At 64.4% G+C, this 57,671-nt stretch carries 50 protein-coding genes (2 of these 50 cut by a window edge); 20 read left to right on the forward strand and 30 right to left on the reverse strand.

Annotation, left to right across the window (positions count from 1 at the left end; translation table 11 throughout):
- On the forward strand, positions 1-436 hold the 3' portion of the coding sequence (locus tag QAZ47_RS30305; protein ID WP_278204603.1) for an MIP family channel protein. 242 nt of this gene lie to the left of the window's left edge; 436 of the gene's 678 nt are visible here — the last part of the coding sequence; its start codon lies off the left edge, out of view; it ends in the stop codon at positions 434-436.
- A 224-nt stretch (positions 437-660) separates the two neighbouring features.
- Here QAZ47_RS30305 and katG read toward each other — a convergent pair whose 3' ends face one another.
- On the reverse strand, positions 661-2,874 hold the full coding sequence (gene katG / locus QAZ47_RS30310; protein ID WP_278231829.1) for a catalase/peroxidase HPI: 2,214 nt from the start codon (positions 2,872-2,874) through the stop codon (positions 661-663).
- Positions 2,875-3,026: 152 nt separating this feature from the next.
- Here katG and QAZ47_RS30315 point away from each other — a divergent pair, with 152 nt between their 5' ends.
- Positions 3,027-3,935, forward strand: coding sequence for a hydrogen peroxide-inducible genes activator (locus tag QAZ47_RS30315; protein ID WP_278204606.1), 909 nt, complete (start codon positions 3,027-3,029; stop codon positions 3,933-3,935).
- Positions 3,936-3,982: 47 nt separating this feature from the next.
- Here the strand turns inward: QAZ47_RS30315 and QAZ47_RS30320 are convergent, their stop codons facing one another.
- The 6 genes from QAZ47_RS30320 to hisS form a co-directional block, all read right to left on the reverse strand.
- The gene (locus tag QAZ47_RS30320) at positions 3,983-5,086 is read right to left on the reverse strand and encodes a calcium:proton antiporter (protein ID WP_278204608.1); all 1,104 of its coding nucleotides are present in this window, start codon (positions 5,084-5,086) and stop codon (positions 3,983-3,985) included.
- Positions 5,087-5,181: 95 nt separating this feature from the next.
- On the reverse strand, positions 5,182-5,808 hold the full coding sequence (locus tag QAZ47_RS30325) for a poly-gamma-glutamate hydrolase family protein (protein ID WP_347566958.1): 627 nt from the start codon (positions 5,806-5,808) through the stop codon (positions 5,182-5,184).
- A gap of 6 nt (positions 5,809-5,814) precedes the next feature.
- On the reverse strand, positions 5,815-7,575 hold the full coding sequence (locus QAZ47_RS30330; protein WP_278231830.1) for an AMP-binding protein: 1,761 nt from the start codon (positions 7,573-7,575) through the stop codon (positions 5,815-5,817).
- Positions 7,576-7,820: 245 nt separating this feature from the next.
- On the reverse strand, positions 7,821-8,519 hold the full coding sequence (hisG, locus tag QAZ47_RS30335; RefSeq protein WP_278231831.1) for an ATP phosphoribosyltransferase: 699 nt from the start codon (positions 8,517-8,519) through the stop codon (positions 7,821-7,823).
- The gene (locus tag QAZ47_RS30340) at positions 8,516-9,637 is read right to left on the reverse strand and encodes an ATP phosphoribosyltransferase regulatory subunit (protein ID WP_278231832.1); all 1,122 of its coding nucleotides are present in this window, start codon (positions 9,635-9,637) and stop codon (positions 8,516-8,518) included. The genes hisG and QAZ47_RS30340 overlap by 4 nt, the downstream gene beginning before the upstream one ends.
- A gap of 174 nt (positions 9,638-9,811) precedes the next feature.
- Positions 9,812-11,317, reverse strand: a complete 1,506-nt coding sequence (hisS, locus tag QAZ47_RS30345) for a histidine--tRNA ligase (protein ID WP_278231833.1) — start codon at positions 11,315-11,317, stop codon at positions 9,812-9,814.
- A gap of 464 nt (positions 11,318-11,781) precedes the next feature.
- Between hisS and QAZ47_RS30350 the strand changes: the two genes are divergently transcribed.
- Positions 11,782-12,018 (forward strand): hypothetical protein, encoded by a 237-nt coding sequence (locus QAZ47_RS30350; RefSeq protein WP_278231834.1) that lies wholly within the window; start codon positions 11,782-11,784, stop codon positions 12,016-12,018.
- Positions 12,019-12,146: 128 nt separating this feature from the next.
- Here QAZ47_RS30350 and QAZ47_RS30355 read toward each other — a convergent pair whose 3' ends face one another.
- Positions 12,147-12,785 carry a DNA-3-methyladenine glycosylase I gene (locus QAZ47_RS30355; protein WP_278204615.1) on the reverse strand — a complete coding sequence of 213 codons (639 nt, stop codon included), beginning with the start codon at positions 12,783-12,785 and terminating at the stop codon, positions 12,147-12,149.
- 213 nt (positions 12,786-12,998) lie between these two features.
- On the opposite strand from QAZ47_RS30355, the gene QAZ47_RS30360 reads away from it, so the two are divergent.
- Together QAZ47_RS30360 and QAZ47_RS30365 are read left to right on the forward strand one after the other, a co-directional pair.
- Positions 12,999-13,739: a L,D-transpeptidase gene (locus QAZ47_RS30360; protein WP_278204616.1), complete on the forward strand. Its 741-nt coding sequence runs from the start codon at positions 12,999-13,001 to the stop codon at positions 13,737-13,739.
- 334 nt (positions 13,740-14,073) lie between these two features.
- Entirely contained in the window at positions 14,074-14,994 is a 921-nt protein-coding gene (locus QAZ47_RS30365; protein WP_278231835.1) for a bifunctional 5,10-methylenetetrahydrofolate dehydrogenase/5,10-methenyltetrahydrofolate cyclohydrolase, read from the forward strand.
- 306 nt (positions 14,995-15,300) lie between these two features.
- Here the strand turns inward: QAZ47_RS30365 and glcF are convergent, their stop codons facing one another.
- The 5 genes from glcF to QAZ47_RS30390 form a co-directional block, all read right to left on the reverse strand.
- Positions 15,301-16,626 (reverse strand): glycolate oxidase subunit GlcF, encoded by a 1,326-nt coding sequence (gene glcF / locus QAZ47_RS30370; RefSeq protein WP_278231836.1) that lies wholly within the window; start codon positions 16,624-16,626, stop codon positions 15,301-15,303.
- A gap of 9 nt (positions 16,627-16,635) precedes the next feature.
- Positions 16,636-17,025: a DUF4870 domain-containing protein gene (locus tag QAZ47_RS30375; RefSeq protein WP_278231837.1), complete on the reverse strand. Its 390-nt coding sequence runs from the start codon at positions 17,023-17,025 to the stop codon at positions 16,636-16,638.
- Positions 17,022-18,290, reverse strand: a complete 1,269-nt coding sequence (glcE, locus tag QAZ47_RS30380; protein WP_278231838.1) for a glycolate oxidase subunit GlcE — start codon at positions 18,288-18,290, stop codon at positions 17,022-17,024. The genes QAZ47_RS30375 and glcE overlap by 4 nt, the downstream gene beginning before the upstream one ends.
- A gap of 235 nt (positions 18,291-18,525) precedes the next feature.
- A complete protein-coding gene (locus tag QAZ47_RS30385) occupies positions 18,526-20,022 on the reverse strand; it encodes an FAD-linked oxidase C-terminal domain-containing protein (protein ID WP_278231839.1) in 1,497 nt (498 codons plus the stop codon).
- 287 nt (positions 20,023-20,309) lie between these two features.
- Positions 20,310-21,632 (reverse strand): DUF3422 family protein, encoded by a 1,323-nt coding sequence (locus QAZ47_RS30390; RefSeq protein WP_278231840.1) that lies wholly within the window; start codon positions 21,630-21,632, stop codon positions 20,310-20,312.
- Positions 21,633-21,840: 208 nt separating this feature from the next.
- Between QAZ47_RS30390 and QAZ47_RS30395 the strand changes: the two genes are divergently transcribed.
- The 3 genes from QAZ47_RS30395 to QAZ47_RS30405 are packed head-to-tail and all read left to right on the forward strand — an operon-like array spanning position 21,841 to position 24,631.
- A complete protein-coding gene (locus QAZ47_RS30395) occupies positions 21,841-22,644 on the forward strand; it encodes an FCD domain-containing protein (protein WP_278075317.1) in 804 nt (267 codons plus the stop codon).
- Between the two features lie 23 nt (positions 22,645-22,667).
- Entirely contained in the window at positions 22,668-23,804 is a 1,137-nt protein-coding gene (locus QAZ47_RS30400; protein WP_278231841.1) for an alpha-hydroxy acid oxidase, read from the forward strand.
- 59 nt (positions 23,805-23,863) lie between these two features.
- Positions 23,864-24,631 (forward strand): metallophosphoesterase, encoded by a 768-nt coding sequence (locus tag QAZ47_RS30405; protein ID WP_278231842.1) that lies wholly within the window; start codon positions 23,864-23,866, stop codon positions 24,629-24,631.
- Between the two features lie 51 nt (positions 24,632-24,682).
- Here QAZ47_RS30405 and QAZ47_RS30410 read toward each other — a convergent pair whose 3' ends face one another.
- The gene (locus QAZ47_RS30410) at positions 24,683-24,814 is read right to left on the reverse strand and encodes a hypothetical protein (protein WP_275955501.1); all 132 of its coding nucleotides are present in this window, start codon (positions 24,812-24,814) and stop codon (positions 24,683-24,685) included.
- A 295-nt stretch (positions 24,815-25,109) separates the two neighbouring features.
- On the reverse strand, positions 25,110-25,808 hold the full coding sequence (locus QAZ47_RS30415) for a type 1 glutamine amidotransferase (protein WP_278231843.1): 699 nt from the start codon (positions 25,806-25,808) through the stop codon (positions 25,110-25,112).
- 87 nt (positions 25,809-25,895) lie between these two features.
- On the opposite strand from QAZ47_RS30415, the gene QAZ47_RS30420 reads away from it, so the two are divergent.
- From QAZ47_RS30420 to QAZ47_RS30440, 5 genes are all read left to right on the forward strand, one after another.
- A complete protein-coding gene (locus QAZ47_RS30420) occupies positions 25,896-26,543 on the forward strand; it encodes a hypothetical protein (protein WP_278231844.1) in 648 nt (215 codons plus the stop codon).
- Between the two features lie 133 nt (positions 26,544-26,676).
- Positions 26,677-27,411 carry a 16S rRNA (uracil(1498)-N(3))-methyltransferase gene (locus tag QAZ47_RS30425; protein WP_278231845.1) on the forward strand — a complete coding sequence of 245 codons (735 nt, stop codon included), beginning with the start codon at positions 26,677-26,679 and terminating at the stop codon, positions 27,409-27,411.
- Between the two features lie 207 nt (positions 27,412-27,618).
- The gene (locus QAZ47_RS30430) at positions 27,619-28,992 is read left to right on the forward strand and encodes a glutamate--cysteine ligase (protein WP_278231846.1); all 1,374 of its coding nucleotides are present in this window, start codon (positions 27,619-27,621) and stop codon (positions 28,990-28,992) included.
- Positions 28,993-29,091: 99 nt separating this feature from the next.
- Positions 29,092-30,117 (forward strand): DUF937 domain-containing protein, encoded by a 1,026-nt coding sequence (locus QAZ47_RS30435; RefSeq protein ID WP_278231847.1) that lies wholly within the window; start codon positions 29,092-29,094, stop codon positions 30,115-30,117.
- A gap of 135 nt (positions 30,118-30,252) precedes the next feature.
- A complete protein-coding gene (locus QAZ47_RS30440; RefSeq protein ID WP_278231848.1) occupies positions 30,253-30,603 on the forward strand; it encodes a hypothetical protein in 351 nt (116 codons plus the stop codon).
- 238 nt (positions 30,604-30,841) lie between these two features.
- On the opposite strand, the gene QAZ47_RS30445 is transcribed toward QAZ47_RS30440, so the two are convergent.
- Positions 30,842-31,132, reverse strand: coding sequence for a DUF1127 domain-containing protein (locus QAZ47_RS30445; protein ID WP_278231849.1), 291 nt, complete (start codon positions 31,130-31,132; stop codon positions 30,842-30,844).
- A 180-nt stretch (positions 31,133-31,312) separates the two neighbouring features.
- Between QAZ47_RS30445 and QAZ47_RS30450 the strand changes: the two genes are divergently transcribed.
- Complete coding sequence (locus QAZ47_RS30450; RefSeq protein ID WP_278204632.1) at positions 31,313-32,269, forward strand: LysR substrate-binding domain-containing protein; 957 nt, start codon at positions 31,313-31,315, stop codon at positions 32,267-32,269.
- A gap of 2 nt (positions 32,270-32,271) precedes the next feature.
- On the opposite strand, the gene QAZ47_RS30455 is transcribed toward QAZ47_RS30450, so the two are convergent.
- A complete protein-coding gene (locus tag QAZ47_RS30455; protein WP_278231850.1) occupies positions 32,272-34,500 on the reverse strand; it encodes an EAL domain-containing protein in 2,229 nt (742 codons plus the stop codon).
- A gap of 121 nt (positions 34,501-34,621) precedes the next feature.
- Here QAZ47_RS30455 and xseA point away from each other — a divergent pair, with 121 nt between their 5' ends.
- On the forward strand, positions 34,622-36,187 hold the full coding sequence (xseA, locus tag QAZ47_RS30460; RefSeq protein ID WP_278231851.1) for an exodeoxyribonuclease VII large subunit: 1,566 nt from the start codon (positions 34,622-34,624) through the stop codon (positions 36,185-36,187).
- Between the two features lie 7 nt (positions 36,188-36,194).
- A complete protein-coding gene (locus QAZ47_RS30465) occupies positions 36,195-37,313 on the forward strand; it encodes a P1 family peptidase (protein ID WP_278204635.1) in 1,119 nt (372 codons plus the stop codon).
- A 154-nt stretch (positions 37,314-37,467) separates the two neighbouring features.
- Here QAZ47_RS30465 and QAZ47_RS30470 read toward each other — a convergent pair whose 3' ends face one another.
- Together QAZ47_RS30470 and QAZ47_RS30475 are read right to left on the reverse strand one after the other, a co-directional pair.
- The gene (locus QAZ47_RS30470) at positions 37,468-37,722 is read right to left on the reverse strand and encodes a hypothetical protein (RefSeq protein WP_278204636.1); all 255 of its coding nucleotides are present in this window, start codon (positions 37,720-37,722) and stop codon (positions 37,468-37,470) included.
- A gap of 12 nt (positions 37,723-37,734) precedes the next feature.
- On the reverse strand, positions 37,735-37,998 hold the full coding sequence (locus QAZ47_RS30475) for a hypothetical protein (RefSeq protein ID WP_278204637.1): 264 nt from the start codon (positions 37,996-37,998) through the stop codon (positions 37,735-37,737).
- A gap of 285 nt (positions 37,999-38,283) precedes the next feature.
- Between QAZ47_RS30475 and QAZ47_RS30480 the strand changes: the two genes are divergently transcribed.
- Entirely contained in the window at positions 38,284-40,134 is a 1,851-nt protein-coding gene (locus QAZ47_RS30480; RefSeq protein ID WP_278231852.1) for an ABC transporter ATP-binding protein, read from the forward strand.
- Positions 40,134-42,026 carry an ABC transporter ATP-binding protein gene (locus tag QAZ47_RS30485; RefSeq protein WP_278231853.1) on the forward strand — a complete coding sequence of 631 codons (1,893 nt, stop codon included), beginning with the start codon at positions 40,134-40,136 and terminating at the stop codon, positions 42,024-42,026. Before QAZ47_RS30480 ends, QAZ47_RS30485 begins: the two co-directional genes overlap by 1 nt.
- Positions 42,027-42,084: 58 nt before the next feature.
- Here the strand turns inward: QAZ47_RS30485 and QAZ47_RS30490 are convergent, their stop codons facing one another.
- The 11 genes from QAZ47_RS30490 to QAZ47_RS30540 form a co-directional block, all read right to left on the reverse strand.
- Positions 42,085-43,869 (reverse strand): alpha/beta hydrolase family protein, encoded by a 1,785-nt coding sequence (locus QAZ47_RS30490; RefSeq protein WP_278231854.1) that lies wholly within the window; start codon positions 43,867-43,869, stop codon positions 42,085-42,087.
- On the reverse strand, positions 43,866-46,406 hold the full coding sequence (locus QAZ47_RS30495; protein WP_278231855.1) for a glycoside hydrolase family 2 protein: 2,541 nt from the start codon (positions 46,404-46,406) through the stop codon (positions 43,866-43,868). Before QAZ47_RS30495 ends, QAZ47_RS30490 begins: the two co-directional genes overlap by 4 nt.
- A gap of 36 nt (positions 46,407-46,442) precedes the next feature.
- Positions 46,443-47,456 carry a DUF1839 family protein gene (locus tag QAZ47_RS30500; protein ID WP_278231856.1) on the reverse strand — a complete coding sequence of 338 codons (1,014 nt, stop codon included), beginning with the start codon at positions 47,454-47,456 and terminating at the stop codon, positions 46,443-46,445.
- A 1-nt stretch (position 47,457) separates the two neighbouring features.
- On the reverse strand, positions 47,458-48,381 hold the full coding sequence (locus QAZ47_RS30505) for an amino acid--[acyl-carrier-protein] ligase (protein WP_278231857.1): 924 nt from the start codon (positions 48,379-48,381) through the stop codon (positions 47,458-47,460).
- A gap of 1 nt (position 48,382) precedes the next feature.
- Positions 48,383-49,522 (reverse strand): acyl-CoA dehydrogenase family protein, encoded by a 1,140-nt coding sequence (locus tag QAZ47_RS30510; RefSeq protein WP_278233911.1) that lies wholly within the window; start codon positions 49,520-49,522, stop codon positions 48,383-48,385.
- Between the two features lie 70 nt (positions 49,523-49,592).
- Complete coding sequence (locus QAZ47_RS30515; RefSeq protein ID WP_066997751.1) at positions 49,593-49,838, reverse strand: acyl carrier protein; 246 nt, start codon at positions 49,836-49,838, stop codon at positions 49,593-49,595.
- Positions 49,839-50,161: 323 nt separating this feature from the next.
- A complete protein-coding gene (locus QAZ47_RS30520) occupies positions 50,162-51,361 on the reverse strand; it encodes a mandelate racemase/muconate lactonizing enzyme family protein (RefSeq protein ID WP_278231858.1) in 1,200 nt (399 codons plus the stop codon).
- Positions 51,362-51,370: 9 nt separating this feature from the next.
- The gene (locus tag QAZ47_RS30525; RefSeq protein WP_040971612.1) at positions 51,371-51,697 is read right to left on the reverse strand and encodes an NIPSNAP family protein; all 327 of its coding nucleotides are present in this window, start codon (positions 51,695-51,697) and stop codon (positions 51,371-51,373) included.
- Positions 51,698-51,800: 103 nt separating this feature from the next.
- On the reverse strand, positions 51,801-53,159 hold the full coding sequence (locus tag QAZ47_RS30530) for a mandelate racemase/muconate lactonizing enzyme family protein (RefSeq protein WP_278231859.1): 1,359 nt from the start codon (positions 53,157-53,159) through the stop codon (positions 51,801-51,803).
- 60 nt (positions 53,160-53,219) lie between these two features.
- Positions 53,220-54,386, reverse strand: a complete 1,167-nt coding sequence (locus tag QAZ47_RS30535) for a mandelate racemase/muconate lactonizing enzyme family protein (RefSeq protein WP_278231860.1) — start codon at positions 54,384-54,386, stop codon at positions 53,220-53,222.
- A 56-nt stretch (positions 54,387-54,442) separates the two neighbouring features.
- Positions 54,443-55,153, reverse strand: coding sequence for a GntR family transcriptional regulator (locus tag QAZ47_RS30540; protein WP_278075343.1), 711 nt, complete (start codon positions 55,151-55,153; stop codon positions 54,443-54,445).
- A gap of 212 nt (positions 55,154-55,365) precedes the next feature.
- On the opposite strand from QAZ47_RS30540, the gene QAZ47_RS30545 reads away from it, so the two are divergent.
- Together QAZ47_RS30545 and QAZ47_RS30550 are read left to right on the forward strand one after the other, a co-directional pair.
- On the forward strand, positions 55,366-56,847 hold the full coding sequence (locus QAZ47_RS30545) for a sugar ABC transporter substrate-binding protein (RefSeq protein ID WP_278231861.1): 1,482 nt from the start codon (positions 55,366-55,368) through the stop codon (positions 56,845-56,847).
- 78 nt (positions 56,848-56,925) lie between these two features.
- A protein-coding gene (locus QAZ47_RS30550; protein WP_278231862.1) for a sugar ABC transporter permease crosses the window boundary here: on the forward strand, positions 56,926-57,671 show its 5' portion. The gene runs 214 nt beyond the window's last position; only the first 746 of its 960 coding nucleotides appear in the window; its start codon is at positions 56,926-56,928; its stop codon lies beyond the right edge, outside the window.

Consider the following 57,671-nt stretch of genomic DNA (forward strand, 5'->3'; position numbering starts at 1 on the left):
CCCTTACTGGATCGCGCAGGTCATCGGCGCCATCATCGCTTCGCTGGCGCTGTGGATCATCGTCACCGGCCAGGCGGGCGGCCACACCGGCGGTTTCGGCGCCAATGGCTGGGACGAGGCGAAATGGGGCATGAGCTCGGCCTTCCTGTGGGAGCTGATCGGCACCTTCACCTTCGTCACCGTCATTCTCGGCGTCACCAACGCCAAGCATACGACGGCCTTTGCGGGTCTGGTCATCGGCCTGACGCTGGCAGGGATTCACTTCGCCATGATCCCGGTGACGGGCACCTCGGTCAACCCGGCGCGCTCGATCGGCCCGGCGCTGTTCTCGGGCGGCGCGGCGCTCAGCCAGCTCTGGCTGTTCATCGTCGCACCGTTGATCGGCGGCGCCATTGCCGGCGTCGTCGCCAAGGCGGGAATCTTCGAAAAAGACTGATATCTCGGTTTCTTGAAGCAATTCCGGACGGAAACCGCCGTACACTTTTCTGGGAATTGCTTCGGCTCAATGCAAAAGGCGCGGGCCTGAACCCGCGCCTTTTTCTTTGGGAGGATGAGCCCTAAAGCGCATCGCGATCTTTCAGATTCGCTCTGTGCGCTTTAGGTTTTGGTTTTATGCATGTCTTTGTCCCGAAACCGGTTCCCACTTTCGGGAGACATGCTTTACTTCGCGGCGATCTCGAAACGGTCGAGGTTCATCACCTTCGTCCAGGCCTTGACGAAGTCCTTGACGAACTTCTGCTTGGCGTCGGCCGAGCCGTAGACCTCGGCCAGCGCACGCAATTGCGAGTGCGAGCCGAAGATCAGATCGGCGCGCGTGCCGGTCCATTTGACCTGCTTGGTCTTGCGGTCGCGCGCCTCATAGACCTCCTCCGCGCCGGGCTCGGTGCCCGCAGCCGGATCCCAGACCGTCGCCATCGAAAGCAGATTGACGAAGAAGTCGTTGGTCAGCGTCCCGGGCTTGTCGGTGAACACGCCATGCTTGGAGCCGCCGGCGTTGGCGCCGAGCACACGCAGGCCGCCGACCAGCACCGTCATTTCCGGCGCCGTCAGCGTCAGCAGCTGCGCGCGGTCGACCAGCATCGCCTCGACGGACATCGGCAGCTTGCCGCGGACGTAGCTGCGGAAGCCGTCGGCCCTCGGCTCGAGCGCCGCGAAGGACTCGACATCCGTCTGCTCCTGCGAGGCATCCATCCGGCCCGGCGTGAATGGCACCTTCACTTCATTGCCGCCATCCTTGGCGGCCTTCTCGACCGCGGCGACGCCGCCGAGCACGATGAGATCGGCAAGCGAGACCTTCTTGTCGCCCGTCTGCGCCGCGTTGAACTCCTCCTGGATGGCTTCGAGCTTCGCCAGCACCTTCGACAGTTGAGCCGGCTGATTGACGTCCCAGTCCTTCTGGGGCGCAAGGCGGATGCGGCCGCCATTGGCGCCGCCGCGCTTGTCCGAGCCGCGGAAGGTCGAGGCGGAAGCCCAGGCGGTCGAGACCAGCTCGGAGACCGAGAGGCCGGAGGCCAGGATCTTCGCCTTCAGCGCGGCGATGTCCGCTTCGCTCACCAGCTCGTGGTCGATCGCCGGGATCGGATCCTGCCAGATCAGCTCTTCCTTCGGCACGAGCGGGCCGAGATAGCGAACCACCGGCCCCATGTCGCGATGGGTGAGCTTGAACCAGGCGCGGGCGAAGGCGTCGGCAAACTGGTCGGGATGCTGGTGGAAGCGGCGCGCAATCTTCTCATAGGCTGGGTCGAAGCGCAGCGAGAGGTCGGTGGTGAGCATGGCCGGCGCATGGTGCTTGGATGCATTGTGCGCGTCCGGCACCGTGCCGGCGCCGGCGCCGCCTTTCGGCGTCCACTGATTGGCGCCGGCCGGGCTCTTCGTCAGCTCCCATTCGTAGTTGAACAGGTTGTCGAAGAAATTGTTGCTCCATTTGGTCGGCGTCGTGGTCCAGGTGACCTCGAGGCCCGAAGTGATGGCGTCGCCGGCAATGCCGCTGGCATATTTGCTCGACCAGCCGAGGCCCTGCGCCTCGATGCCGGCGCCTTCCGGCTCCACGCCCACAAGTGCTGCATCACCAGCGCCGTGCGTCTTGCCGAACGTGTGGCCGCCGGCGATCAGCGCCACGGTCTCCTCGTCATTCATCGCCATGCGGCGGAAGGTCTCGCGAATGTCGCGCGCAGCCGCGAGCGGGTCCGGCTTGCCGTTCGGGCCTTCCGGGTTGACGTAAATCAGGCCCATCTGCACCGCGCCGAGATGGCCTTGCAGCTCGCGGTCGCCGGAATAGCGCTGGTCGTCCAGCCACTTGGTTTCGGAACCCCAGTCGACGTCCTGCTCCGGCTCCCAGACATCGGCGCGGCCGCCGGCGAAACCGAAGGTCTTGAAGCCCATCGATTCCAACGCGACGTTGCCGGCGAGGATCATCAGGTCGGCCCAGGAGATCTTGCGGCCGTATTTTTGCTTGACCGGCCAGAGCAGCCGGCGGGCCTTGTCGAGATTGGCATTGTCCGGCCAGCTGTTGAGCGGCGCGAACCGCTGCTGACCGGCGCCGGCGCCGCCGCGGCCGTCGCCGATGCGATAGGTGCCGGCGCTGTGCCAAGCCATGCGAATGAACAGCGGTCCGTAGTGACCGAAGTCGGCCGGCCACCAGTCCTGCGAATCGGTCATGACATGGGTGAGGTCCTTGATCACCGCGTCGAGATCGAGACTCGCAAATTCCTTGGCATAGTCGAAATCCTCGCCCATCGGGTCCGAGAGGTTCGACTGCTGATGAAGAACGGCAAGGTCGAGCTGGTTCGGCCACCAATCGCGATTGGTCCTGCCGGCGGATCCATGCGCCACAGGGCATTTGCCAGCGCTGTTGTCGTCGGTTTTCGCGTCCATCTTACTCTCCGAGGTTGAATTTTTGCCGAGATTGATACTGCGCGGATTTCTGGGCCAGCCAGCGGCCGCGCCAATCTGGAATGATTCCAGACTAGGTCGGCTTGGCGATAAAGACAAATTGCCTTTGCTATTTTTTCCGATAGGATTTTCTTATGATTGGTCTCACCGTCCGACAGATGCTCTATTTCGACGCGCTGGCGCAAACGCTGCATTTCGGCCACGCCGCGAAGCTCGCCGGCGTCAGCCAGCCGGCGCTCTCCGCCCAGATTTCGGAAATGGAGCAACGGCTGAACTGCCTCCTGTTCGAGCGCGGCGGCAGGACGGTGCGGATGACCGACGAAGCGATTGCCCTGCAGCCGCGCATCGAGCGCATACTCGCCGACATACGTGACGTCGAGACGACTGCCAGGCGTGGCCGTCCCGCCATGGAAGGCCGCTTCCGGCTGGGCATCATCCCGACGGTTGCGCCCTATCTCCTGCCGCGGGTGCTGCCGGAATTGAAGAGGCACTTCCCCGCCCTGCAGCTCGAGCTACGCGAGGCGGTGACCGCATCGCTGGTCGAGGACAACGTCTCGGGTCGGCTCGACGCGTTCATCGCCGCGCTGCCGCTCGACTATCCCGGGCTCGCCACCGAGGAGCTTTTCCCCGACCGCTTCTTCCTCGCCGTGCCGGCGGGCGACCCCGCCTTCGCCTCGCCGCCGGTGCCGCCGGAAAGCCCGGCGCTGGAGCGACTGATGCTCTTGGAAGAAGGCCACTGCCTGCGCGAGCAGGCTTTGGCCGTCTGCGGCAACGTGCGGCCGGTGGCGATGGCAAGCTATGGCGCCACCAGTCTCACTACACTCCTGCAGATGGTGGCGCACGGGCTGGGGGTGACGCTGGTGCCGGAAATGGCCGCAAGTGCCGCCGGCGTCATGCCGGACTTGAGGATCGTGCCGTTCCAGGAACCGATGCCGCAGCGCATGATCTGCCTCGCATGGCGGAAGAACAAGGTGCGCCAGGACGAATGCCTGGAGCTGGCGAAGATCATACGGGGCTTGGATGCAGCGGTGCTGGCGAGCTAACGCCGGCGTCGCCAGCTTGTCCTCATCCCGGATCCGATCGGCAAGCTTCACGGCACAAATATCAGAAACACGTAGGTAAAAAACACCACGATATGAACCATTCCCGTCAGGAACGTCGTTCTTTCGGTGCTGAAGCTTACGTTGCATATGAGGAGCGCCAAGACCAAAAGGACCGCGTCAGCCGACGGAAGCCCCAAGGTCAAGCCTCTGCCCGTCAGCAGGCTGGCGGCCGCGACCGCCGGTATCGTCAGACCGATCGTGGCGCAAGCCGAACCCATCGCGACGTTCAAGCCGCGCTGCAGCTCATTGTTGAGCGAGGCGCGAACCGCCGAAATGGCCTCCGGCATCAAAACCAGCCCCGCGATCAACGCTCCCACGATACTGTCGGCCTGGGTCACCTGGTAGGCAACGAGCGTGTCCTCGACACCCGCGGCGACCTGCTCGGCGAGCATGACGATTCCGACCAGCCCGCTCAACAGCAGCAGGAGGCCGACGGAAACGCTTTCGTGAGGGGCGGTTCGCGTCGAAACCTCGTGCGCCTGTTCCTGGACGAAGTCTTCCCGGTGCCGGACGGTCTGGGCGAACACGAAACTTGCATAGAGCAGCACCGAAAGGACGCTTACAAAACCAAGCTGAGCTGCCGAAAACGTGCCGGGATCCGTCGTTTGAGTGTAGGTCGGCAGCACAAGCGTCATGACGGTCAGGGCAACCAGAACCGCCAGATACGCGCTGGTCCCCTGGCGAACGATTGCCTGCTTGCGATGACGCCAGCCGCCAAGCGTGAGGCACGTGCCGACAACGCCGGTGGAGGCGATCATCACCGTCGAGAAAACGGACTCGCGTGCCAGTGTCGGGTTGTTCGCTCCATGCAGCATCATGGACACGATGATCGACACTTCGATCGCCGTCACGGCAAAGGTCAGCACCAATGTTCCGTACGGCTCCCCCACGCGCCGGGCCACTGCCTCGGCGTGGTCGAGCACCACGAAAATGGTGGTGAACATGATCGCGCTCGAAAGCGCCCCAACGAGAATCCTGACGCTCAGCGAACCTTCGTCCACCGAAAAACCGCTGGCTCTGACCGCGACAGCCATCACCAGGGCGATCAATGGCATCGCGTAGGAAGTCGCCGACCGTGCGGAACCAGTCATTCAAGCCCCCCAAACGCCGTGCGTTTCCGCGAACTTAGCGGAAAAGCACGTCGGGAGCACCTCTCACGGGCATCTTTGCCTGCCAAGCGCAGCATTCAAAACACGATCGAGGACTGGGCACCATTTTCGGCATCGAATGTCACAATGGCCGTGCGAACCGCCCCACAGAATCTTTCCAGAAGTTCCGGCTCGCTCCCCAGTCGACGGCGCAACGACAAGGGCACTTCCAGCTGTGCTCCTTTCCCCGTCAATCCTCGGTTGACGATGTTCGAATCCTGGATACCTGGAAAGGGATGGTTGTCCTTTTTCGTCTGGAAATCGGCCTCCTGTAGACGCCAGGCTATCACCGAAACCAACGCAGCGTCTTTGCCTCCCAAGTAGACTGTCGAGGGGTCGTCCCGATCCTGACGACCGTGGATAGCGACGACAGTGGACTTCGTCCGCAACAGTTCCAGCGCGGACTCCTCGTCAAAGTTCCTGGACGTTATGTGCAGCTCTCGGTTGCTCTCCGGCATGAGCCCTTCAAAGCAATACATATCGAGATCGCGCCCTGCTATCGCCTCGGTGATCAAGGAGGTGCGGGGCTCGATCTTGCCGCCATGCGGGGCCATGACGATCGCACTGCCGGTTCGGCCTCCGCGCCGGACGACTATGCGATAATCTATGTTTTCGATTTTGGCGGCTTTCAGCGCCGCGAAATTGGAAACTCGTTGTCCATAGATGCCGTTTCACGCCGTCTTCTGCGCCACCAACCCCAGTTCCTCGACCATCGCCTCGCGCATCAGGAATTTTTGCGGCTTGCCGGTCACCGTCATCGGCAGTTCGGTGCGGAAGCGGATGTAGCGCGGCACCTTGTAGTGCGCGATCTGGCCGGCGCAGAAGGCCTTGATTTCCTGCTCGGTAGCGATCTGACCGGGCTTCAGCACGATCCAGGCGCAGAGTTCCTCGCCATACTTGTCGTCGGGGATGCCGAAGACCTGCACTTCCTTGATCTTGGGATGACGATAGAGGAATTCCTCGACCTCGCGCGGATAGACGTTCTCGCCGCCGCGGATGACCATGTCCTTCACCCGGCCGACGATGTTGCAATAGCCTTCCGCGTCTATTGTTGCGAGGTCGCCGGTGTGCATCCAGCCGTCGGCGTCGACCGCTTCGCGTGTCTTCTCGGCGTCGTCCCAATAGCCCTTCATCACAGAATAGCCGCGCGTGCAGAGCTCGCCAGGCGCGCCGGCCGCGACGGTCGCGCCGTCGGCGCCGACCGCCTTGACCTCGACATGCGGATGGATGCGGCCGACGGTGGAGACGCGCTTGTCCAACGGGTCGTCGACGCTGCTCTGGAAGGAGACCGGGCTGGTCTCGGTCATGCCATAGGCGATGGTCACTTGGCTCATATGCATCAGCGACACGACCTTCTTCATCACCTCGATCGGGCATGGCGAGCCGGCCATGATGCCGGTGCGCAGGCTGGAGAGGTCGAAGGTCGGGAAATCGGCGTGATCGAGCATGGCGACGAACATGGTCGGCACGCCATAGACGCCTGTGCAGCGCTCCTGCGCGATCGCCTTGAGCGTCGCGCCGGCGTCAAAACCTTCGCCTGGGAAGACCATGGTCGCGCCCTTGGTGACGCAGCCCATCGTGCCCATCGACATGCCGAAGCAATGATAGAGCGGCACCGGGATGCACAGCCGGTCGTCGACGGTGAGCCTGATGGCCGAAGTGACGAAATTGCCGTTGTTGACGATATTCAAGTGGGTGAGCGTCGCGCCCTTCGGCGCGCCCGTCGTACCTGACGTGAACTGGATGTTGATGGCGTCGCCGGGCTTCAGGCTTTCGGAAATGCGATCGAGGCTGTCATGCTCGTCGCGGCCGGCCATGGCGAGCACATCGCCGAAATTGAACATGCCGGGCGAATTGTCGTCGCCCATGCGAATGACGATCTTCAGCGACGGCAGCTTTCTTGCCTTGAGCTTGCCCGGCTCGGCAGTGGCGATCTCCGGCGCCAGCGTCTCGATCATGCCGAGATAGTCGGAGGTCTTGAAGCTGACGGCGGTGACCAGCGCCTTACAAGCGACCTTGTTGAGGGCATATTCCAGCTCGGTCAGCCGGTAGGCCGGATTGATATTGACCAGGATCAGGCCGATGCGCGCGGTGGCGAACTGCGTTACCAGCCATTCCCAGCGGTTGGGCGACCAGATGCCGACGCGATCGCCCTTCTCCAACCCGAGCGCCAGAAAGCCGGCGGCTAAAGCATCGACCGTGTCCGAAAGCTCGCTCCAGGTGAAGCGCTTGTCCTGGCCGACGAAGACGGCGGCGTCGAGCGTGGCGTATCTGCTCACCGTATCGGAAAACAGTTCCGGAATGGTCTTGTCGAGCAAGGGCACCGAGCGATCGCCCGAAACATGCGCCCTGCCGTCCAGCGGAGCGATGAAGGTGCCTCCGCGCCCCCGCAGATTGCTGGCGCTCTTGAGCTCGTCGAGATTGATCGCCATCGCCGTCTCCTCCCGGGATGCGTGAGCCTATCAGCCGATGGCGGCGGTGGAAATCCGCCAAAGGTCCCCCTCCTCCTCGAGGGGAGGGCAATCGCATAAGGCGCTCCCCCTCACCCAGCCTCCGCTTCGCTCGGCTGACCTCTCCCCGAGGGGAGAGGAGATTGCCGGCGTCAGCGCCAGTCTCTTCTCCCCACGGGGAGAAGGTGGCCGCGAAGCGGCCGGATGAGGGGGCAGCGCCGGACGATTTAATTGCCTACAGCCGACATTTTCGCCGCGATATCGCGCAAGAGCGCCTCATCTGCCGCATCACGGGCCTTCTTCGAAGCAACAAGACAGGCCTGCGAGTTCAGGATCACGCCATCGCCCAGCACCTTGAGGTGGTTGGCGCGCAAGGTCGAGCCGGTGGTGGTGATGTCGACGATGACATCGGCCAGACCCGCCGCCGGCGCGCCTTCCGTCGCGCCGAGGCTTTCGACGATGCGGTAGACCTGGATGCCGTGCTTAAGCGAAAAGAACTGCTGTGTCAGCCGCCAGTATTTGGTGGCAATCCTGAGGCGTCGGCCATGGCGCTGGCGGAAATCGGCGGCAACGTCGTCGAGGTCGGTCATGGTCTCGACATCGAGCCAGATGTCCGGCACCGCCACAACGACATCGGCATGGCCGAAGCCGAGGCGGGCGACGATCTCGGCGCGCGCTTCCCAATCGGCGAGGTTCTCGCGCAAAAGGTCCTCGCCGGTGATGCCGAGATCGACCGTGCCCTGACCGATCTCGCCGGCGATTTCGGACGCCGACAGGAAGGCCACCTCGACATTATCGAGGCCATCGATGCGGGCGCGGTATTTGCGATCGTCTTGCGGCAAGGTCACCGCCAGACCGGCCTTGGCTAGGACTTCCAGCGACTGTTCCTTGAGACGGCCTTTCGACGGGATCGCCAGCGTGATCATTTGGCGCTCTCCCGCAAGGCCTCGATGCGGTCGAGCCACACCGAGAAGCCGACGCCGGGGATCGGCTTCTTCGCGCCGAGCAGCGTCAGCAGCCTGTCGTAGCGGCCGCCGCCGACCAGCGGGCGATCGGCATCAGCTGCGGCGATCTCGAAAACGAGCCCGGTGTAGTAATCGAGCGGACGGCCGAAGGCGGCGTCGTAGCGGATTGCCGCCATCGGCAGGCCATGCGCCTCGATCGCCTCGGCGCGGGCGGCGAAATTCTCCAGCGCCGCGCCCAGCGACAGGCCGGCATCGTCCGCGAATTTTTCCAGCGCCTTCGTGGCGCCGCTCAGCGCGACATCGATCTCGAGAAAGCCCTTCAGCGCCGAGAAGGCCTCGTCTGAGAGCCGCACGCTGCGCAGCTGCGCCTTCTCGATCAGCCGCCGCGCTATGTCGGCGGGCGCGCGGCCGGACGAAGCGGACAGGCCGGCCTTCTCCATGCCGGCGGCGATATGCTCGGCAAGCCCGTCCGCATCGCCGTCGAGCACCAGCAAGGCGATGGAGCCGGAGAGCTGGCTGTTGCGCGGCGGATTGGCGAGATCGGCGAGCGCCGCTTCCAGCATCGGCGCCGAGCCGAAGGCGCGCGCCAGCCGCATGCGCCAGCCGCGCGGCAGGCCGAGCGCTGCCAGCACGGCCTCGAAGACCGTCTGGTCGCCGAGCGTGACGGCGAGTTGCTGGCCGGGCAGCACCAGCGAGAGCAGCGCATGCGCGTCGGCCAGCGAGCGGGCGTCGGCCGCGGCCGTGTCGCGGTCGCCGAGATCCTCGATGCCGGCCTGGAAGAACTCGTTGTCGCCCTCGCGGCGCTGGCGGAACACCTCGCCGAGATAGGAATAACGGCGCGGCGTGCCGGCCTGGCTGGCGATGTGGTCGAGGCAGACGGGGATGGTGAATTCTGGCCTGAGACAGAGCGTCTTGCCGGTCTCGCTCTCGGTGAGGAAGATGCGGCGGCGCAGGTCCTCGCCCGCCATGTCGAGGAACGGATCGGCCGGCTGCAGCACGGCGACTTCGACGGCGTGCGTGTCGCGCTCTGCGAAGAGTTTTGTGATGTCGGCGGCGATGGCGGGGTAGCGGGAGGTCATAAAGCGCCATCTCCCCTTCTCCCCTTGTGGGAGAAGGTGGATCGGCGCGCAGCGCCGAGACGGATGAGGGGTGTTGGACGGAATGAGACGCCGGCGTTCCCTGGAACACCCCTCATCCGACCGAGCTTCGCTCGGCCACCTTCCCCCACAAGGGGGGAAGGGAAGGTCGGCGCCCTACTTCCCACGTGCCCGCTCCTCGGCCTGCGCCGCCAGGATCTTCCTTACCTCGGCGACCAGCTCGCCCTCCGCCACAGTCACCTGGGCGGGCCGCGCGGCGCGCCATTCGGCGTTGTCGGTGATCTCGGCCGACAGGCGCGCGCCTTCGATCAGGTCCTTGATCTGCACCTCGCCCTTGGCGCGCTCGTCGCCGCCTTGGATGACGGCGATCGGGCTGCCGCGGCGGTCGGCATATTTCAACTGCGCCTTCATGCCGGCGCCGCCGAGATACATTTCGGAGCGGATGCCGGCGGCGCGCAGGTCGGCGACCATCTTCTGGTAACGGCCGAGGCTTTCAATGTCCTTGTCCATGACCAGCACGACTACCGGGGCGACGACATCGGAGGTGTCGAGCTTGCCGAGGTTCTTCAGCGCCGTCATCAGCCGGGAGACCCCGATCGAGAAGCCGGTCGCCGGCACCGGCTCGCCGCGGAAGCGTGAGACCAGCCCGTCATAACGGCCGCCGCCGCCGACCGAACCGAAACGCACGATCTGGCCGTCCTCATTGGGGATCTCGGCCAGAAGCTCGGCTTCGAAAACGGGGCCGGTGTAATATTCGAGACCGCGCACGACGGAGGGAGCGATGAAAACACGATCTCCATATCCTGCCGCATTGATCATCGACGCAATTTGATCAAGCTCGACAAAGCCTTGTTCAGCGATTTCAGAATCGCCCACCAGTTTCTCAATGGCTTGGAGAGTTGCTGAAGCGCCATCGCCTTGGGCAGCCATCAGTTTTAGGATTGAACTCGCCTGGCCCTCATTCAGGCCGGCACCTTTGGTAAAATCGCCGCTTTCATCGAGCCGCCCACCTTGAAGTAGCAAGCTCACACCGGCCAGGCCGATTTTGTCCAGCTTGTCGATAGCGCGCAGTACCGTCAGCCGCCGGCCGGCATTCTGGTCGCCGCCGAGGCCGATCGCTTCCAGCACGCCATCAAGCACTTTGCGGTTGTTGACGCGAATGGCATAATCGCCACGCTTGATGCCGAGCGCTTCCATGACATCGGCCATCATCATCGCCATCTCGGCGTCAGCGGCCACGCTCGCCGTGCCGATGGTGTCGGCGTCGAACTGCATGAATTGGCGGAAGCGGCCGGGACCGGGCTTTTCGTTGCGGAACACCCAGCCGGAGCGGTAGCTGCGATAGGGTTTCGGCAGGCGGTCGTAATTCTCGGCGACGAAGCGCGCCGTCGGCGCGGTGAGATCATAGCGCAGCGACAGCCACTGGTCGTCGTCGTCCTGGAAGGAGAAGACGCCTTCGTTCGGCCGGTCCTGGTCGGGCAGGAATTTGCCCAGCGCATCGGTGTATTCGATCATCGGCTGGTCGACCGGCTCGAAACCATAAAGCTCATAGACCGAGCGGATGGTCGCCATCATCTTCTCGACGGCGCGGATGTCTTCGGCGCCGCGGTCGGCAAAACCGCGCGGCAGCCGCGCTTTCGTCTTTTCCGGTTTGTCGGCCATAGGTTGGTCTTTTCGCTAAGTAAACGCTGACTTATCTGGAGCGGGCGTGTCCTAACCCATGCCAAGTGGTGCGGCAAGCGTTTGCAGACCCACAGGAATAGTTCGATAGTTTGCAGGCGCCGCGCCGCCCCTCATCCGCCTGCCGGCACCTTCTCCCCGTATAGTGACGGGGAGAAGGAGGAGCTTCGGCGCCGGCGCGACAGCTCCAGCGTTGGTGATTAGCGAAAACCGCGGCGGCAGCGTCCTTCTCCCCGTCACTATACGGGGAGAAGTGCCCGGCAGGGCGATGAGGGGCGGCGCCGACTAACAAAGAAATAAACTTCAATATCCCACCCTTACAGGGTTGAGGGCCTTTAAGAACTTCGAAACAATCAGCGCAAAAACGAAACAATTCCGCCATCGGCGCGGCATGCTGCCGACACAATCGAAGACGATAAAACGCGCCGAAACAAGGGTTTCGGGCCATGACCACGGCTGAACACATTATCGCGGGCGACGCGCCCACCACCAGGCTGAGGCCGGCTGCAGGCACGCCCAAGCCGGCGCAGCAGCCGGCCGGGCCGTTCGAGGTCGCGGCGGAAGCGCAAAAGCCGACGGTGCGCGACGCGCTGGTGACCGGACTGCTGGTGATCTACCCAGCCCTCGCAGCGGTCGCGGCCATCATTGCCGGCCTGTTCTTGGCGGGCGCGAACGGCGCCTGAGCTTTCCCCACCCTCCCCCTTGTGGGAAGGTCGACGCGCAGCGTCGGGGTTGGGGTCGCTAAGACGTCCTTTTACCCCCACCCGCGCCTTCGGCGCGACCTCCCCACAAGAGGGAGGTAGAGGTGACGCTACTTCGGCCTTTTAAACCGCTTCCTTTCCTTCTCCACCTCTGCCCGGCACACACAGCCTTCGAGATGGTCGTTGACCAGCCCCATCGCCTGCATGAAGGCGTAGACCGTGGTCGGGCCGACAAAGCTCCAGCCGCGCTTCTTCAGCTCTTTCGAGATCCTGACCGAAACCGCCGTCGTCGGATTGGCGCGCAGATGCGCAAGGTCGATGACCGACGGCCGCTCGTCGGGGCCTGGCTCGAACTTCCAGAACCAGGCGGCCAGCGAGCCGGCCTCGTCGGCAAGCTCACGGGCACGCTTGGCGTTGTTGATGGTCGAGACGATCTTGCCGCGATGGCGGATGATGCCGGCATTGCCGAGCAGGCGTTCGACGTCCTGGTCGGTGAAGCGCGCCACCTTGTCGAAGTCGAAATTGGCGAAAGCCTCGCGGAAATTCTCGCGCTTGCGCAGGATGGTGAGCCATGACAGACCCGACTGGAAGCCTTCCAGACAGATCTTCTCGAACAGGCGGCGATCGTCCGCCACCGGCCGGCCCCACTCATGATCGTGATAGTGCAGGTAATCCGGCAGATTGCCATGCCAGAAGCAGCGCGCGATACCGTCGGGGCCGTCGAGCAGGCCGGCATTTTCTTGTCCCATCGCCACAAATCCGTTCGTTAATGCGCACAAGCGCCCATTTTACCGTGGCTTTACCAGATTCCTGAACCGGCCGGTAACCACACCAAAAAGTTTACTGACAAGTCGGCATTTTACGCATTCCGATTCATGTTTTGCTTGCCGCTCCGCGCCAAGGATCGCCACGCCGAGGGCCTGCCCGCCTTCGGACGAGTTCGACGATCAAGGTGCGTTCCGATGAAGACAGCGTTCACTTTCGTGCTCGGCGCGGCCGCGGTGCTTGCCGCCGGCGCGACGACCTCTTTCGCCAATGACCGTTATGCCGACAGGCCGCCGGTGATGGTGAGCCCCGATCTTTCGGCACCCTGGGTGCTGCAGCTCGGCCATGCGCCGGGCATCGTGCGTCCGACCCGGCAGGCGACGCAACAGCCGCTGCGGCGGCTTTTCCAGGCGCAGCCCGACCGGCAGCGCACCGCGGCCGTGCAGCAGCCGGCCAAGCGCATGGTGATGCGGCCACAGATCAACCCGATCTACCTGCCGCAGGAAGTGGCGTACGACGGCCCGCAGAAACCCGGCACCATCGTCATCGATACCAAGCAGAACTTTCTCTTCCTGATCGAAAAGGACGGCAAGGCGCGGCGTTATGGCGTCGGCACCGGCAAGCCCGGTTTCGAATGGTCGGGCACGCACAAGATCACCGACAAGAGGGTGTGGCCGGACTGGCGCCCGCCGGCGGCGATGATCGCCCGCGAGGCGGCGAAGGGCCGCTACCTGCCGACCTATCTCGCCGGCGGCATCGAGAATCCGCTTGGCGCGCGTGCGCTCTATCTCGGCACCACCGAATACCGCATCCACGGCACCAACCAGCCCTGGACGATCGGCGGCGCGGTGTCGTCGGGCTGCATCCGCATGCGCAACGAGGACGTCGTCGACCTCTACGAGCGCGTGAATGTCGGAACGACCGTCGAGGTGATATAGTGACTGCGAATCAGCCGGTTAGCAGGGCCGTGTATTTTTGGCGGATGCTGTTGCCCTCAGGCCATAGCGCACTTTTGGGGAACGTGCTTAGACTGGCAGCGAGTTAACGGGGGACGGGCCGTGTGGGGATACGGCCAGTCACGAAAGGGCAGCACGGGAAACCGCGCTGCCCTTTTCGTTCCGCACCGGGTCGCCCCGGAAGCAGCCCGTTTCGCTTTCGGGGCTGATTTCCCGGCGGTCCTCTGCTATTGCAGCGCACAAATCTTGGTTTCACGCAGTTCCGGACGGAAAACGGCCTTTCCTGGAATTGCTCCAGAGGGCAGAGGTGCCAGCCATGACCCGGTCCGACGACAGCCGCTATTTGAGAGGCGGTCCGGTCGCCCAGCGCATCATCGCTTCCGTGCGCGATGACGCGGCAATCGCCGCCGCGGAAGGTTTTCCGCCGAAGCTTGTCTCGATCACCGTCGGCGATATTGCCGCGGTCGATGTCTATGTGCGCAACCAGCGCGCCAAGGCCGAGCTTGCCGGCATCGGCTTCGAGGAACGGCGTTTTGCCGCCGACACCACGGCGGGCGAGCTGGAAGCCGCCATCCACGGCCTCAACGCGGATCCGCGCGTCACCGGCATCATCATCCAGCGGCCCGTGCCCGCGCATATCCCGATCAAGACGCTGCAGGCGGCGGTGCATCCGCTGAAGGACGTCGAGGGCATGCATCCGGCCTCGATCGGCAACATCGTCTACAACCAGCTCGATCTGGCGCCCTGCACGGCGGCCGCCTCGGTCGAGCTGCTGAAGGAGACCGGCCTCGATCTCAAAGGCCTCGAGGTGGTCGTCGTCGGCCATTCCGAGATCGTCGGCAAGCCGATCGCCTTCCTTTTGATGAGCGAGGGCGCGACGGTGACGGTCTGCCATCACATGACGCGTTCGGTGGCGGCACATGCGCGGCGTGCGGACGCACTGTTCGTCGCCGTCGGCAGGCCGCGGCTGATCAAGACCGAGATGGTGAAGCCAGGAGCCTGCGTCATCGACATCGGCATCAATTCGGAAATCGGCCCGGACGGCGAAAGCCGCATCGTCGGCGACGTCGACACGGAGAGCGTCAAGGAGGTCGCCTCCTGGATCACGCCGGTGCCGGGCGGTGTCGGCCCGCTCACGGTCGCGATCCTGCTGCGCAACACCATGGTGGCGCTCAACCGCCAGCGGGCGCTCTACCGCGCGACCTATGGCGTGGCGGACCAACTCGCGGCGGAGTAGGCGAGGTACGCCGAGGCCAATCGCTTCAGCTAAAGGCCGTTTCCAGCTTTTTTGCTGACGCCAATTGTCGAAGCTGGCGCCGCCCCTCATCGCCCTGCCGGGCACTTCTCCCGTATAGTGACGGGGAGAAGGGGCTGGCCGCAACGGCAGCGACCCCCTTGCAACGCTGGTGATTGGCGAAATCGGCGATGACAGCGCCCCTCTCCCCGTCACTATATACGGGGAGAGGATGCCGCCAGGCAGGTGAGGGGCAGCGCCGGCAGTCCGAAGAATCATCTGGCCAAGTCGAACCCTCGAGGAACTGCATCACTCTGCCGCGACTAGCTTTCCCTCCGAAAGACCTTCAGGCTTCGGGCCGCCATAGGCCCAGTCGAGCAGTTTTATCGTATGCACCACGGGCAGCCTGGCGGCGGACGCGATCTGGGTGATGCAGCCGATATTGCCGGTGGCGACAACTGAAGCGCCCGTCGCCTCGATATTCTGGACCTTGCGGTCGCGAAGCTTCGCCGAAATCTCGGACTGCAGGATGTTGTAGGTGCCGGCCGAGCCGCAGCAGAGATGCCCTTCGCGCGGCTCGCGCACGATAAAGCCCGCCTTGGCCAGCAGCTCCCTCGGCTGGCGGGTGATCTTCTGGCCATGCTGCATCGAGCAGGCCGAATGATAGGCGACGATCGTGCCCGGTTTGCGCACAGGTTCGGGCAGGTCGAGAGCGGCGAGATACTCGGTGATGTCCTTAGCGAGCGTCGAGACGCGCGCGGCCTTTTCCGCATAGGCCGGGTCGAGGCGCAGCATGAAGCCGTAATCCTTGATCGTGGTGCCGCAGCCGGACGCCGTGATGATGATGGCGTCGAGCCCGCCCTGCTCGACGGCGCGCGTCCAGACGTCGACGTTCTGCCTGGCCGAGGCAAGCGCCTGATCCTCGCGGCCCATGTGATGGACGAGCGCGCCGCAGCAGCCCTCGCCTTCCGGCACCACGACCTCGACGCCGAGCCTTGTCAGCAGCGAGATCGTCGCCTCGTTGATGGCAGGATCGAGCACCGACTGCGCGCAGCCGGTGAGGATGGCGACGCGGCCGCGCTTCGCACCTTGACGGGCATGCACGCCGGGCGAAGCCATCGGCGATGCCGGCGGGATAGACGACGGCGCGAGTTTCAGCATTGCCGCGACCGGCTTCAGTGCCGGCAGTGTTTCGAACAGGCCGATGAAAGGCCTGCCGAGCCCGGCCAGTCTCAGCGCGGCGCGGAGGCGGCCCGGATAAGGCAGCACGAAGGCCAACATGGCGCGCGTCAGCCGGTCGAGCAGCGGTCGCTTGTAGGTCTTGTGGATATGGCCTCGGGCGTGATCGACGAGATGCATGTAGTTGACGCCCGAGGGGCATGTCGTCATGCAGGCAAGGCAGGACAGGCAGCGGTCGATATGGGTGACGATCTCCTTGTCCGCCGGCCGTCCGTTCTCCAGCATGTCCTTGATGAGATAAATGCGGCCGCGCGGCGAATCGAGCTCGTTGCCCAATGTCACATAGGTCGGACAGGTGGCGGTGCAGAAGCCGCAATGCACGCATTTGCGCAGGATCTTTTCCGATTCCGCGACATGCGGATCGGCAAGCTGTGCGGCTGAGAAATTGGTCTGCACCGTGATGTCCTATTGTCCGAATAGCCAGCTTTGCGGGTTCCTGACCGGCTCGCCCCGCTGCAGCGCCTGCAGGCCGAGAATGCAGCGGACGATGAACCAGACGGCAACCGCAAACATCAGCAGGAAGCCGATCGCGAGCATCATCAGGACCACGGAGATCAACGCGTAGAGAAGGCCGATCCAGAAAGTCCTGATCAGGAATGTGTAGTGGCTTTCGACGAAGCCGCCCGCTTTGCCGCGGTTGATGTAGGCAAGCACGATGCCGACAATGCCGGTCACGCCGATGACGAGGCTGGCGAGGTAGAGAATGTAGATGACCAGCGCGTTGGTTTGGCCAGGCTCCAGCCAGCGGTCGGTCTGACGCGGGCCCGTGTCCGGGCCTGGATCGGTATTGCTCATGGTGCTGCTTCCTCCGTTGACCGAGGAAGAGTAGCAGAGCCGGCATCCGGCGCCATGCGGCCGGAGTTGAGAATATGCTTCGGATCGAACTCGGCCTTGAGCCTGGCCGACAGTGCCGCCAGATGCGGCGGCTGCGGCTCGAACACCGGCAAAGCGGCGCGATGCGAGGCCGCAGCGCGCACCAGCGTCGCGTGGCCGCCGCCATGTTTGCGGACAAGTCTGCGCAGCAGCTCGGCCTCCGGATCGTCCTCGCGCATCGAGAGCCACACCAGCCCGCCCTGCCAGTCATAGAAGGCATCGACGGCCGCATGCATGCGCAGCGCCATCACCATGTGATGCGCATGCGACGGTGCCATCGAGACGCGCCAGACCGGCCTCGCGCCGCCATCGGCGAAAGGCGCGCAATCGCGGATGTCGTGCCAGATGGCTTTCGAAGCCTCACCGGCAATTTCCTGCAGCGGACCGGCCTTGCCGAGCAGCGTCCGCAAGGCCTCGGTGCGATAGACGACCGACGGGCCAAAGCCTTCGACGCGCAGCAGCGTCGCGGCATCGCTGCCGAGATGGCCGGCGGCGACGCGCGCCGCGATCCGCTCCGGCAGATGGGCCGCGCTCGAGACTTCGGCGCTGGAGCCCAGCGCCAGCGCCATGGCGGCGACTGCGGCATCGTCGAGCAAACCGCGGATTGCCAGGGTCACCTCGGTCTCGGCAGCAGGCAGGACCTTGAAGGTGACATCGGTCAGCACGGCGAGCGTGCCCCAGCTTCCCGCCATCAGCTTGGAAAGATCGTAGCCGGTGACATTCTTGACGACGCGGCCGCCCGACTTGAAGGCCTCGCCGCGGCCCGAAACCGCCGATATGCCGAGGATATGGTCGCGCGCCGCACCCGCCTTGAGACGCCGCGGACCGGACAGGTTGGAAGCCAGCACGCCGCCGATGGTGCCGTTCTTGCCTCCTTGGCCCGGCTCGCCGCCGAGCAGCGGGCCGTAGTCCATCGGCTCGAAAGCGAATTGCTGGCCGTTTTCTGCGAGCAGCTTTTCGATTTCGGCGAGCGGCGTGCCGGCCTTGGCCGACAGCACCAGCTCGGCCGGTTCATAGAGGGTGACACCGGTGAGCTTCGACAGGTCGAGCGTGTGTTCGGTCTGCAGCGGACGGCCGATGCCGCGCTTGGAACCGTGGCCGAGGATTTCCAGCGGCGCTTCTTCGGCGGCCGCCCATTGGATGGTGGAGAGGACTTCGGCGGAAGTGGATGGGGTGAAGGTGGTCATGACGACGTAGCCATCTCGAAAGTGGATACGTCGAGTTCCTTCGCGCCCCCCTCTGTCCTGCCGGACATCTCCCCCACGAGGGGGGAGATTAGCGGCTCCGGCGCCCCGCTCAATCCTGCAACGTCGACAATTGGCGAAAGCCGCGATGACGGCCGATCTCCCCCCAAGTGGGGGAGATGTCCGGCAGGACAGAGGGGGGCGCGACAGAACGCCCACGTGCGAATTTGAGCCCTCATCAAAACCTCGGAATGTCCGGGAACGCCACCTGGCCGCGGTGCACATGCATGCGGCCGAGCTCGGCGCAGCGGCGGAGCTGCGGGAAGACCTTGCCGGGGTTGAGCAGATGGTTGGGGTCGAAGGCGCATTTGACCCGCATCTGCTGGTCGAGGTCGATCTGGTTGAACATCTCCGGCATCAGGTCGCGCTTCTCGACGCCGACGCCATGCTCGCCGGTCAAGACGCCGCCGACCTCGACGCAGAGGCGCAGGATGTCGGCGCCGAAACTCTCGGCCTTGTCGAGTTCGCCCGGCACATTGGCGTCGTAGAGGATCAGCGGATGCAGATTGCCGTCGCCGGCGTGGAAGACATTGGCAACGCCGAGCCCGTATTTCTCGGAAAGGTCGCGCATGCCGGCCAGCACCCGCGGCAGTTCCTTGCGCGGGATGGTGCCGTCCATGCAGTAATAGTCGGGCGAGATGCGGCCGACCGCAGGGAAGGCCGCCTTGCGGCCGGCCCAAAAACTCAGCCGCTCCTGCTCCGATTGCGAAATGCGGCAGGTGGTCGAGCCGTTGCGGTAAGCGATCGCCTCGACGAGACCGATCAGATGATCGACCTCGACGCTCGGTCCGTCGAGCTCGACGATAAGCAGCGCCTCGACATCGAGCGGATAACCGGCATGGACGAAATCTTCCGCCGCGTGGATCGCCGGCCGGTCCATCATCTCCATGCCGCCCGGGATGATGCCGGCGCCGATGATGTCGGCGACGCACTGGCCGCCCTCTTCGCTGGTCCGGAAGCCGATCAACAGCGCGCGCGCCGTCTCCGGCTTCTTCAGGATGCGCACGGTGACCTCGGTGACGACGCCGAGCAGGCCTTCCGAGCCGGTCATGACGCCGAGCAGGTCATAGCCTTCCTGGTCGAGATGGCTGCCGCCGAGCCGCACCACCTCGCCATTCATCAGCACCATCTCGATGCCCAGCACATTGTTGGCGGTGAGGCCGTATTTCAGGCAGTGCACGCCGCCGGAATTCTCCGCGATGTTGCCGCCGATCGAGCAGGCGATCTGGGAGGATGGATCGGGGGCGTAATAAAAGCCCTCCTGCTCGACGGCGGTGGTGATGCCGAGATTGGTAACGCCCGGCTGGGCGACGACGACGCGGTTGGGGTAGTCGATCGCCAGGATGCGGTTGAAGCGGCTCATCACGAGAAGCACTGCATCCTCGAGCGGCAGCGCACCGCCGGAGAGCGAGGTGCCGGAGCCGCGCGGCACGACGCGGATGTTACGCTCATTGCAGTATTTCACCACGCGCGACACCTGCGCCACCGTCTCCGGCAGCACCACCACCAGCGGCAATTGCCGGTAGGCAGTGAGGCCGTCGCTCTCGAAGGCGCGCATTTCGTTCGCCGTATCGACGACGCCCTCGCCCGGCACGATGATGCGCATGTCGGCGACGATCTCGGCGCGCCGACGCATCGTCTCGGCATCTGGCTTGGGCATGGCAAGGCCGGACATGGGCAGCCTCATCTGGCTTCACTGGTCAAAATCTTTTACCAGTGAAGCGCGGTCGTTGCAAACCCTGCTTTGGTCGGGATCGGGCGTGGACCATAGGTACGCACTTCCGCAGCGGCAATCTGCCGCTGGCGTTCTCCCCCCTTGAGGGGGAGATGGCCGCGAAGCGGCCAGAGGGGGTCGTCTCACGGAAATCGCCGAGGCCTGTCGTCGAGGAAGGCGCTGGCGCTTCACGCGAGGCGACCCCCTCTGTCGCCTTCGGCGACATCTCCCCCTCAAGGGGGGAGAGGTTACTCGCCCGGATGCTTGGCCGGCTCGGAGTGCAGCCGCCGCACGCGGCGCACGCCCCACCAGACGAGCAGGATGGCGACCGGCACCGAAGCCGCGCTGACGACTTCCGGCGCGAAAGCGTGACCGAAGACCGACGCGCCCTTGGCGACATAGCCGATGAGGCCGACGACATAATAGGAGACGGCGGCGACCGACAGGCCTTCGACGGTCTGCTGCAGGCGCAGTTGCAGCCTGGCGCGGTTGTTCATCGAGGCCAGCAGGTCGCGGTTCTGCTTCTCGACCTCGACATCGACCCAGGTGCGCAGCAGCGTGGTGGTGCGGGTGAGTTTTCGCGAAAGATTGGCCTGGCGCTCCTCCACCGAGCGGCAGGTTCGCATGGCCGGCGCCATGCGCCGCTGCAGGAAGCCCGCCCAAGTGTCGTAGCCCTGCACCGGCTCCTCCTCCAGCGCCCCCAGCCTCTCGGTGACGATGCCGTCATAGGCGCGGCTGGCGCCGAAACGGTAGAGGCTGGAGGCGGCATCGGCCTCCAGTTCGGCGGCGAGTTCGGTGAGGTCGGCGAGCAGCGTCTGGCTGTCGCGGGTCTCGGCCGCCTTCATTTCCAGCGTCGTCTGCGCCAGCCGGTCCTCGATGCGGCGGGCGCGACCGGACAATGTCAGCGCCAGCGGCAGGCCAAGCATGGCAAGCGTCCGGTAGGTCTCAATGTCGATCAGCCGCTGCGACAGCGCGCCGGTGCTGGCAGGCGTCAGGCTGCGATCGAGCACCAGAATGCGGGTCAGCCCATCGCCATCCTGGCGGAAATCGGTGACGATGGCCGCGGCACCGCGCTCGACCAGCGAATAGCAAAGGCTGGTCGGGTCGAAATCGGCGATCAGCTTCTCGCTCGCCGGCGTCCATTTGCGGATCTCGAGCCGGATGCCGGAGATCACCGTTCCCGGCGGCGAGAAGCCGTTGCCGAAGGGCGAATCCTCCTGGCCCCGGCCGTTTTCGGCCAGCGGCCCCTCCCAAAGGTAAGTCGAAAATTCCGTATGCCGTTCCCAGCGCAGCGTGCCCTTACCCCACTTCATGGCGTGATGGCGGGCGTAATGCTCGGGCGCGGCGATGCCGAGGCGCCGCGACAATTCGGACAGCACAGCATGATCGACGGCCGCGCCACCCTCGGTCATGAAGGAAAGCTGGATAAGCACGCGCGGCTTCTCGATCAGCGGATGCGGGCGGGCATGGACCTCGCCCAGCGCGCCGGGGCGTCCCTCATACGCCGGAAAACCCAAGACGCTGCCCTGGGCGCGCGGCTGGAATTCGAGGTTGGACGTCTCGTCCGACACGGTTGGCCCCCTGGTTTCGACCCTTCGTGCAATCGGGTTTTCTTGCGGCAATCGGCAAGGCACGTAAACAGCAAATTTGAGCAGCCGTCGATGCAACGGCGCGGCGCCAGAACCGACCGGGTCCGGTGAATTGGATAAATAATTTGACCAGTTGGCGACAGAGGCTTTAGTCTGCGCGACATCCATCCCGTTCCCAGGCGCCCCTCCGTTGAGCGATATCTTCTCCAGGATCGAGCATTCGCGCACCGCCGACGAGGTGGTGCAGCAGATCGAGAGCCTGATCCTCGAAGGCGTGCTGCGCACCGGCGACCGGCTGCCGGGCGAGCGCGAGCTGGCGAGGCAGTTCGACGTGTCGCGGCCGATCCTGCGCGATGCGCTGAAGGCGCTGGAGGCGCGCGGGCTGCTGACCACCAGGCCAGGCGGCGGCACGCATGTCGCCGACGTCATCGGCCAGCTTTTCACCAAACCGGTGACCGATCTGATCTCGATGCACCGCAAGGCGGTGACCGACTATCTGGAATACCGGCGCGAGATCGAGGCGATCGCGGCCGAATATGCGGCGCGGCGCGCGACGCCCGAGGACCTTGCCCTGCTCGACCGCATCATGGCGCGCATGGACGAGGCGCACCGGACCGGCGACTTCGACGACGAGGCGGAGATCGACGTCGAGTTCCATCACGCGGTCTGCGAATGCGCGCACAACATCATCCTCCTGCACACGTTGCGCTCCTGCTACCGGCTGCTGTCCGATGGCGTGTTCCAGAACCGGCTTCTGGTGTTCACCGTGCCCGGCGCGCGCGAGGCGCTGCTCGGGCAGCACCGGGCAATCCACGCCGCGATCAAGGCGGCGGACCCGATCGCGGCGCGCAAGGCGGCCATGGACCACATCACCTATGTCGAGCGCTCCATGGCGGAAGCCGAGCGCAGCGGCGACTGGCAGCGCGTCTCGCGGCTGAGGCTGAGACAACGCTCGGAAGCCGGCGACATCGAACCCACACGCAAACGCTCCTAAGCACTGATCAAGCGGGGACCACCATGAGCGACATCCTGACCATCGCCGACCTCAAGGACATGGCGCGCCGCAAGGTGCCGAAGATGTTCTTCGACTACGCCGATTCCGGCGCCTGGACCGAGAGCACCTACCGAGCCAACGAAGAGGATTTCCAAAAGATCAAGTTCCGCCAGCGCGTGCTGGTCGACATGAGCAACCGCTCGCTGGAATCGACCATGATCGGCCAGAAGGTGGCGATGCCGGTGGCGCTGGCGCCGACCGGGCTGACCGGCATGCAGCATGCCGACGGCGAGATGCTGGCGGCGCAGGCGGCGGAAGAGTTCGGCGTGCCGTTCACGCTGTCGACCATGAGCATCTGCTCGATCGAGGATGTCGCCTCGGTGACCAAGAAGCCGTTCTGGTTCCAGCTTTACGTGCTGCGCGACAAGGATTTCGTGCTCAACCTGATCGATCGCGCCAAGGCGGCGAAATGCTCGGCGCTGGTGCTGACACTCGACCTGCAGATCCTCGGCCAGCGCCACAAGGACATCCGCAACGGGCTTTCGGCGCCGCCGAAAATGACGCTCGCCAACATCATCGACCTAGCCATCAAGCCACGCTGGTGCCTGGGCATGGCCGGCACGCCGCGCCGAACCTTCCGCAACATCGTCGGCCACGCCAAGGGCGTCGGCGACGTCTCCTCGCTGTCGTCCTGGACGACGGAACAATTCGATCCGCAGCTGTCGTGGAAGGACGTCGCCTGGATCAAGGAGCGCTGGGGCGGCAAGCTGATCCTGAAAGGCATCCTCGACAAGGAGGACGCGCTGATGGCCGCCGAGACCGGAGCGGACGCGATCGTGGTCTCCAACCATGGCGGCCGGCAGCTCGACGGCGCCGCGTCGTCGATCTCGGTGCTTGAAGAAATCGCCGATGCCGTCGGCGACCGGATCGAGGTGCATATGGATGGCGGCATCCGCTCGGGCCAGGACGTGCTCAAGGCGCTCTGCCTCGGCGCCAAGGGCACCTATATCGGCCGGCCGTTCCTCTACGGGCTCGGCGCGATGGGCAAGGCGGGCGTCACCAAGGCGCTGGAGATCATCCGCAAGGAGATGGACATCACGCTGGCGCTGTGCGGTAAGCGTTTGGTAACCGACATGGGCAAGGACCAGCTGCGGCGCTAGGCCTTGTTCACCGATCCGCCCTAGTTTCCCGTGATGAACGACACGGGAAGACGTACGCATTGACTGAGACCGGCATTCATTTTCTCGACGCGCGCGGGCCGGACGGCATGCGGCTCTATGCCATCGGCGACGTGCATGGCCGCCACGACCTGCTCGCCGCCATGCACCACCGGATCGAGACCGAGCTGGAGCACGCGGCGGCGTCCGATTGGCGCATCATCCATCTCGGCGATTATACGGACCGGGGCCTGGACTCCAAAAGCGTCATCGATTTCCTGATCGAGGCACGAGAACGCGATCCGCGCAACCTGATGCTCGCCGGCAATCACGACATCGGCTTCCTCGATTTTCTCGACCGCCCGGACCCGGACGGGCTATTCATGCGCTATGGCGGCGTCCAGACCGCGGCGTCATACGGGGTCAAGCTCTCGACCGGCAGCGGCTGGTTCGGCAGGCCGGACGAGGCACTGGCGCACGGACACGCAGCCTTGGTCGAAGCGGTGCCGCAAGCCCATGTCGACTTCCTGCGCTCGCTGTCCTTTTCAGTGACCTTCGGCGACTTCTTCTTCTGCCACGCCGGCATCAGGCCCGGCATCCCGCTCGAAAGCCAGAGTCCGCAGGACCTGATCTGGATCCGCGATGCCTTCCACGACCACCCCGGCCTCTATCCGAAGGTGATCGTGCACGGGCACACACCGGTCCCCGAGGCAGAGGTGATGGCCAACCGCGTCAATGTCGACACCCTCGCCTGGCAATCGGGAATGCTCAGCACCCTCGCCATCAACGGCGCTGAGAAGCGCATCCTGACGGTGAAGGGAAAGGCGTAGCCAAATCCCGACTACGGGATCGGCTTTCCGCTTGTCGGGAAGGATCAGGCTTTAGCGAAGCGCGGCGGTGACGCCGTAGCCGTCGACGGCCTGATGATTGTTGGCCGCGTCGGCGGAATAAATGCCGAGGCCGCACACGACGATTGCAGACAGCATGACAAAGGACAAAAGCGCTGCTTTCACGGACGTCATCTCTGGTTAAGCTTTCTGCATCTGTGCACGAGGCGGTTACCAATGCGTTGAAACGATAAAATGCGTCTCAATGTTTCGACGATTTCGCGCTTCTAGGCAGATTCTGTATCGCCGCTGTGTCGCATGGATCACACAGAAGGTTCATCGCGGTTGCACAGACGATACAGGGCGCGCGCCTTCTAGGATGGCGGGCGAGCACAAGCCAAGGACGAAGCAGGTTTTCCCCAGGCGGGACCGCCGTCGCGTGCCAATTATGTCACGCTTGGCGCGGCGGTCGGCGAGATGATCAGATCGTCGCCACCCAAGCGCGGGCAATGGCGAGCCCGGCGGCGTCGGCATCGGGCCCGTTGCGGGCCATCTCGTCATCGAGCTTGCCGGCCCAGTCGGGATGACGGTCGGCGATCAACGTCGCGAAGGAGGTGCTCCAGTCGCGCACCAGCGGGCGATCCGCCTCGAAATGGAACTGGAAGCCGTAGACGGCGCGGCCGATGCGAAAGGCCTGGTTCTGGGCGACATCGTTGCCGGCGAGCCGCACGGCTTCCTCAGGCAGGTCGAACGTGTCGTCGTGCCATTGGAAGATCGGGAATTTTTCCGGCAAGGCGCCGAGCACCGGATCGGCCTTGGCTGAGGTCGTCAGCGACACGCCGCACCAACCGAATTCGACTGCGCCGCCAATGTGGTTCTCAGCGCCAAAGGCGCGGGCGACGAGCTGGCTGCCAAGACAGATGCCGAGCACCGACCGGTCCTTGCCGGCGAAATCGCGCGTCAGTTGGAGCAGGGCCGGAAAATAGGGATAGTCATGATCGTCCAGCGCATTCTGCCCGCCGCCCAGCACCACCATGGCATCGTGACCGTTCGCGTCCTGCGGCAGCGGGTCGCCCTGGTAGGGGCGGCGCAGGTCGAGCTCGGCGCCGGCCTCCGCAAGCGCGGCGCCGACCTGGCCGAGGCCGGTATTGTCGTAGTTCTGGACCACCAGCACCCGCATCTAGAAACCCTGCTGACATGAAAATGCTGGGGCGAGCGATATCATGCCGATCGCATTTCAGCCAAGCTGCGTGCCGGAGAGGAAGCTATGCCACTGCAGAACCGGGTCGATCCGTTCGGCGCCATCCACGCCGTACCCCAGCGCGGGCTGTTCATGGGCAATCGCGGCATCATCCACGACCCCGAGACGAAGACGCTGCTGAAGAAGCGCTGGGCCTTGCCGGCCTGGATCATCTGCGTCTGCGAATTCCGCAACGTGCGGCGCGAGCCGATGGGCCGCAACAGGCCGGGCGGCAAGGCCGGCTGGACCGAACTGTTCTTCCTCGACGAGGTGACGGCTTTAGCCGCCGGCCACCGGCCCTGCTTCTTCTGCCGGCGCGAACGGGCGACCGATTTCGTCAGCCGTTTCGGCGAGGCCTTCGGCATTGCCGTGCCGCGCGCACCGATGGTCGACAAGCGACTGCACAAGGAGCGACTGGCTTCGGGTGGGCGGCCTCCGGCTGTCGCCGTCGAAGAGCTTGGCGCCTTTCCGAATGGGACGGTGGTGGCAGATGGCAGCACTGCTTATGCGCTCCGCGACGGCACGGCGCTAAGATGGTCGTTTGCAGGCTACGATGATCCAATCGCATTCGACGGCCTTGTCGGGAAGCTGCTGCGGCTGATCACGCCCGCCACGAGCGTTTCGGTCCTGAGACAGGGCTACGTGCCGGTCTGGCATCTCTCCGCCGATACTTGACGCCTCCCCGCGCCTCGCCCATTGCCAAGCAGATATTCGTGGGATGTCCCATGAATATCTGCTTAGATTCCCTTGTTTTTCGCAGGCTCTGATCGCAAAAACGCAGGACACTTTTGCGGAACCTGCTTGGGCCATGCGCGCCAACTACAAAATGCAGCGACTGTTCGTGCCGGACGATCTCGGACCGGGCGTCGAATTCGATGCCGGACAACAGCAAAGCCATTATCTTGCACATGTGCTGCGGCTCGGCGAAGGCGCGGAGGTCCTGCTCTTCAACGGCCGCGACGGCGAATGGTCGGCTTCGATCGCCGCCAAATCCAAGAAGGCGGTGCGGCTCAAGGTGCTTTCCCTGCAGCGGCCGCAGCCGCCGCTGCCCGATCTCGTCTATTGCTTCGCCCCGCTGAAGCAAGGCCGGCTCGATTATCTGGTGCAGAAGGCGGTGGAGATGGGCGCCGGCATCCTGCAGCCTGTCATCACCCAGCATACGCAAGTGGTGAAGCCCGGCATCGATCGACTGCGCGCCAATGTCGTCGAGGCGGCCGAGCAATGCGGCATCCTGGCCGTGCCGGAAGTGCGCGAGGCGGAGAAGCTGGAGCGGCTGCTCGGCGGCTGGGACAAGGGACGGCGGCTGATCTTCTGCGACGAGGATGCCTCGACCAACAATCCGCTGCCGGCCTTGCAGAAGGTGCAAGAGAAAAAACTTGCGCTGCTGGTCGGACCCGAGGGCGGATTTTCCGACGATGAGCGCAAGATGCTGAGGGCGCTGCCCTTCGTCACCGCCATCCCGCTTGGACCGCGCATCCTGCGCGCCGATACGGCGGCGGTGGCGGCGCTTGCCGTGATGCAGGCCGCGATAGGGGACTGGTGATCAAATCCAGTTGAGCCGTGGCTCAGGATTTTTCGCTTGATCGGCTACTGACATTTCGTCCATCTAGCGCCCGGCGGTCGACCGACCTACTACAGCGCCGCGCGTCCTTTCGGACGCGCAAAGGAGGCTGTAGCACTTTGATTTGGCGCATGATCCTTTCGAAAATCGAAGCCGATTTTCTGGGTCACGCGGCGGGAGGGCTTTCTAATGGCGCGCGACACAACCGATACCAGTCCCATCGAAGGCATCGACGAACTCGTCGGCTACCTGGCCGCGGGCAACAAGCCGCGCGACAAATGGCGGATCGGCACCGAGCACGAGAAATTCCCCTTCTATGTCGACGGCAACGCGCCGGTGCCCTATGGCGGCGAGCGCGGCATCCGTGCCATACTCGAAGGCATGCAGGAAAAGCTCGGCTGGGATCCGATCATGGATGCCGGCCGCATCATCGGCCTGGTCGAGCCGACCGGCCAGGGCGCGATCTCGCTGGAGCCCGGCGGGCAGTTCGAGCTTTCCGGCGCGCCGCTGGAGTCGATCCACCAGACCTGCCGCGAGGGCAATGCGCATCTGGCGCAGGTGCGCGAGATCGCCGAGCCGCTCGGCATCCGCTTCCTCGGCCTCGGCGGCAGCCCGAAATGGTCGCTCGCCGAAACGCCGAAAATGCCGAAGTCGCGCTACGAGATCATGACCCGCTACATGCCGAAGGTCGGTTCCAAGGGCCTCGACATGATGTACCGCACCTGCACGATCCAGGTGAATCTCGACTTCGAGAGCGAAGTCGACATGCGCCGCAAGATGCAGGTGTCGCTGAAGCTGCAGCCGCTGTCGACGGCGCTGTTCGCCAATTCGCCCTTCACCGAGAGCCGGCCGAACGGGCTGCAGAGCTGGCGTGGCGACATCTGGCGCGACACCGACAACCAGCGTTCCGGCATGCTGGAATTCTGCTTCGCGCCCGACTTCGGCTTCGCCGATTATGTCGAATGGGCGCTCGACGTACCGATGTATTTCGTTATCCGCGACGGCCACTATCACGACATGACGCGCTACACGTTCCGCCAGTTCATGGCAGGGGCCGCGCGCGCGCAAGTGCCTGATGGGCTGCCGACAATGGGCGACTGGGCGAACCACTTGTCGACCCTCTTCCCCGATGTGCGGCTGAAGCGTTTCCTTGAAATGCGCGGCGCCGATGGCGGGCCGTGGCGGCGCATCTGCGCGCTGCCGGCCTTCTGGGTCGGACTGCTCTATGACGAGCAGGCGCTGGACGCCGCCGAGACGTTGACATCGAGCTGGACCTACGAGGAGGCGCTGGCGATGCGCAATGCGGTTCCGGAACACGGCATTTCGGCGCCGTTCCGCAACGCCACCTTGCGCGAGGTTGCCCGCGACGTGCTCGCCATCGCGCGCATGGGGCTGAAGAACCGCGGCAAGAAGAACCGCGACGGCTATGACGAGACGTCGTTCCTCAACACGCTCGACGAGGTCGTGGCGCGCGGCACCACCAGCGCCGAGGAGATGCTTTCGGCCTACCATACGCGCTGGGGCTGCTCGATCGAGCCGGTGTTCATGGAATATGCCTACTAACCGTCGGGCTTCCGTCTGACGGCGGCGCGGCAAAAGCTGCTTCAATCGGGGATGGAAACGAACTAGGCTCCTGCGCGAGGATATTGCGGAGGAGATCCCATGCCTTCCCTGTTCGATATGTTTTCGCAAGCCCAGAACGGCGCCGCCATGCAGGCGCTGGCCCAGCAGTATGGCCTGTCGATGCAGCAGACCCAGGCCGCGGTGCAGGCGTTGCTGCCGGCCTTCTCGCAGGGACTGCAGCGCAACACGGCCGATCCCTACGGAATGGGCGCCTTCATGACGGCGATGGCGAGCGGCCAGCACGCCAAATATTTCGAGGACGCCAGCCGGGCCTTCACGCCGCAAGGCATAGACGAAGGCAACGGCATCCTCGGCCATTTGTTCGGCTCGAAGGATTTGTCGCGCGCCGTGGCCGCCCAGGCCGCGCAGGCGACCGGGCTCAGCCAGCAGGTGCTGCAGCAGATGCTGCCGGCGATGGCCTCGATGATGATGGGCGGGCTGTTCAAGCAGACCAACAATCAGCTGGCGGGGGGGCAGATGCAGGCCGCCGGCGGCTTTGGCGGCGGCAGCAATCCGCTCGGCGAAATCATCGAGGAGATGATGCGGCAGGCGGGCGGCGGCGCGCAGGCCCAGCAAACGCGCCAGGCGCCCAATCCATATGGCGACAACCCGCTCGGCAAGGTGTTGCAGGACATGTTCGGCGGCGGCGCGCAGCAACCGCAAAGCCAGCCGCAGCAGGCGCCCAATCCTTACGGCGACAATCCGCTCGGCAAAGTGCTGCAAGACATGTTCGGCGGCGGCGCGCAGCAGCCGCAGCAAACCCGATCGCCGCAAACGCAGAGCCCCTATGGCGATAGTCCGCTCGGCAAGATCTTCGAGGAGATGCTGCGCCAAGGCGGCGGCTTCGGCACGCCGGGCGGACAGCCGGCGCCACAGACGCCGCAACGCCAACCCCAACAGAGTCAGCCGCCGCAGCCGCAAACCAATCCGAGCGGCCGGCCTCGGAACCCGTTCGACGATATCTTCGGCAGGATGTTCGAGACCGGCGCGCAGCAGCGCGACGAGTATCAGAAGGGCATGGAGAGCATCTTCGACCAGTTCAAGCGCGGCATGGACCGGCGGTGAGCCCGAATACCGCCGGAGCGACGTCCCGCTAGCAAGAGAGCCGAGCGCCGCAATCCTCGCCGCGACTGGTTGCCGGCTGGATTTTATCGATTACAACTTCACCATCGAGCATTGTGAATCATAAGGAAAAGCGGGATGCGCCCTTCGTCCTCTATGTTGCTACTGATGCTTGCCGCATCGTTGATGGGCTGCACAACAAGCCACGGAAACGCTGGTCAAAGCTCGAAGAACGAGGCGCAATGCGTTGGCTTCGGCTTTGAAGAAGGTACGGATGCTTTCGCTAACTGCATGATGCAGCTTTCACTGCGGCAGGGGGGCCGGCAGCAGCCAGATCACGACACCCTTGTCAATCAATACAGAAGCCGCAGCAAGGCCCGACAGGGTGACGATCGTTATCCCGTATGCAGCGCCGCGAACATGGATGCTGAGTTGGATATTACGACGGGTAAGTGGGTCGGTCCTGATTGCCAGATGGCGCCAGATTAGAGCTCGCGTCCATAGATGGCTTTTACTGTTTTCATTGATTTAAATGCGGCTGGCGGCAACCAATTCTTCCGGTCATGAGTCGAAGCCTATAAAAAATGCCCGGTCCTGGAGGAGAACCGGGCAATCTGCAGGCAGGCCGGCGGGGAACCGGCTGGGAGTGTGGGAGCCTGCATGAAACTTGGTCGCGCTTAGCCTTCAAAAGGTTCAAGGCGACCGAAAGGTCTGAGGCCTAAACCTGTCAGGCGACCTTGCGGGCGAGATCCTCTATGGTGTCGGCGCGCTCTTCTGCGATCGCGCGCAGCTTCACCGTCGGATCGCGGCCGAAAGGCACGGCGACGGCGACATGGAGATCGGCGCGGGTCAGGCCGATATCGGCAAGCTCGGCATCCGACATCTCCCCGAGGCGATAGAAGGCGCGGCGGTTTTTCCAGGCGCGAAAGGCGTCGACGACTGCATTGAGCACGCGCGTCGCAACGGCCGGACGCGTGGTGATGCGCGGGGTCTCGGAGGCGAATTCGATCGTGGTCATGTCAGTCTCTCCTTCAGGAGTCGAGCGGACGAAACCGGCCAAACGGCGCCTGGGAGGAGCGCCGTTCCGGATTCCATTCACATGCTTTCATGTGGACGATGCCAATTTGCCATCACGTGATTGATTAATCCAACGAATGTTTTTAATCTGTAGCATCAACATCAATGATGGGTTTGACCGATGAAAGCGCCTCTCGATCTCGATCAGTTGCAGACCTTCATCTCGATCGCGGACACCGGCAGCTTCACCCGGGCAGCCGAAGAGGTGCACCGGACGCAGTCGGCGGTGTCGATGCAGATGCGCCGGCTGGAGGAGCGGATCGGCAAGCCGCTGTTCGAAAAGGACGGCCGCACCAACAAGCTGACCGAGGAAGGCGACAGGCTGCTTTCCTATGCGAGGCGGCTGATCTACCTCAACCGCGAGACGCTCGCGGCCTTCGACGACCAGCGGCTCGAGGGCACCATCCGTATCGGCACGCCGGACGACTATGCCGACCGCTTCCTGCCCGAGATCATGGCGCGCTTCTCGCGCTCCAACCCGCGTGTGGAGCTCACCGTCATCTGCGAGCCGACGCCCGGGCTGGTCGAGCACATCAAGCGCGGCAATCTCGATCTCGCGCTGGTGACGCACAACGACACGCGCGGCCAGTCGGAAGTGGTGCGGCGCGAGCCGCTTTTGTGGGTCACCTCGGCCAACCACGCCACGCATGAGCAGGAAATCCTGCCGATGGCGTTCGGCCGGCCGAACTGCATCTGGCGGCGCGCGGCCGTCGACGTGCTCGACCGGCAGAATCGCGAATATCGCGTGCTGTTCTCCAGCTTCTCGGCCACCGTGATCACCGCCGCCGTGCTTTCAGGCCTCGCCATCTCGGTGCTGCCGGAATGCGCGCTCAGGCCAGGCATGCGCGTGCTTGGCGAAGCCGACGGGTTCGACACGTTGCCCGATTGCCGCATCGGCATCATGCGCGGCCAGACCTCGCAGCCGGAGATCGTCGATGCGCTGGCCAGGCACATCGCGGAAAGCCTCGACAACATTTCCGTGCCGGTCGGCGAAGAGACGGGAAGCTTCGACTTCGCCGCCCTCGCCTATGCCAAGATGAAGCGGACCAAGCCCAGCCAGATCCTGCCCGGCTGGTAGGGTCAAGCGCGAGCGGCGGCCGGCTCGACCTCGTCCGGCGAAGCCAGACCGGAGAGGCCTAGCAGTTGCACCGGATCGAGCGGAGGCGACAGGAAATAGCCCTGCAGTTGCCGGCAACCCATGGCGACCAGCAGCATCTTCTGCGCCTCGGTCTCCACCCCCTCGGCGGTGACGTCGACCCCGAGCGCGACGGCGAGATCGATCAGCGCCTTGACGATCGCCGCCGAGTTGCCGTCGCCATCGAGAAGACGCACGAAGGAACGGTCTATCTTGAGCTTGTCGATGGCGTGGCGGCGCAGGTAGCTCAGCGACGAATAGCCGGTACCGAAATCGTCCAGAACGATGCCGACGCCTAACTGGCGCAAGCTGGCCAGAGCCGCCCTCGAAGCATCGCTGTTGTCCAAAAGCACGCTTTCGGTGATCTCGAACTGGAGGCGCTGCGGCGCCAGCCCGGTGTCGGCGAGGATCAAGGCGACCTGTTCGGGAAAGCCGGCGTCGCGCAACTGCAGCGGCGACACGTTGACGGCGAGCCACGGCAATTCGGTCCGCACGGCAAAGCGGCAGGCCTCCTGCAGCACCCATGCGCCGAGTTGGCCGATCATGCCGCGCTCCTCGGCGATGGCGATGAACTGTGCCGCCGGCAATGCGCCATGCACGTCATGCCCCCAGCGGATCAGCGCCTCGGCGCCGAGGATCGTCTTGCCGTTCGCCGCAAAGACCGGCTGGTAGGCGAGCCTGATGCCGGTCCCGCCGTCGAGGGCCTTGCGAAGCTCGGTCTCGACCTTGCGCTTGCGCAAGAGCAAGTCGTCCATGTCGCCGGCGAAGATCTGATGCCGGCCTCGGCCATTCTTCTTGGCTTCGTAGAGCGCAATGTCGGCCTTGCGCAGCAGATCGTCGGCATCGGTTTCGCCGCCGGCCGATAGCGCGATGCCGATCGAGGCGCTGACGAAGACCTGATCCTCCATGAGCTTGAACGGCTCCTGCAACTTCTGCAACAGCCGCTCGGCGACATCCTCGGCGGCACGGACATCGCGGATGTCGACGAGGATCAGCGCGAACTCGTCGCCGCCCAGCCGCGCCACGGTATCCACCTCGCGAACGGTGTGCTGGAGCCTGGCCGCCGTCTGACGCACCAGCTCATCCCCCGCAGGATGGCCGAGCGTGTCGTTGATATGCTTGAAGCGGTCGAGATCGAGATAGAGCAGCGCCACCCTTCCCATGTCGTGAACCGTCATGTCCTGGCTGGCCCTGAGCAGAGCCCGCCGCAAGCGGTCCTCGAACAAAGCCCGGTTGGGCAGACCGGTGAGCGTGTCGTGGAAGGCTAGATATTGCGCCTCATCCTGGCTGGTCTGCAGCGCAGACGAGGCGCGGCGGAGCCTGCGCAGCAGGAAAGTCAGAACGCCGGCCGCCACCAGCAGCGCCAAGCCCAGCGCCGGCGCCATCTCGCGCACCAGGGTGAGGCCGGGCCGTTCCTGGTCCCAGCCGATATAGCCGAGAATGACGCCGCGGGAATCGACCAGCTGAACGGCGGCCGCGCCGACCGGTTGCGACAGCGGCATGAGGCGCGCGCCGTCGAGCAGGTATTTTTCGGCGATCTTGTTGATGACGGCGTCGCTGATGAACTCCACCGACACATGCAGATATTCGGTGCCGGGCGCCTGCGTGACCCGGTCCGTGCTCGGCACCAGCGGCATGACGCTCAGGATCGCCGGCTTGCCGGCAAACGACACTAGGTCCTCCGCGACCATGTTGGCCGTCTGACCGGACGCATCGGCCTTCGGCGGCTCAGCCAGCATGCGGCGCAGCTTCTCGATGGATGGCTGCAAGGCAGGCTCGTCATCTCCAAAGGCGGACGGATCGACCACTTTGCCTTCCTGCATGGCGTGGATGGGACGGTCAGCGGCATCGAGAATGTAGACGCGGTTGTGACCGTAATAGGTATACATCCAGACGCTGAGGTTCTCTTCAATCCAGCTCTGATTGCCGGCCCTGACATTGGTGACGGAATCGTCCCAGACGGTTACGCTTTCCTGCTCTCGCTCGACTGCCGCGATCTGATCCTTGAGGCCATCGGCGATGAACATCTTCTGATGTACGAGCGAGGCATTGTCGGCCTGAGAGGCGGCGTAAAAGCCGAAGCCGACGACCATGGCCAGCGCGAAAGCGGCAAGCGTCAGCACGGTCAGCGTGACTTGATGCGTCAACGGGCTGCTGTTGTTGCGTGCGCTCATGCGTCCCCGGCCGGCTCTCCTGCCGCCAGTCAAAGCAAATCGGGCTTAAGATCGGGTTATAATATTAGCGAGGATTGCTCCGCGCCTTGACGCAGGCCGATAAGCGTCCCCCAATCACGCGATGAGTGAAGCAGCAACCGAATCACGCAGCAACGCCACCGAATATACGGTGAGCGAGATTTCCGGCGCACTGAAGCGCACGGTCGAGGATGCTTTCGGCAATGTGCGGGTGCGTGGCGAGATTTCCGGCTATCGCGGTCCGCATTCCTCCGGCCACGCCTATTTCGCGCTGAAGGACGACCGCGCGCGGATCGACGCCGTGGTCTGGAAGACGACGATGGCACGGCTGAAGTTCCGGCCTGAGGAAGGCATGGAAGTGATCGCCAGCGGCAGGCTGACGACCTATCCCGGCAAATCCAACTACCAGATCGTCATCGACAATCTCGAGCCAGCGGGCGCCGGCGCGCTGATGGCGCTGCTGGAGGAGCGCAAGCGGCGGCTGCAGGCCGAACGCCTGTTCGATGCCGGTCGCAAGCGGCGGCTGCCGTTCATGCCTCAAGTCATCGGCGTCGTCACCTCGCCCACGGGTTCAGTCATCCGCGACATCATCCACCGCATCAAGGACCGCTTTCCGCTCACCGTGCTGGTCTGGCCGGTGAGAGTGCAAGGCGATACGACCGCCAAGGAAGTCACCGCCGCCGTCAATGGCTTCAATGCACTCACCTGGGACGGCCCCATCCGCCAGCCCGACCTGCTGATCGTGGCGCGCGGCGGCGGCAGTCTCGAGGACCTTTGGGGCTTCAACGACGAAGGGCTGGCGCGCGCCGTCGCGGCCTCGCGCATTCCAATCGTCTCGGCCGTCGGGCACGAGACCGATTGGACGTTGATCGACTTCACCGCCGACATGCGCGCGCCGACGCCGACGGGCGCCGCAGAGATCGCCGTGCCCGTCAAGGCCGAGCTCGAAGCGACGCTGGCGAGCCTCGGAGCGCGGCACAATGCCTGCACCTCGCGGCACCTGGATCGCAAGCGCCAGGCGGTGCGCGCCGCGGCGCGGGCTCTGCCCTCGCCCGACCAGCTGCTGGCGCTGCCGCGCCGCCGCTTCGACGAGGCGACCAGCCGGCTCGGTCGTGGCCTGACAGTGAGCATCGAGCGCAAGCGCGCGAGGCTGGATCGGCAGCGGCTGACGCCTGCAACCTTGTCGCGCCGCCTCAACGAGACGCGCACGCTGACCGGCCGCGACATTGCGCGTGCTCGCGCCGCCTTCTTCGCCATCGTGCGCCAAGGCCGGGCGCGCTTCCAGCGCACATCGCTCAGACTATCGCCGGCGCCGATCGTCAGGCGGCAGAAGCTGCAGGCCGACACGCTGGCCGGGCTGACCCGCCGCCAGGAGCAGGCGATGGAGCGGCGGCTGGACCGTCTGCGCGCCGCCCTCACCCAGGCCGACCGGCTGCTCGCCACCCTCTCGCACAAGGCCGTGCTGGCGCGCGGCTTCGCGCTGGTCAAGGACGCCGACGGCGGCGTCATCAAGAGCGTCGCGGAGTTGGCGCCGGGCGCTGCGCTGCAGCTGGAATTCGCCGACGGCAAGGCCGAGGCCATCGCTACCAGCGGCGGGGCGCGGCCGAAGCTCGCCGCCAAGCCGTCCGGCAAGGGCAAGGAGCCCGGCAACCAGGGCTCATTGTTCTGAGGACAGGATGAGCACCGACGACCCGCATATTCGCACGCCATCGGGCAAGCCGCGCCTGCGCTCGTTCAACATCGCATTGGACGGCACGCCCGGCCGCTTCAACTCAATCACCGACGTGCCGGGCGTCACGGTCGGCTACACGACGCTGATTGCCGGCAACGGCCCGCTGCAAGTCGGGACAGGACCGGTGCGCACCGGCGTGACCGCTATCCTGCCAAGGCCGCGAGGCGAGCTTGGGACGCCGGTGTTTGCCGGCGTATTCAGCCAGAACGGCAATGGCGAGCTGACCGGCACGCACATCATCGAGGAGACCGGCGCCTTCAACCTGCCGATCACCATCACCAACACCCATTCCTGCGGCCTCACCCGCGACGGCACGCTGCGCTGGATGAGCCGGGTGCTGCCGGCGGCGCTCGACAGCGCCTGGGGCCTGCCGGTGGCGGCGGAAACCTATGATGGTTTCCTCAACGACATCAACGGCCATCATGTCAACTTCGAGCATGTCGCCTCGGCGCTCGACGGCGCAACGACCGGCGCCATCGAGGAAGGCAGCGTCGGCGGCGGCACCGGCATGATCAGCTTCGGCTTCAAGGCCGGATCCGGCACGGCCTCTCGCATCGTCGAATGGCAGGACAGAAGCTACACGCTCGGCGTTTTCGTGCAGGCCAATTTCGGCAGGCGGCATAATTTCACCATTCGCGGCCGGCGCGCCGGAGCGGAACTCACCGAGCCGGCGGTCCGCGAAGCCACGCCTCGCGCCGAAAAGGGCTCGATCATCGCCATCGTCGCCACCGACGCACCGTTCCTGCCGCATCAGATGAAGCGCCTCGCCCGGCGCGTGCCGCTCGGCATAGCTCTGACCGGCGGCTACGGCTACCACAGCTCGGGCGACATCTTTCTCGCCTTCTCGACCGCCAATCCCGAGGCCGCGCTGGCGGCTTCAGGCAGCATTGCCCATGCGGATTTCATCCCGGATGTCGATATCGACCCGTTCTTCGATGCCGTGGTGCGAGGGGTGGAGGAAGCAATCCTCAACGCGCTGGTCGCCAACGAGGACATGACGGGGCGCGACGGCAATTTCGTGCCGGCGCTGCCAAAGGAGTGGCTCAAGGACAATTTCGGCTAGAGCGTTTCACCGTTTCACGGAAACGGCGAGCCGCTCTATCTCTTTGTTTTGACGCAATTCCGCACGGAAAACCGTTACACACTTTTCCTGGAATTGCTCTAAGCCGGACGCCCGGCTGAGGTCATCGCAGAGGAATACCGGGCTCGCCGGTGTCTTACTCGGACGGCTTGTCCGACTTGGTTTCGTGCGCGTTCTCTTCGGCGACTTCCTCGAGCCGCGAGGCGATCAGTTCCTGGATGTCGCCGACTTCTTCCTGGATGTCTTCCAGCAGAATGCCTTCCTCGGCGGCCTTGGCGCAGCACTCCTTGGCGAGGGTTTCGGCCTGCTTCTCGATCCTGAGCGGCGAATGCTGGCACTGGACCTTCTCGCCAATCCACCCGCGCAAGAACTCGATGGCATGTTCACTCATACTGCTTCTTCCCTAACGGCAATGCCGGTTGGTAGTCATGAACGCCCACATCCCGCCAAGGGATACATACTGCATTCGAACCGAGTCGGCCTCGACCGGCAAGACGTCTTGCCCGAGGTTCACACAGCCGAAGGATTGGAAAGGTTCGAGGCGCACGTTCAGATCGTTGAGGATGATGATGCTTTGGCCAGGATCGTCAAAAATCCGCGCTATTGTTTCTGTTTGCTTTTTCCCGGTTTTTCGACCGATTTCCGTCACAACACGCACCGCATTCACGGTAATCTCGCAGGCGTAGCCAGAGGGCGAGAAACCGAAAGCCGCCGGTATATAGTGATATCCTCACACAATGTCGACTCCGCTCGCGGTCCTGCTTCTTTCCGTCGCGTCAGGTGGGCGGGCAACCATCGGGTCACACGCCCATGGCCGCGTTCGCCAGGCACAGATGGGACGCCGCCATTGGCCCTTGAACGGTCAAGTCGGGCACGCGTAACATCGCGCTGCTTCAACTGAGTCTGCTTCATTCGCCCGGGCTAATGTTCGGATTTGTTTGGGTATTTTCCTTTGCACACGGAAGCAAAAAACAGCGCGCCGGAGCGCGGCAGATCGTTTGCCCATGTGGCGGAAGCCTCCTGGGGAAAGGGTCTCAGCACCCTGCTGCGCATCATGCGGATGACGCTGCGCCATCCCTGGCAAGTTGCGATCACCATCGTTTCGACCTTCATTGCCGCGACGCTGCAGCTTCTCATTCCGCGCCTGCTGGGGCGCGCCATCGATCAGGCGCAAGGCGTGATGGCCGAAGGCGCCGGCACCGCCGCGCAGCACGCGCTTTGGAACACCGCCCTGACACTTTTGGTCGTCAGCGTCCTGCGCGGTCTGTTCACCATGGCGCAGAACTACTATGGCGAGGCCGTCGGCCATCAGACCGGCTATGAATTGCGCCTGGCCTTCTATGAAAAGATCCAGCGCCTGAGCTTTGCCTTCCACGACAGGGTCCATACCGGCGATCTGATCACGCTCGGCCTGCTCGATCTCGACGGCGTGCGCATGTTCTTTTCCACCGGCGTCTTGCGCGTGGTCCTGCTCGGCGTGCTGATCGGCGTCGGCGCCTATCTCCTGATCAGCACAGATCTCGTGCTCGGGCTGCTCAGCCTGAGCTTCGTGCCTTTCGTCGCCTGGCGATCATCCGTCACCCAACTCAGACTACGCAGCACCTGGCTGACGCTGCAGCAGCGCCTGTCGGTGCTGAGCCGGGTCATGGACGAGAACCTCGGCGGCATCCGTGTCGTGCGCGCTTTCGCGGCGCAACGGCACGAGCTGGAAAAATTCGACCGCGCCAAGCAGGATGCGCTCGATCTCGCCAACCAGCGCGTCGATATCCGCGTCAGCAACACCAGCGCCATGAACTTCTCGTTCCTGGCGGCCATGGGCCTCGTGCTCTGGTTCGGCGGCCAGAAGGTGATATCGGGCCAAATCAGCGTCGGCACGCTGGCACAGTTCCTCACCTTCATGACCATCCTGCAGATGCCGGTGCGCCAGCTCGGCCTGATGGTCAACTCGTTCGCCCGCGCCTCGACCTGCGGCACGCGGCTGTTCGAGTTGCTCGACACCGAGCTCGACATCCAGGACGCGCCCGGCGCCAGGGACCTCGTCGTCACCGAAGGCGTGCTGCGCTTCGACGATGTCAGCTTCCATTATCCGGGCTCGGGACGCCCGACATTGACCGGCATTTCCTTCGAGGCCAGGCCCGGCCAGACCATCGGCATCGTCGGCCCGCCGGGCAGCGGCAAGTCGACCATCGCGCATTTGATCCCGCGCTTCTACGATGTGAGCTCGGGGACCATCACCATCGACGGCCACGACATCCGCCAGGTCACGCTGCAGTCGTTGCGCAAGGCGGTCGGCGTCGTGCAGCAGGACGCGTTCCTGTTCACGACCTCGATCGAGAACAACATCGCCTACGGCAATCCGTGGGCGCGCGAGACCCGCATCGAGAGGGCGGCCGAGTCCGCCCAGCTGCACAACTACATCATCGGACTTCCGGCCGGCTACACCACGGTCGTCGGCGAACGCGGCGCGTCGCTTTCGGGAGGCCAGCGGCAGCGCCTGACCATCGCCCGCAGCCTGATGCTGCGGCCTTCGGTGCTTGTCTTCGACGATTCCACCGCGGCCATCGATGCCGGCACCGAACAGCGGATCCGGGCGGCAATGAAGCGCTTCGCCAAGGACCGCGTGACGCTCATCATCTCGCACCGGCTGAGCTCGCTGATGCATGCCGACCAGATTCTGTTCGTCGAGGGCGGCAGGATCGTCGAGCGCGGCACGCATGAGGAACTGCTGGCGCTCGGCGGGCGCTACCGTGCGCTCTACGACCTGCAGCTGCGGCCCGACGATACCGCACAAGGAGCCGCGTGATGGCGGACCCGCGCGACGACGACAAGGAAGACACAAGCGGCCGGCCGGCAAAGGCGGTCGTCGGCTCGCATCGCGACGAGGAAGAGGTCTTCGGCAAGGCCTACGATCCGCGCGTCGTGCGGCGCATCTGGGGCTTCGTCAGACCGTACCGGACCCGGATCTTCATCTCGGTCGCGGCGGTGCTGGTGTTCACGCTGACGCAACTGACGATCCCGCTGGTCATCCGCTACGCCATAGATCACGGCATGGCGGCGGGCAGGCTCGACAGGTCGGTGATGGCCGGGGCGACCGGCGCTTTCGCGGCGGTCATCCTTGTGAACTATGCAGCCAGCTATGTGCAGGAGAGCGTCGTCGGCAAGGTGGCCGAGAACGTGCTTTCCGACCTGCGCCGCGCCATGTTCGGCCATCTGCAGCGGGTCTCGCTGAGTTTCATGGACAAGACCGAGGTCGGAAGGCTGATGTCGCGCCTGCAGGGCGACGTCAATTCGATGCAGGAGTTCCTCGAAACGTCGGTCATGTCGGTGGGCGACATCGTGCTTTTGTTCGGGATCGTCAGCGTCCTTTTGTGGCTGGATTTTCGGCTCGGCCTGCTGACGCTGTCGACCATGCCGATGCTGTTCATCGTTCGACTGTTCTGGCTGCCGCGCGCCAAGGTCGCCTTCATGGCCGCGCATGAGACCAACTCGATCGCCAACGGGGCGCTGGCCGAAGGCATTCACGGCGTGCGCACCGTGCAAAGCCTCGAGCGCCAGCACGTCAATTTCGACCTCTATGACGAGAAGGTTGTGGCCAATCTCAAGGCCCATCTGAGGTCGGCCAAATACGCGCAGGTGATGGTGCCGATCGTCGACACGCTGACCGGGATCGCCATGGCGACGGTCATCGTCGTCGGCGGCTCGATGGTGCTGTCGCACGGCCTCGACGTCGGCGTCATGGTGGCGTTCCTGTTCTACATCCAGCGCTTCTTCGACCCCATCCGCTCGCTCACCATGCAGTATAGCGTCATGCAACGCGCCATGGCCTCGGGGCAACGCATCTCCGAAGTGCTCGACGTGCCGGTGGACGTCAGCGACAGGCAAGGCGCGGTGGCGCTGTCGCGCGACATGGACGGCTCGGTCGAGTTCAGGAACGTCACCTTCGGCTACCGGCGGAACCAGCCGGTGCTGAAGAATGTCAGCTTCCGCGTTAATCCTGGCGAGACGGTCGCGCTGGTCGGTCCGACCGGATCGGGCAAGTCGAGCTCCATGGCGCTGGCGCACCGGTTCTACGACGTGTGGTCGGGCCAGGTTCTGGTCGGCGGACACGACGTGCGCGACCTGACGCAGGATTCGCTTGGCGAACAGATGGCAATGGTCCTGCAGGAGCCCTTCCTGTTTTCCGGAACGGTGCTGGAGAACATTCGCTATCACAAGACCGGTGCCTCCCGCGAGGACGTGGTTCGCGCGGCGAAAGCCGTTGGCGCGCACGATTTCATCGAGCACTTGCCCGACGGCTACGACACCGAGCTCGAGCAGCGCGGCGGCAATCTCTCGCTCGGCCAGCGCCAGCTGATCAGTTTCGCGCGGGCGCTGGTGGCCGACGCCAAGATCCTGGTGCTCGACGAGGCCACGGCCAGCATCGATTCCTACACCGAGATGCTGATCCAGAAGGCGCTGACAAAACTGCTGGAAGGGCGAACCGGGCTCGTCATCGCCCACCGGCTGGCCACCATCCGCGGCGCCGACCGCATCATCGTGCTGCAGAACGGCGAGATCGTCGAAAGCGGCAACCACGAGCAATTGATGGGGCGAAAAGGCCTCTACGCCCGGCTCTACAACATGAACTACGCCTCGTTCGACGACATTTCCGAGGAGGAGATGGGAATGGACGCGGTGGTCGGCAAAGCGACGTGACCTCCAAGAAAATCGATGACCTTGGCTGGGGTCACCTCATCGCACAATTCAGTACGTCCTATGGTGCCTGGAAGGACGGGCTGGCCATCGCGTGCATCGGCTCGGAACGAGCGTAGCCGTCACGCCTGACGCCATGATCGATCAGGCGGGCGATCACGGCACGCCGCGCGTGATACGGCGTCAGCGTGTGGTCGGCATTCGGCAGCGAGACCCTGGTCACGCCACGAATGCTGTCGAGCCGCTCTTCCTCGGACCCGAAATGGCGGGCGATCTCCTTCAGGCTCAGGTCGCCTTCCGAGGTCACCATGAGAACCCGCACGCCCTGGCCGCAAAGGTCGCGCATCCAGCGTTCCACCCGGTGCTGTCCCAGCAGCGCGGCCGGATGCAGCATCGACAATGTCGACTTGATCGCCTCCAGCCCGCGCCGCACAATTAGCCGGGCGCGGCGAGAAGCGATCCCGCGCCATGTCGAGGCGTTCGGCTTGCCGGTCTCCTGCATGGCGGCGTTCTGCCCGCGCACGGCCTTGGACGTCTCGTAAGTCTTCCAGACCGCCATCTCCAGCGCGTAGGAACTGTTCCAGGCGAAGCAGAGCGGGTTGATCATGGTCAGCGTCCGCACACGCCGATCGGCCCGTGCGGCGTGAAAAGCCTGGTATGCGCCGGCGCAGGTGCCGACCAGGCCGACAGCAGGGTAGCCGGCTCGTTCCATCCAGTCGATCGCGCGGCTTACGTCATGGCGCGTACGCCGGTCATAGAGGAACAGGCGCCCTTCCTCGGTCTGATCGCTGAGGCCAAGTCCGGGCAGGTCGACGCGCAGCGAAGCGACGCCTTCCGCCGCCAGGTCTCGCGCCGCTTCCACCGTGCCACGCGCCCAACCGACATGCGGCACGCCGCCGGCGTTGAGAAAGATCACCGGCTCGGCCGCAGCCTGGCGTCGGCGTGGCCAGCAAAGCACGCCGCAGATCATCGGCTCCGGTCCGATCAGGACCGGCTTTTCGGTGTAGTGCGGACCGTCCAGGGTCTCCGACGCAGCCCGCGGCGTGGCCTTTGCCGCGACTGCTTCACCTGCATGGCCGGCCATCCAGGCTGCGCAGCGATCAAGAACGGCGGCCGGAATCCGGTTGGCGGTCGGGTCGCACATCAAGAGAGGATAGCCATCGAACTCGGCGGTGGTGATATCCGCAGGCCCCGCCCCTCCCCCATGAATTTCGTCGGCGGCAAGCGGCTTGCCGTTTGTAAGCACCAGCATCGGCAGGGATTGAAGGCTTGCCGCAGCCTGCCGCCAGTCGAGCGTCGAGAGATCGCCTAGCGTCTCATGCGTAATCCGGAAGCCGGCAGCCTCGCGCCCCTCGGTGAAAGCCCCTTCGCACGACGAACGGCTGGCCAGCGGCGCGTCGATCATGCGCGACATGGCCGTGATCTCGCGGACATAGGCCTTGCCGGAGGACGGCGGCGCGAGCAATACGAGACCGGCCACGTCGTCTCGTCCGGCCGCCGCCAGCGGCGCCAGCAGAGCGCCGAGCCGGAAACCGACCAAAATGACGTCCGCCACGCCGCAATCCCGTTTCAGCCGATCGATCGCGGCGCCTATGCTCTCCGTCCACCGTTGCACCTGACCGGGCGTTGAATGATCCCCGGCGGCATTGCCGCAGCCGGGATAGTCGAACTGCAGCGCCGGCAGATCGTTTTCGGCCGACTTGTCGGCCAGCAGCCTCAGGAAACGCCGGCTGCACAGGTCCTCGTGGCCATGCGCCCCGGCGATGACGACACCCCGACCACGCCGTTCGCTGCCCTTGCCTTCATGAAGCCAGCCGATCGTGTCGGCGAAGACTATCCCCCTCATGCCATGCTCCCGGTGGGCTCCAGCGCCCGCGTGATCTCTGCCCCAATTTCTGAATTGTCGGCCGCTTGCGGCGCATCGTAGGCCACCTCGCGATCGCTATTCAGCGCCGTCACGATGCCGGCCGGCGTGGACGAGGCCGGCCCGTCAAGGCCAATTTCCTTCACCGCACCCGGCATCAGGTGGAAGCCGTTCTCGCGCGGGAGGAACAGCCCATCCTCGATGGCGATGTGATAGGCGGCCCGCCTGCAGGCGAGCCGCATGCGCCAGCCGTCTTTCGCGCGCACCAACCGCGCCGACAGGCCGACATCGCGTCGCGCGATCATGGCACCGGGAAGCACATGAAAGGCTTCGGCCAGGATCTCGCCGTCACGGCCTTCAAGCCTTGCCACGGTTACCTCGTGGCCCGCCGGACCGAAGCGATAGGCATAAGACAGATCGAAGAAGGCGCCGAGCAGCGAGAACGCCGACAGGGACCGTGCCTCGCGCGCCTGCAGGGTGACCGGCTGGCGCGCGCTCACCACAGGGGTGACGCCATCGCGCAGACAGGCAAGCGACAGCGTCGCCTCGACGGCCTTCGCCCCGTCATTGACGAGATGCACGCCCAGCCCGTTGACGCCCTCGTCGCTCAGCGTCAGCCTGAGCGGCGTGAAGGCGCGCCTCAGCGCATGCCAGACCGATTTCGGCCGACCGGTGGAATCGACGGCGCCCCACCCTGCGCCCGGGCGCAGATCCTTCCAGAAGAACAGCAGCGCACCCGCCGTCGGCGAGGCCGGTCTGCGCCATTCATCGATCGTGCGCTCGACCAACTCGGCGGTGACGGCGCGCGAGACGTCGAGATAGCGCGCCGGATCCTCCATGCGCAGCCGGCGCGCATCGACGCCGAACAGCGCCTCCAGATAATGCTCGCGCACATCCTCGAAATCCCAAGACGCACCTGCGTCGCGCGGCACGCCGGCCTTCCAGCGCGGATCGTGGCTGGGCGGAACGGGCAGATGCTCATCCAGCGTCGCCTGTTCCGGCACGTTGGCGAAGGCGAGGCATTCGCTGGCGAAACGCACTTCTGTGCGGCGTGCGTCCTCCAGCGGCCGGCAATAGGCGCCGACGCCATAGTAATGTGTCGGGCCGCCATCCGCGGCAAAGGGCAAGCTGCCGCCGGAAGGCGACGAGGACACCAGCGCCAGATCGGGCAGGATCGCCTGCGCGACCGGACGCACGACATCGTCGAACCAGGGCGTTGGATCCATCGCCGCCGGCATGCCGAGCATCGCAGCCTGTTGCGCCACCTCGCTGCCGCCGCACAGCACCGCCAGCGACGGCGAATGCCGAAGCCGCTTCAACAGGTTGTCCACCTCGCGCGAGAGCGCCGCCCGCCAGGCCTCGCTTTTCGCCGGATAGTCGAAATTGGCGAGCATCAGGTCCTGCCAGACGAGAATGCCCATCTCGTCGCACAACTCGTGGAAGGCATCGCCTTCGTAGGCGAAGGTGCCGCCGATCCGCAGCATGTTGACGCCGGCTCGGCGCGCGAGGTCGAGGTCCGGCTCGATTTCGGTCCGCCCGCATGGCAGCCGCACAGGATCGGACGGCGTCCAGACCGCGCCACGGCAGAACACCGGCACGCCGTTGACGACCAGGCGGAAATCACGCCCGTCGGCGCCGCGATCGATCTCGATGCGGCGAAACCCGACCCGGCCGAGCCGGCTGCGCACCGTGCCGAGCGTCGCCATCACTTCGTGCAGTGCCGGCTCGCCATGACTGTTCGGCCACCATGGGGCGACATCGGCAATGGCCAATTCCGCCGTCAGCCGGGTGGGTGCCTCGACCTTGAGGCGCGCGCACACTCCAGCGCAGCTGACATGCGCGGTTTGCGTATCGTCGAAGCGTTCAGCGAGAGTGATCGCAACGGCAAGATGCCCGGTCGTACCGTCGAGCCTGGCGCGCATGTCGGCATCGAGGATGCGCTGCCCGCCATTCTCGCGGATCAACCTGACGGGACGCCACGGCCCGACGACATCGAAGTTCGGACACCAGCCCGGCATATGGCCGATCAGGGTCGTGCGCACCAACCGAAGCCGCTGATCGTCGATCATGCGAGGGCGCCAGCGGGCGCGTGGACCGGTCGCCGTTTCCAGATGGCGGTCGAGGCTGCGCAAGGCGATGGCGAGACGCTCGCCGCCTGAAAGGACTACCGCTGCCTCATGGCGCTCGAACATCGAGGTCGAGGTGAGCAGCAGCCGGTCGTCAAGCCAGACCTCGGCTATAGTCGCCAGACCCTCGAACACAAGCCGCACCGGACCAGACGCATCGAGCCTGCGGCTGTACCAGACATCGCGGTCGTGCAGCGGGGTCGGCTGCTTGCGGTCCCAGCGGCCATGCTTTTCCAGTGTGCCCGCAGCCGTGCCGGGACAGGCCGCGTCCAGCCATTCGGCATTTGCGTCGATATCATGCGGCAACGCCCAGGCGCCGGCCGCCGAGACGGCCATCCGCCAATCCCGGTCCAGCAACTCGGCAGAGCCGGCGATCGATACCGTGGCGTCCATTCCCCCCCCATGCTCAAATGCGCCTCGGCCGGTCCGCTAGGCCGCCTTGGAGGCGACACCCGCCATGCGGGCGTCCAGCACGTCCATCACCGTGTCGTAGGCCTGTGCCATTGGCGCGATAGCCTCGGCCAACCCGTCGAAGCGCTGCCGCGCCATCGCGCGGGCGAGCTTGAACTGCATGACCTTGGCGCCATCGGCAATGTCGCCGGCGGCTTGCGCCGCCTCGGCAAGGCAGGTTTCGCCGTGCTGCCCCAGCCATTCGAGATGACTGCCGAGGAGTTCGAAATTCGCGCCGACCTGCCGTAGCGTGTTGAAGGCATAGGTGTGGAAATAGTCCGGCGAGCGCGTCGCCAGCGTTTCAGCGTGGCGGCCGAACGCGGCCGCATAGGCGCCGAGCGGATTACGCTTCGGCCGCCGCTTCAGGTGATGCGCAAGCAGCGCCGCCGCGGTCCCGACCGCATCTCGGGCCGGGCGCGTGGCGTCGAGCTTCACGAATTCCGCATAAGGAAACAGCGGCAGGCCGCCGGCCGACACACCGTCCCCCGACATATCATCCCATTGGCCGAAGATGCCGTCATAGTCTTCGCCCTCGAGCGCAAAGTAGCCGTCATTGTGGAAGTAGCGCATCTGCCGCCCCTTGGGGTCGAGCGCATTGATGCCGACCGTGGTCTTGGAATGGCCGCTGCGATAGGTGATGCCCTTGGTGTCGGGCAGGTAGAAGGCGTCGACCTCGACCAGCGGCAGCCGGCCGAGTTCGACTTGCGCAAGCACATGCGACTCCAGCCGGTCGAAGACCGCCAGTTCCTGGATGTCCAGCCCCGCCAGCCTCTGCAGGTCGGCGGTCGGGAACTTGAAGAAGGTGAACTGATCGCCCTCGAAATCCTGCGCCACGGTGAAGCCGAGCGCCGCGACCGGATCGTGGCCGGTCGCGTGCAGCACCTCGATCAGGAGATCGACATAGCAGTTCGTCTGCGGCCAACGCCTGTTCGGATCGTGCAGCCGGTGCGGCCGGTAGCTGGCCGGATCGAGGCCCGCGATAGCGTTCAGCATATCACACGCTCCACAGCACGTCGCGGACCGCCGCCGGCCAGGCGTCCGCGTCCGGCCCGTGATGGCGGAACAGCGCCAGCGCCACACGCTCCAGCCCGAAGCCGACGCAGGCCGAATGGCAGAACTCCCCGTCGGCGAACTTCAAGCCCCAGGTCCGGCCAAAATGGTCCTGGTGATAATTGAAGCTCAAACAGGCGGTCGGCTTCTCGATGCTGGTCACCGGGATCAGCAGCTCGAATTTCAGGCCCTGGTCGCGCTGGTTGTTGGCCATCATCTTGCCGCCGCGGCCGAAGAACGGATCGTTGGCAAGATCGACCTCGCAGGGCAGGTCGAGCGACTCGATCATCGCCTTGCCGCGCTTCAGCCAGCTTTCGCGGAACGCGCGCACCTGCTCGGCCGTGCCGATCTTGACGAACTCGCGCATGCGGAAGAGCTGCATGCGCGCCGGGTCCTTCGACGGCTCGTGGCGGAAGCAATAGGACGAGAGCTCGAACAGCAGGCCCTGCGCCGGCACAGGGCCGCGCGCGGCGACGGTGGGATAGAGCGGGTAGCAGGCGGCCGGTGTCAGCGCGACGTCCGTCGCCTTCTGCAGCTCCGTCCAGTCCCCGCCGTCGGCCATCATGCCGAGCAGTTGCGCATGCTCCCGCTCGCCTCCCATGAAGGAATGTACACAGCCGGCAAGCTGCGGGAAGCTCTTCATGTAGCCGCTCTTCTCCAGCGTCGCACGGCTCATGCCCGGCGGAAAATGGATGCGGGTGGCCTTGTCGGGCGCGCCGAGCCGGGTGACGAGACGCTCGAACCGCTCGATCACTTCCTCGAACGCGCCCGAACGGCCGTAGAGGCCGTCGATGCCGGATTCGAATAGGATGCCGTTCTCGAACAGGCTGTCGAGCAGCGACTTGGAGTCGAATGTCTTGGCGTCCATCTCAGCCCCCCAGGCCGGTGTCGAAGCGGCTCATCAGCATGAGCGTCGCGGTATTGGAAAGGATGCGGTCGTTGGAGATCATCACCGGCGCCGAAGTCACGTCGCGCAGATGCCGGCCGACGCTGAACGGGGTGCCGTTCTTGTAGCCAAGGATGCCGTTGACCAGCATGGCCAGACGCGCCACGGCGCCGGCCTTCTCGCTGGCCGCGACCTTCAGCGCGTTGATCTCGGCAGCGAAGCCGATCGAAGACAGCGCATCGTCGTCGCCCTTGGCCGCCTCGAAACGATGGATGGCGGCCGTCAGGTGCCCTTTCATCTCCTGCAAGAGGGCTGCGGCCTCGGCCAGCCTCAGCGCGCCCGGCGGCATGGCGTCGGGCTGCTTGCGCGCCGCCGCCTTGACGAAGGCCTGCGCCCGATTGAAGGCGTCGGCGGCGATGCCGAACCAGGTCGCCGCCCAGAAGATGTGCGAGCTGGCCAGCATCGACTGCGCCGCGATCTCGGAGAACGGCTTCGGGAATATCTGCGTCGCCTCACCCGTGGCGACGAGATGAAAACCGTCGGAGCAGGTGCCGCGCATGCCGAGCGTGTCCCACACCGACGTGCGTTCCAGCGTGCGGTTGCCATCGGCCGGGATCACCACCATCACCTGATCGGAGCTTGCCGCATCGGGGGCGCGACGCGCCGTGGCGAGGATGGCGTCGGCATAGTTGCCATAGGAGATGACGGTGGCTTCCTTGGTCAGCGCGAAGCGCCCGCCGATAACCTCGACCGCGCAGATCGAATTACGCAAGTTGCCGCCGATGCCGGCCTCCGTCGTCGCGGAGGCCATCAGAAGCTGCTCGTCGGCGATGCGCCGCATATAGGCGCGGTGCCAGTCGCTGGCGCCGCCGTGAGTGACGAAGCTCGACGTCTTGATCTGGTGCATGGCATAGATCATCGCGCTCGAGCCGCAGGCCTGGCCGAGCTGGACGATGAGATCGGCGATCTGCATCGTGCCGAGCCCCTCGCCGCCAAGCTCGACCGGGATCGCCACGCCGAGCAGCCGCTCGCGCTTCAGCGCCTCGATCGTCTCTACCGGGAAACGGCCTTCCTTATCCACGGGGTCGGCATGGCCGGCGGCGATCTCGGCGACGCGGCGCATGCGTTCGGTTGCGGCTTCCGGCGCCTGCGCGAGCGAAGCCGCCTCGATCTTTCTCAACACGTTCATGACTCTATGCCGCCTTGCGGGTCAATTGCGAAACGGCGTCCGCGATGCTGGCGAGCGAAGAGAAGGTGCGCCGCGTCAGCATCGTCTCGGGGAATTCGATGTCGAATTCCTCTTCGAGCGCCAGCATCATCTGCACCGAGGCGAAGGAGGTCAGCCCCGCGTCGTAGAGATTGGCGTCGTCGGCGAGCGCGCCGAAATTTAGCGGAATCATCGGATGCTGCTCGAGCAGCGAGCGAATCTGGTCGATCATGGAGGCCCCACCCTTGCGTTTGCATGTTTGTGCGGGCGCCAATATTGCAGAGGCAGCGCAACCGTGGCGTTAACGCCGCCGGTCAGTTTCAACCATGCCTAAGGATCGGTAACGGACCGCAGTACAATTTTAAAGCTTCGGACACGGCAGGAAAAAGAGAATGGAGCCGTCGACCACGACGATGCCGGCCGCGCCTTAAAGCGCGTCGTGACCTTTCAGATTCGCTCCGTACGCTTCAGCTTTTTTGATCTTGCGCATATCTTTGTCCCGAAACCGGTTCCCACTTTCGGGAGACATGCCTCAGGCAGGAGGCGGAGGAAGGCTCAGTCGAAGAAGCCCTTATCCTCTTCCTTGAGATACTTCCCGGCTGCTTCGACGTCGATATCGAGTCCCAGCCCCGGCGCTTCCAGCAAATCCACCATGCTGTCCTTCACGATCTGCGCCGGCAGGCCGACCACCAGATCCTCCCACCACGGGTCGGAGGCGCTCGGGTACTCGAAGGCGATGTAGTTGGCCGGCAAGGTTGCGCAGACATTGATCAGCGCGCCGAGACCGAGCAGGCCGTTCGCGGTGCCGTGCGGCGCCATAAGGATCGAGTGCATGTAGGCGTGCTCGGCGACCCATTTGAGCTCGGCAATGCCGCCGATGTCGGCGGGATCGGGGCCGATGACGCGCACCGCCTGCGTCTCGATCAGTTCCTTGAAATTGTGGCGCAGATAGATCTGCTCGCCCGTGTGGATCGGCGTCGAGGTGGAGGTGGTCAGTTCCCGATAGGCCTGCGGATTGACCCACGGCACATAGTCGCCGGTCAGCATGTCCTCGAGCCACATCAGATTGTACTTCTCGACCGCGCGAGCGAACTTGATCGCATCGGGCAGCATCCAGCCCGGGCCGCAGTCGAGCGCCAGGCTGACCTTGTCGCCCAGCACTTCCTTCATCGCCGCCACGCAGTCGAGCATGTGATTGAAACCGCGCTCGCTGATCACGCCCTGATCCATGGCGCCGTGATAGCCCGCCTTCTTCTGCGTCACGCCGTAGTGGAAGCCTTCTATCGTGTCCTTCATGTTGGAGTGGAACGAGATCCCTTGCTTGACCATGAAGAAGTTCTGCGGCTGCTCCATCATCCATTTGACGTCGGCGGCGTAGTCTTCCGGCCGGTCGCCCGTGCGCTTGCGGCGGATCGAGCCGTTGTAGACGCGCACCTTGTCGCGCACCTTGCCGCCAAGCAGTTTGTAGACCGGCACGCCCGCGGCCTTGCCGGCTATGTCCCACAGCGCATGCTCGATGGCGCTCACTGCCGCGCCATAGGGCTTGAACGAACCGCGCTGGCGGATCTTAAGCATCACGCGCTCGACGTCGGTCGGGTCCTCGCCGATAAGCGCCTCGCGGAAATGCAGCACAAAAGGTTTGAGATAGGTTTTTGTAAACTCGACTTCGCCCAGGCCATAGAGGCCCTCATCGGTGACGACGCGAACGATGGGGTGCTTGCCGATGACGGCGCAGCGCAGGTCGGTGATCTTCATGGCGCAGTCCTATCTCACAGACGAGAAAGCTGTCGGCGTGAGCAGCTGGCTGCTGATATTGGCAATGATCTGCCCGTCGCGCTCAGACTCGTCCCGGGCCCTGTGCCATGCCGGATCGGTGACGAAAGCCGCCCATTTCGCCTCACGCTCGGCCAGCGATTCCCAGGCGAGGAAATAGGTGAGGCGATTGCTGTTTTCGCCGATCGCCGTGGTGAAAAACCCGGCTTGGCGGATGCCATGCCTCTCCCAGATGGCCAGCGTTTGGTCGGAAAAGCGCTTGAGCAAAGCCGGCAGCCTGCCCGGCAGGCAGTCATAGATACGCAGTTCGTAGATCATGGTTTCGTCCGTTTCTTCCTTCGCCTCTCCCCTTGGGAGAGGTCGACACGAATGGTCTGTCGTCGGCCCTGTGAGCCTGGGGGATGAGGGCAGAGGGCCCGGGCTAACTCCAGGTCCGGTCCCAGCTATATTCATTGTCCCAATGCTCGGTGGATTGCCATATCCCCGTGACACCGGGCTGCAGATGCTGGCTGATCACCTCGTCGACCACATCGTCGATCCCCAGGCCTGGCTTGTCCGGAACGGTTATGAAGCCATCCTTCACCAGCGGCTTGGGGAGACCTGTGACGATGTCGTCCCACCACTCGACATCGGCGGAGTGGTATTCGAGCGCCATGAAGTTCTCGGTCGCGGTCGCGACATGCGCCGCGGCCATCGCGGCGATCGGACTTTCGGCCATGTGGATGGCCATGGCGACGCCATGGTCCTGAGCCATGTCGCCGATCTTCTTGGTCTCGAGGATGCCGCCGCTGGTGAGCAGGTCCGGGTGGATGACGGAGAGGCCGCCGCTCTTCAGCAGCGGCTCGAAGGCCTCCTTGAGGTAGATGTCCTCGCCCGTGCAGATCGGCACCGCGGTGGCCTCCTGCAACCGCCGGTACTGCTCGGTGTACTGCCAGGGGATCACATCCTCGAGCCAGGCCGGCACGTATTTCTCGATACGGCGTGACAGGCGTATGCCGTCCTGCAGCGAAATGTGGCCGACATGATCGATGGCCAGCGGGATCTCGTAGCCGATGACCTCGCGAACCTCGTGGATATACTGCTCCAGCAGGTCGATCCCTTTTTCGGTGAAATGCAGGCCCGTGAACGGGTGCTGCACGTTCTGCGCATCGTAGGCGAGGTTGCGTGCCTTACGCTCCTCAAGCGCGCCACCGCGGCCGCGTGGATTGGCGTAAAACCCTTCGAGCGCGCCGGCGGGCGCGACCACGGCGCCCGGGATATGGGCGATCTGCATCAAGCCCAGGTCCATCTTGAGGAAGGCGAAGCCGCGCTCCATGCGCGCCTTGAGGCGCTTGCCGGTTTCGGTGCCGCTCGGCTTCTCCGCGTCGGTATCGCAGTAGACGCGCACGTGATCGCGAAACTTGCCGCCGAGCATCTGGTAGATGGGCACGCCATAGGCCTTGCCGGCGAGATCCCAGAGCGCGATTTCGACCGCCGAGACGCCACCGCCTTGGCGGCCGTGCCCGCCGAACTGCTTGATGCGGCGGAACAGGCGGTCGATGTCGCAAGGGTTCTCGCCAAGCAACCGGCTCTTCAGCATCAGCGCATAGGTGGCGCTGGCGCCGTCGCGCACCTCGCCAAGCCCGACGATGCCCTGGTTGGTGTAGATCTTGAGCAGCGCCGAGGCGAACGGCGCGCCGACGATCTCGGCCACCCGCATGTCGGTGATGCGAAGGCCGGACGGCTTGGAATTCGTGTTGACCCGATTGAGGGCCTCGTCGGCTCCATCGGTTTTTGGCATGGCCTATCCTCGCTTTGTTTGGCGGGGCTTGTTGCCCCGCGTGCTGGGCATGGAGGGTTGCTAGGCCAGCTCGATCTCGTGGGCCTGCAGATAGTCGCGGTTCATCTCGACGCCGAGACCAGGCTTCGACGTCAGCTTGAGGCTACCGTTCGAAACGTTGAGCGGTCTGTCGATGAGGTGATCGTATTTGGAGAGATCCCACTCCGACGTTTCGAGCTTGTAGAAGTTGGGAACCGTCATCATCACCTGCGCTCCCGCAACCACGTTGATCGGTCCCGCGGCGTCGTGCGGCGAGACGGGGACGTAGTAGGCTTCGCAGAGGGCGGAAATCTTCTTCAGCTCGGTAATCCCGCCGGTCCAGGTCACGTCGGGCATGATGTAGTCGGCGAGCTTGTTCTCGAGCACCGGCACGAAATCCCATTTCGTGTGGCCGCGCTCGCCCCACGAGATAGCGGCGCTGACCTTCTCACGCACCTGCTTGAGCGCGTTGAGGCTCTCGGGCGGGCAAGGCTCCTCGAACCAATCGATCTGGCCCGCTTCCTCGAGGCTCCGACAGAGGCGAATGGCGGTGGGAACATCGAAGCGGCCATGCGCATCGATGAGGATGTCCACATCGGGTCCGGCCGTTTCGCGGATCAGGGCCGTCAGCTCGGCCGCTTCGCGTTCGTCCTTGCGCGTCATGCCACCGTCGAGGTAGCCGTCCCGCCTTTCGCGGGCCACGCCATCGACGCTGGGGCCCTGGTGGGGAAAAGGATCGAACTTGAGCCCGGTGTGTCCGGACTCGACAATATCCCGAATCTCGCGGACCACCGCCTCCTTGCTGGTGAATTTGGCCTGGTTGGGATGGGTGTAAAGAGCGATTTCCTCCCGTACCGGTCCGCCCAGCAGCTCGTAGATCGGCTTGCCGAGAACTTTGCCGCGGATGTCCCAGAGGGCTATATCGATGGCGCTGACGCATTCGACGGCGGCGCCGCGGCTGCCCATGTAGGTGAAGCTGCGGAAAATCTTGTGCCAGAGATGCTCGATACGCGCCGGGTCCTCACCTGTCATGGCGGTACCGATCTGCCGCAGGATGGTGCACAGCGCGCGGTTGGCGAGCTTTGTCGTGGTGGTGATCTCTCCCCAACCGCTCACTCCCTCGTCGGTCGTCACTTCGACGAACAGATACTCTCCCCAATAGGAAGCATCGGACTTGATCAGCCACGGCCGGATACTCGTGATCTTCATCTCAACTGCCTTTATCTGAAGTTTCCAGGGGTGCCGATGTTCTAAGATTGGGCGTTCTATCCGGCCCGCGCGGCGTTGCGGGCACGCATGTGTTCGAGGATGTGCCGTCCGGAGCCCTCGACATGGCGGGCGACGAGTTCGGCCGCCTTGTCGGCATCTCCCGCCTTTACGAGCGCGATGAGCTCGCGGTGCTCGCGAATGATCGCGGCACGGCGCGCGAGGGTGAAATCGAAACGCCGGCTCACGGCGCGCAGCACTTCGCGATGCTTCCACCAAAGCTCGGCGGCATGGCGGTTGTAGTGCCGCTGGTACATCACGGTATGGAAGGCGGTATCGAGCTCACTGTGCCGGAATGTGTCGGCGAAGTTGTTTTCCTCGATCAGGCCTTGGAGACGTTCGAGTTCCGCGATGTCCTCGCCAGTGGCCATGTTCACGAACCATCGCGTCAGGGCCGGCTCGATCAGAACGCCGATCTCGTAGATATCGCGCACGAAATCCTGATCTATGGGTCGCACGCGCGCTCCGCGGTTGGGGGCAAAGATGACGAAGCCCTCGCCGCGCAACAGCTGCAAGGCCTCGCGCACGGGATTGGTCGAGGTGCCGTGACGCCGGGCGAGATCGCTGACCACAAGCCGTTCGTTGGCGGCCAGCCGCCCCTCGATGATGTCTTCCCTGATCAGTTCATAAAGCGAGGCGCCCTCGCTGGAGGCCCCTATGGGATCAATCCCCGCAGGTGGCTTCGCTTTAAAGTCGCTTGTTTCGGCCAAAGCCCGCTCCCCTAGGCTGATACACATTCTATCCGATTATCACGCAAAGTTTCGATAAACAATGTACGATCCAGCTCGTTGACAGACAATTCACGATCTGAAAACGTACAAGACGGCCGATGGGGTACACAGAACAGTGTCCCGCGGCCGAACGAGGAAGGACCGCTTGCCTCGAAGCGAAGCGGCGTGGGAGAGAAACCTGGAGGATACCTATGACGAGGATTACACTCGGCGGTGCCGTCCTGCGCGGCACTGTCTCAACTGCTTTAATGGCATCGTTGATGTCGGCGCCGGCACTGGCTGCGCCGCCGGTGGACCTGAGCAAGTGGTCGCCGGAATATGTGCGCTCGATTGCCGGCACGCAGGATTTTGACACGGCGGCCGATTGCGCCAAGGTCACCCCGCTCGACTACAAGGGGCGACTGACTTTCTGGTATCAGGGCGTGTTCGAGGGTGACCCCGACCTTCTGCGTCAGTACTACAAGGATTTCTTCGCAAACTTCCGCAAGACCTATCCGAACATCCAGCTCGAGGAACAGGCCCTCACCTACAACGACCTTCTGGACAAGTTCCGCACGGCGCTGCTCGGCAATGCAGCGCCGATGGCGGTCCGCCTGCAGATCCTGGGCGGCACCGAATTCGCCTCGAAGGGCTATTTGCAGCCGCTCAAGCCTGAGGACGTCGGGTATTCGACCGAGGATTTCTGGCCCGGCGCCATGAAGGCGGTGACCTGGGACGGGGTGACCTACGGCATTCCAACCAACAACGAGACGATGGCGTTCATCTGGAACGCCGACATCTTCAAACGCGCGGGCCTCGATCCTAACAAGCCCCCGGCAACCTGGGACGACGTCGTCAAGTATTCCAAGCAGATCCATGACAAGCTCGGCATTGCCGGTTATGGCCTCGTGGCCCGCAAGAATGCCGGCAATACGCCGTACCGCTTCATGCCTCAGCTATGGGCCTATGGCGGCGGCGTCTTCGACGAAGCAAAGGCGAACCCGACCTATAAGGACATCGAGCTCAACAGCCCGCAGAGCAAGGCGGCGCTGCAGGCCTCGTACGACATGTATGTTCGCGACAAGTCGGTTCCGGTTTCGGCACTGACCAACCAGCAGGCCGACAACCAGCCTCTGTTTCTGGCCGGTCAGCTCGGCATGATGATCTCGCACCCGTCCGACTACAACGTCATGCTCGACCTGCAGAAGAAGGCGACCGGCACCGACAAGGACAAGGCGCAGACCGTCATCGACAACATGCGCTACGGCCTCATTCCGACCGGCCCCGACGGCAAGCGCGCAGTCGTGTTCGGCGGCTCGAACATTCACATCCTGAAGCCCGAATATGTCGAAGGCGGCAAGGTGGACGAGCCGGCCGCAAAGGCGATCATCTGCATGTGGACCAGCCCCGAATGGTCGCTGAAGATGGCATACGCCGGCTCGAACCCGGGCAACCTCAACGGCTTCAAGACCAAATGGATGAAGGAGCGTCTGGACAGCATCAAGTTCCTCGATGTCACGACGTCGATGTTGCCATACGGCATCCCGTTCCCAGCCCTGCCGCAGTCTCCCGAGATCATGAACATCATCGTTCCGGACATGCTGCAGAATGCCCTGACCGGGGCGATGACCGTCGACCAAGCGGCGGACGACGCGGCCAAGAGGGTAAAAGACCTGATGGGCGGCGGACTCTAGTCCAAGCCTGACCTGCGATCCGACCGGCTGCGCCGAGCGTGCAGCCGGTTCGTTCCGAAGAACAAGGGCACGCCACAAGTGACGATCGTGAACAGCAGGACCGAGGCTCGCCGAAGATTGCTACCCGGCCGGCCGGGCGCGTTGCGGAGGATTGGGGAGCATCGCGCTGACTACGCGTACGTGCTCCCTGCGATCGTCGTGATGATGATCGTCATCGCCTACCCGATCTACTACACGATCGAATTGTCGTTCTTCAATACGCCGCCTGGCCTGCAGCTGCGGGACAAGATCTTCGTCGGCTTCGACAACTACACGGCCATCCTGACAAGTGAGGTGTTCTGGAGGGTCACCTGGAACACGCTTATCTGGACGCTGGCGTCCACCTTCTTCTCCTTTGTCCTGGGGTTTGGCGCCGCGCTGGCGCTCCACCGCGACTTCGTCGGCCGCGGCGTCCTGCGCGCTATCCTGATCATCCCCTGGGTCATCAGCGCGGTCGCCGCCTCCTATATCTGGAAGTGGATCTACCATTCGGACTTTGGGATAATCGGCGCGATCCTGGTCCGCCTCGGATTGGCTGACCGGCCGCCCAATTTCATCGACAGCGTCAGCACGGTGCTGCCCTCCCTGATCGTCGTCAATATCTGGCGCGAGTTTCCGTTTGCCATGATCATGATGATGGCCGGCCTGCAGACGGTCCCCGACCAGTTGCTGCGCGCCGCGAAAGTCGACGGGGCCAATGCATGGCAGCGCTTCTGGCATGTAACTTTCCCGCATTTGAGGAACGTCTCCACGGTGACGATCCTGCTGCTGGCCGTGGCCAACTT

This window comes from Mesorhizobium sp. WSM4904 (assembly GCF_029674545.1).
Classification (GTDB): domain Bacteria; phylum Pseudomonadota; class Alphaproteobacteria; order Rhizobiales; family Rhizobiaceae; genus Mesorhizobium.

Coding starts and splice junctions, on each gene's coding strand:
- QAZ47_RS30440 (WP_278231848.1), top strand. CDS start 30,253: ATGCGCCCTTCGTCCTCTATGTTGCTACTGATGCTTGCCGCATCGTTG.
- QAZ47_RS30535 (WP_278231860.1), bottom strand. CDS start 54,386: ATGAAGATCACGAGTATCCGGCCGTGGCTGATCAAGTCCGATGCTTCC.
- QAZ47_RS30355 (WP_278204615.1), bottom strand. CDS start 12,785: ATGGGACAAGAAAATGCCGGCCTGCTCGACGGCCCCGACGGTATCGCG.
- xseA (WP_278231851.1), top strand. CDS start 34,622: ATGAGTGAAGCAGCAACCGAATCACGCAGCAACGCCACCGAATATACG.
- QAZ47_RS30510 (WP_278233911.1), bottom strand. CDS start 49,522: ATGCGCCGCGTCGCCGAGATCGCCGCCGGCCATGCCGACCCCGTGGAT.
- QAZ47_RS30320 (WP_278204608.1), bottom strand. CDS start 5,086: ATGACTGGTTCCGCACGGTCGGCGACTTCCTACGCGATGCCATTGATC.
- QAZ47_RS30485 (WP_278231853.1), top strand. CDS start 40,134: ATGGCGGACCCGCGCGACGACGACAAGGAAGACACAAGCGGCCGGCCG.
- QAZ47_RS30525 (WP_040971612.1), bottom strand. CDS start 51,697: ATGATCTACGAACTGCGTATCTATGACTGCCTGCCGGGCAGGCTGCCG.
- QAZ47_RS30470 (WP_278204636.1), bottom strand. CDS start 37,722: ATGAGTGAACATGCCATCGAGTTCTTGCGCGGGTGGATTGGCGAGAAG.
- QAZ47_RS30375 (WP_278231837.1), bottom strand. CDS start 17,025: ATGAGCAATACCGATCCAGGCCCGGACACGGGCCCGCGTCAGACCGAC.
- QAZ47_RS30545 (WP_278231861.1), top strand. CDS start 55,366: ATGACGAGGATTACACTCGGCGGTGCCGTCCTGCGCGGCACTGTCTCA.
- QAZ47_RS30450 (WP_278204632.1), top strand. CDS start 31,313: ATGAAAGCGCCTCTCGATCTCGATCAGTTGCAGACCTTCATCTCGATC.
- QAZ47_RS30425 (WP_278231845.1), top strand. CDS start 26,677: ATGCGCGCCAACTACAAAATGCAGCGACTGTTCGTGCCGGACGATCTC.
- QAZ47_RS30530 (WP_278231859.1), bottom strand. CDS start 53,159: ATGCCAAAAACCGATGGAGCCGACGAGGCCCTCAATCGGGTCAACACG.
- QAZ47_RS30435 (WP_278231847.1), top strand. CDS start 29,092: ATGCCTTCCCTGTTCGATATGTTTTCGCAAGCCCAGAACGGCGCCGCC.
- QAZ47_RS30340 (WP_278231832.1), bottom strand. CDS start 9,637: ATGACCTCCCGCTACCCCGCCATCGCCGCCGACATCACAAAACTCTTC.
- QAZ47_RS30455 (WP_278231850.1), bottom strand. CDS start 34,500: ATGAGCGCACGCAACAACAGCAGCCCGTTGACGCATCAAGTCACGCTG.
- QAZ47_RS30500 (WP_278231856.1), bottom strand. CDS start 47,456: ATGCTGAACGCTATCGCGGGCCTCGATCCGGCCAGCTACCGGCCGCAC.
- katG (WP_278231829.1), bottom strand. CDS start 2,874: ATGGACGCGAAAACCGACGACAACAGCGCTGGCAAATGCCCTGTGGCG.
- QAZ47_RS30365 (WP_278231835.1), top strand. CDS start 14,074: ATGACCCGGTCCGACGACAGCCGCTATTTGAGAGGCGGTCCGGTCGCC.
- QAZ47_RS30445 (WP_278231849.1), bottom strand. CDS start 31,132: ATGACCACGATCGAATTCGCCTCCGAGACCCCGCGCATCACCACGCGT.
- QAZ47_RS30430 (WP_278231846.1), top strand. CDS start 27,619: ATGGCGCGCGACACAACCGATACCAGTCCCATCGAAGGCATCGACGAA.
- QAZ47_RS30520 (WP_278231858.1), bottom strand. CDS start 51,361: ATGAAGATCACCGACCTGCGCTGCGCCGTCATCGGCAAGCACCCCATC.
- QAZ47_RS30400 (WP_278231841.1), top strand. CDS start 22,668: ATGAGCGACATCCTGACCATCGCCGACCTCAAGGACATGGCGCGCCGC.
- QAZ47_RS30385 (WP_278231839.1), bottom strand. CDS start 20,022: ATGTCCGGCCTTGCCATGCCCAAGCCAGATGCCGAGACGATGCGTCGG.
- QAZ47_RS30420 (WP_278231844.1), top strand. CDS start 25,896: ATGCCACTGCAGAACCGGGTCGATCCGTTCGGCGCCATCCACGCCGTA.
- QAZ47_RS30465 (WP_278204635.1), top strand. CDS start 36,195: ATGAGCACCGACGACCCGCATATTCGCACGCCATCGGGCAAGCCGCGC.
- QAZ47_RS30360 (WP_278204616.1), top strand. CDS start 12,999: ATGAAGACAGCGTTCACTTTCGTGCTCGGCGCGGCCGCGGTGCTTGCC.
- QAZ47_RS30505 (WP_278231857.1), bottom strand. CDS start 48,381: ATGGACGCCAAGACATTCGACTCCAAGTCGCTGCTCGACAGCCTGTTC.
- glcE (WP_278231838.1), bottom strand. CDS start 18,290: ATGACCACCTTCACCCCATCCACTTCCGCCGAAGTCCTCTCCACCATC.
- hisG (WP_278231831.1), bottom strand. CDS start 8,519: ATGATCACGCTGGCGATCCCGTCGAAAGGCCGTCTCAAGGAACAGTCG.
- QAZ47_RS30350 (WP_278231834.1), top strand. CDS start 11,782: ATGACCACGGCTGAACACATTATCGCGGGCGACGCGCCCACCACCAGG.
- QAZ47_RS30515 (WP_066997751.1), bottom strand. CDS start 49,838: ATGATCGACCAGATTCGCTCGCTGCTCGAGCAGCATCCGATGATTCCG.
- QAZ47_RS30330 (WP_278231830.1), bottom strand. CDS start 7,575: ATGGCGATCAATCTCGACGAGCTCAAGAGCGCCAGCAATCTGCGGGGG.
- QAZ47_RS30415 (WP_278231843.1), bottom strand. CDS start 25,808: ATGCGGGTGCTGGTGGTCCAGAACTACGACAATACCGGCCTCGGCCAG.
- QAZ47_RS30490 (WP_278231854.1), bottom strand. CDS start 43,869: ATGAGGGGGATAGTCTTCGCCGACACGATCGGCTGGCTTCATGAAGGC.
- hisS (WP_278231833.1), bottom strand. CDS start 11,317: ATGGCCGACAAACCGGAAAAGACGAAAGCGCGGCTGCCGCGCGGTTTT.
- QAZ47_RS30495 (WP_278231855.1), bottom strand. CDS start 46,406: ATGGACGCCACGGTATCGATCGCCGGCTCTGCCGAGTTGCTGGACCGG.
- QAZ47_RS30315 (WP_278204606.1), top strand. CDS start 3,027: ATGATTGGTCTCACCGTCCGACAGATGCTCTATTTCGACGCGCTGGCG.